Below are 54,678 nucleotides of genomic sequence, written 5' to 3'. Positions count from 1 at the left end.
CCGACCTTGAGGGTGCTCGGCGCGTTGCCGGTGACGCCGGTGACGGCGACCGACGAGGTGACCGCGGGGCCGGGGTAGTCCGGGATGGCCACCTGGGTCGTGCTCTCGAAGACCTTGCCCGGGGTCGGGGTGCCGCCGTTGGAGCGGGCGCCGACGTTGACCGCGGCCCAGGCGTCGGTGATGTTGTTGACCTCGGGGCTTCCGGCCCCGTACAGCTCGGTCGCCGCCGCGATCGTGCCGGCGCGGGCACCGGCGTAGTCCGTGGTGGAGTTGAACTTGGTGGTGAGGGCCTTGTACCAGATGAGCTGCGCCTTCTCCCGGCCGATGCCGGTGACGGGCAGGCCGTCGGAGGTGGGCGAGTTGTAGCTCACGCCGTTGACGACCTTGGCGCCGGAGCCCTCGGAGGCCAGGTAGAACCAGTGGTTGGCCGGACCCGAGGAGTAGTGGACGTCGAGGTTCCCGACGCCGGAGTACCAGGCGTCGGCGGAGCCGCCGTCCTTGCTCGGCTTGTCCATGTAGCGCAGCGGGGTGCCGTCGCCGTTGATGTCGATCTTCTCGCCGATGAGGTAGTCGCCGGGGTCGCTGGGGTTGTTGGCGTAGAACTCGACGGACGTGCCCATGATGTCGGAGGTGGCCTCGTTCAGGCCGCCCGACTCGCTGCTGTACTCGAGGCCGGCGGTGGCCGCGGTGACGCCGTGCGACATCTCGTGGCCGGCGACGTCCAGCGAGGTCAGCGGGTCGTTGTTGTTCGTCCCGTCGCCGTACGTCATGCAGAAGCAGCCGTCGTCCCAGAACGCGTTGACGTAGGCGTTGCCGTAGTGGACGCGGGAGTAGGCGGCGACGCCGTCGCCGCGGATCCCGGAGCGGCCGAAGACGTTCTTGTAGAAGTCCCAGGTGACCCCGGCGCCGTAGGCGGCGTCGGCGCCGGCGGTGGCGGCGTTGGAGTTGGCGCCGTTGCCCCAGGTGTCGGTCGACTGGGTGAAGAGCGAGCCCGTGCCGGACGTACCGTGGTTGAGGTTGTACGTCTTGTGGCCGCCGCGGGCCGTGTCGTTCATCGTGAAGCTGGAACCGGACGACGTGGTGCCGAGGGTGACCTGGCCGCTGTAGTGGGTGTTGCCGACACCGGTCTCGATGCCCTGCCACTGGTGGAGCTTCGCGCCCGTCTTGGCGTCGGTGATGACGTGGAGCTGGTTGGGGGTGCCGTCGTCCTGGAGCCCGCCGACGACGGTCTCGTAGGCCAGGGTCGGCACGCCGTTCGCCATCCACACGATCTTGCGGGGAGCGGCGTCGGCCTTGTCGGCCTTGGAGCCGACCGCCTTCGCGGCGTCGAGGGCCTTCGCGGAGGCGGCCGCCGGAGCGTCGGCCGGGGCGGAGGTGGAGACACCCTGCAGCTGGGCGGAGGACGCCTTGCTGACGCTCTGGGTCCGGTCGGCCGCGGTGCGGTTGACGACCAGGTCGCCGCCGAGGACGGGGAGTCCCTCGTACGTGCGCTCGTAGCGGGTGTGGGTGGTACCGTCCTGGTCCTTGACCACGTCGTGGACGAGGAGCTTCTCCTGCGGGCCGAGACCGAGTTCCTTGGCCGTGGCGGCCGTGGTGCTCTGCGCCTTCGCTATGAGCTCGGCGCGCTGGGAGGGGGTGAGCTGCGCGGGGAGCGCGCCCGGGTTGCGGACCTGGCCCTTGGGGGCGGCCGCGTTCGCGGACGGTTCGGGCTGCGCGTTGGCGGTGCCGGCCTGGACGCCGACGGTGAGGAGGGCGGCTGCGGCGAGCAGGGCCCCTGTGGCGGTGGCGTTCCGCCGGTGCGTGGACTTCACGCGGACTCCTTGGGTGTGTGGGGGGTGGAACCGGCGGCCGGGATGAGGCCGGCCGGGCGAAGCGTGTCGATCTCGTCGTGCTGGGGATGTGGAGAGGTTGCCAGCGATCTCCAAGATCGCCATGGACACGTCAGGTATTGGCCGAAAGGCGTCCGGATTTCGCCCTGACGCGTCCGCTGAGCGGACACCCGGGGCCTGTATGGATGGGCTTATTCAGGTCCAACTCGCCCTATTCCGGGCATGACTTGCTGCGAGTCAAGACCATGAATGGCGTCATTCGCGAACAGGTAAAGCGTTCGGCATCAAGCGTCAAACAACCTTGTTCGGAACATGACTTGGCGGGTCTGATCGCGGAGAAGTCGCTTCGAGCGGCGCCACCCCCCAAGGGAGTCCGCAATGCATCCAGCCCGTCGAATATGGCCGCGCGCCGCGGCCACCACGGCCGCGGCAGCCGGCCTCGCGCTCACCGCGGTGGCGGCCGCCCCGGTGACCGGGACCCTGACCGCCTCCGCGCACACCCGGGCGGTCCCGCGCACCGTGGCCCGTCCCGCCGTCGCCGGCCACCAGCTGGTCCGCGCCGTGGGAAGCCCGCTCTCCATCGAGGAGTGCCGGACCAAGTGGAAGATCGCGTGCTACACCCCGCTGCAGTACCGCGCGGCGTACGACCTCAACCCGCTCTACAAGGCGGGCATCACCGGCAAGGGCCGCACGATCGTGATCGTGGACTCCTTCGGCTCGCCGACCGTCCAGCACGACCTGGACGTCTACAGCAGGCAGTTCGGGATACCCAGCACCAAGGTGCAGGTGGTCAAGTGGGGCAACGTCCCGAAGTGGGACCCGAAGAACGCCGACATGCTGGGCTGGGCCGGCGAGACGACCCTCGACGTGGAGATGGCGCACGCGGTGGCGCCGGACGCGAAGATCGTCCTGGTGGAGACCGCGGTCGCGGAGACCGAGGGCACCACCGGGCTGCCGGAGATGATGGACGCCGAGAAGGCCCTGATCGACCACGGCATCGGCGACGTGATCACCCAGAGCTTCGGCGCGACCGAGAACACCTTCCCCGGCTTCGACAAGGGTGACTTCTCCAGCATCGGGAAACTGCGCTATGCCTTCGAGGCCGCCGCCCGCAACCACGTCACCGTGCTCGCCTCCTCCGGCGACGGGGGCGCCACCGACAACACCGCCGACGGAACGGGCTACTACCACGAGCGCGTCAACTCCTGGCCCTCCTCCGATCCGCTGGTGACCTCCGTCGGCGGCACGCAGCTGCACCTGGACGACGCGGGCAGGCGCACCGCCCCCGAGAGCGTCTACAACGACAACGGCGCGGGCGGCGGCGGCCAGTCCCATGTCTTCACCCGTCCGGCCTTCCAGAACGGCGTGAAGAACGTCGTCGGCGGACGGCGCGGCACCCCGGACATTTCGATGGCCGCCGCGGTCGACGGCGGAGCGTGGCTCTACTCCAGCTACGACCCGGCGGCCACGGGCTGGGACGTCTCCGGCGGCACCAGCGAGTCCAGCCCCCTGTTCGCCGGCATCGTGGCCCTGGCCGACCAGGCCGCGGGCAAGCGCCTGGGCGACATCCACGAGGCGCTGTACCGCCTGTACGGGCGCTCCGCGTACGACCGCTCCACCGGCATCGTCGACGTCAACGACGGTACGGACAACAGCTACCAGGGCGTCACCGGCTACACCGCGGTGAACGGCTACGACATGGCCACCGGCGTCGGCACCCTGGACGCGGCCCGCTTCGTGCCGGCGCTCGCCCGCGAAGGGCGCCGCAGCTGACGCTGTGCCACGGCCGGCCCGTTTTCTGAAGGTCGGTGCGTCGCCCCGGGCGGGGGACGCGCCACCCGTCCGGGCCGGCCGTGGCCTGGCCCTGCCGCCGGTACGCGCCCCCGGTCAGCGACGCCTCATGGAGGACGGCGGCACGTCGAAGGCGCGGATGAAGGCGTAGGGGAAGGCCGCCGCCGCCCGCCGCGGCTCCCTGCGCCCGTGTTCCGCTGATGGCGACGGACACCGGGCGTTGGCGATCCCCGGACCCCGTGAGGACCTCAGGCCGTCACACGGTCGAACTCGGCGGAGAAGCCGCACCGCTCCGCGATCAGCCGCAGCTGGTCGTCCGGCAGGCGGTCCGGCCCGGACAGGACGGCGGCCATGCCCTCGGCGGTGAGCCCGAGGCCGGCGACGATGCCCAGGTCCCCGGCCGGCCGGCCCTGCGGTGCGTCGGCGTCGGGAGGGCCGGCGCCGAGGGCGTCGAGGGCCTGCGCGGCGAGCGTGTGCCGGTGCGCGGCCCGCGCGTCCGACAGGAGGAGGGCCGTACCGGCCGGAGCGGAGCGAAGGACCAGGAAGAACGCCTCGTCCGCGTTGAAGAACCCGAACACCGTGTCCGCGGCCCCCTCGCCGCGCACCGCGGCGATCGCTTCGTCGAGGCCCGTGAGCGCGGTGCGGTCCAGTCGTTTGCAGTGCCGGCGGCCGTCCCGTTGGACGACGGCGACCGCGTACCGGTGGTTCCTGTGTTCTGTCACGGCCCCACAGGTGCCCCGTCGGCGCACCCGATAGCCATGGCGGGGCCCGTCGTGGCCCGCACGGAGCACACCACCGGGGCGGGCCGGCCGGGCTCGGCGGGCAAGGCTCCCGCACCGCAGCCCGCGGCGAGGACGCGCGACGCCCCGCGCACCGGCGGCCGCGGGCGACTGACTCCGCGTCGGAGGCCCCGGACGGCCCCGGACACGGCTGTCCTACGATCACAGGGAGGTACCGCACGAGGAGCGAAGGAGCGCCACCGCAATGGAGATCGAGAGGCCGGGCAGGCCCGAGAACCTGCCGGCGGCCGAACTGCTCTGGGCCCGCTGGGCCCTGGCCGCCGTCCTGGAGGCCACCGAGGAGGCGGAGCAGACGCCGCGCGTCCACCGCACCGGCACCTGGATCGACGAGCAGGGGCTGCACCTCGACGACTGCGGCTGCACCTGGTGGACCCTCGCGCCGATGGGTCCGGGCCGCTACGTGCTCTACGGCGAGGACGAGTCCAGTGGCGTCAAGTGGCACAAGCCCGCGATCGACATGCTGGCGCAGGCACCGGAATGGCTGCCCTTCGACCGGCTGCGGGGTCTTCTGGAAGGCTGGGAACTGGGCTGCGTCTACTGGTACGAGAACGGCAGCTGGGCCCGCGCGCCCTACCCGGAGGGCCTGTCGGACGACGGACTCGACTGCGGCATGAGACGCTTCGCGGTGCGCGAGGAAGCCCTGAGCCTGCTGGTGCACTCCGACCGGGGCCTGCCCCCGGGGCGGGCGGCGGAGCTCCTGGCGGCGGCTGAGGCGTACCGCCTCAGCGCCCCCGAGATCGGGGCGGCGCTCGAGGAAGCGGACGAGGAAGCGGACGAGCACGCGCCGGAGGACCGGCGGGCCGCACTGCGCGCACTGGAGCACGCCGGCCTGTCCGCCCCCCACTGACGCCCGCCGGCCTGTCCGCCCCCACTGACGCCCGCCGGACTCCGGGCGCGCGTCGGCCGGGCCGCGGGCCGACGGCCGCCCGGAACGCCCGGTCCGCGCACCCCGACATCGGCGACGGCCCCCGTCGTCCCGTGATCGCGGGGCATATCCACTGGCCGGGCCGCGGGTGGTGACCCTAGGGTTCAGCCCATGACGATCATGACCCCCCATGCCGTGGACCGGTCCGTGTCCCTCACCGCACAGGCGCTCCGAGGGGTGGCGCACCTCGACTGGTCCACCCCCGCCGCCGGGCTGGAGTGGAGCTGTTACGACACCGCCGTCCACATCGCGGGCGATTTCACCGCGTACGCCGCCCAGCTCACGGGGCGCGCGACCGGCGCGTACGTTCCGTTCGAGATCAGCGCGGACCCCGGCACCACCCCCGACGGCCTGATCGAGGTCATCGAGGCCACCGGAGGCCTGCTGTCCGCCGTCGTGGCCGCGGCCCGCCCGGAGGACCGGGCCTGGCATCCGTACGGTATGGCCGGCGCGGACGGTTTCGCGGCCATGGGCGTCGTCGAGACCCTGCTGCACACCCACGACATCCTGGGCGCCCTGGGCGTCCACGACTGGGAGCCCGACGCGGCCCTCTGCGAGCAGGTCCTCGACCGGCTCTTCCCGCAGGCGCCGCGCGCCGCCGCCGCTCCGTGGCCGACCCTTCTGTGGGTGACCGGCCGGGCCGAACTCGCGGACCTGCCCCGCCGGCCGGTCTGGCGCTGGTACGCCGATCCCATCGCCGCGGGCCGCGTCGTCCTCTGCGAGATCTCCCCCCAGGTCGCCGCCGATCTCCACGCGGGCGGCACCGGCGGCTTCGCCTGGGCCGCGGACGGCCCCGGCGAGGGAACCCGGGTCGCGTCCGGGATGGTGCTCAAGGCCAGGGAGCAGGGCACGCACCGCCCGGGGTGGGGTCCGTACGCCATCGTCCGGACCGAGGACCGGCGCGCCATCGGCGGGATCGGGTTCCACGGGGCCCCCGACGCCGAGGGGAACGCGGAGATCGGCTACGACCTCGTACCGTCGGCCCGCGGCAACGGCTACGCCACCGACGCGCTGAGCGGCCTGGCCGCCTGGGCCTTCGCGCAGCCGGGCGTCACCGCGCTGCACGCCTCGGTCGACGCGGACAACGCCCCCTCCCACGGCGTGGTCGGCCGGGCGGGCTTCGAGCGGACCGGCTCCACCGAGGAGGACGGCGTCCGCTACGTCCTGCGGGCCGCCCGGGGCTGACCGCGTCGGGGGAAGCCGGCCGACGGCAGCCGGCCCGTCGACCGGACGGCGGCCCGCAGGCCGATCGGCCCCCGGCTCATCGGCCCCCGGCTCATCGGCCCATCGGCCCATCGGCCCCCGGTCCATCGGCCCCCCGGCCCACCGGGCCGGATCCGCGCCCCGGCGCGGATCCGGCCGTGGCGCCTCAGGCCCGGCCGAGCAGGCCCGCTCCCGCGGAGCCGTCGGACCGGGCCGTGAAGAACGCACAGAACGCGGCGACGAAATCCTCCTCCTCGACCTGTCCGTCGCCGTCCGCGTCCATCGCGCGGAACCCGTCGTTGAGTTCGGCCGGGTGTACCCTCGGCCCTCCGAACAGCGCGCGGTACTCGTCCGCCCCCAGGTGGCCGCTGCCGTCGGCGTCGGCGGCGCGGAACAGGGCCCGCACCGCCGGTACGAGGCCCTTCTCCAGGTACGCCGGGTCACGGTCCACGCCGGCCGTCATCGCCGACACGAACTCGCGGCAGTCCACACCCCCGTCGCCGTCGGCCGCTTCCCGGAGCTGTCGCCACCAGCCCTCGAACGCGGCGTAGAGCTCGTCCTCCCGCTCGGCGGGGAGCCGCGGCGACGGCGGGATGTCGGGTAACGCGGTGCGCGCGTGTCCTGGCGCCGAGACACGGAGCGAGTTCATCACCGCGGCATCCACCCTCCTGGCCACCGAACTGCCCGCCCGCTTCACCTTCGGCGCGGGCGGCCGTGCGACCTGGCGGCAGCACACGCAGTCTGCGTCCGGCGTGCGGCACCGGGGGGACGGTGCCTACGCTTGACGGGTCACCGCCGGGCAGCGGGGGGACCCCTGCACCAATGGGGTGGTGGTCCGGCTCCCCGCTGCACAGGAACCGGAAGGCGGCCCTGTCATGGCTACTGCACCCGCATTCGACACCCCCGTCCTCGACACCATCGCCGCGATGACGATCGACTCGCTCGAGCACTGCCACATGGACGAGCGCACGATGATCATCAGCCGCATCGCCGCGCTCGTGGCCATGGACGCGCCCGCGATCTCCTACCTGGCCCACATCAACCCGGCGGTCAAGGCCGACTTCACCGTCGAGCAGCTGCAGGACCTCCTCGTCGCGATCGCCCCCGTCGTCGGAACGGCACGCGTCATGTCCGCGGCCGGGCACATCGCACAGGCCTTCGGCGTCGCCCTCGAGCTCGCCGAGAGCGAGGCCGAGGCGATAGCCCAGGCCGAAGCCGCCAGCCGCACCATGTCCTGAACGTTTTCCCGCGCTCTGCCCGAGAGCCGTCGCGGCTCCGGCGACACCGACACCGCACCGCGGTGTGCCGCGCGTCTCCCGTACCGGCAGCCCCTGCCCCCCGTGGCAGTGAGCAGGCCGGGGTGAGGGAATGCCGTCACCGGGAACGCGCGGCCACCGGCCCCCCGTCGCACCGAGCGGGGGCCGTCGCCCTCGGCGACCACCGCAGCCCTCCTCGCGGTCCCCACCGCCACGCGGCGTAGCCGCGGATGAACCCCTCGACGAGCAGCGCGAACGCGGCCGCGATCGCCGACAGACGCCGGTCCTGGGCGCGCGCGACACCACCGCGGGCACGGGCCGGGGCAGGGGCGGACGCGAAGCGGAAATCCTCGCGGCCCTTCCGCCGTGGGGGCGGTCCGCTGCTACGCCGGGGTCCGTCGGGGCCGCGGTCCGGCGTCCAGGATCGCCCACCAGGCGTGGCCGTCGTGGCCGGTGTGGGTGCCGCAGGCCTCGACGGTGCGGAGCAGCGCCACCTCGGTGGGCACCCGCCCCCTGTCGCCGCCGTCCCCGTCGGTCCGGTGGCTGAGGGCCATCACGAGGATCCTCGCGTCCTGGTCGGCGAGGTGGACGCTGACGCGTTTCCCGCCGGCCGCGACGGCCGCCCCGACCAGGCCGTGGACGGCCTTGAGAAAGTCGTGCTCGTCCAGCCGCGGGTAGCCCCAGGGGGCGACGGCCAGCGCGGCCTGCCCGGCGGCCTTCCGCGGCGCCCACCGGTCCGAGCGGAAGGCCAGCACGCGGGCCCGCCGGCCGGTGACCACGAGCCGCGGCGCGAGCCCGGTGGCGGACGGCGGCCTCGTCGCCGGCTGCGGCCACGGAGCTTCGACTGGCGTCCTGAGCGGGGGTGACGACGGAGGAGCGGAACCCGACGGAACCTGCGGACCCTTGGATTCCACCATCTCGCTCATACCCCGCCACGGTACTCCGCCCGGCCCTCGGAGCGCAGCGGTACGTTGCGGATTCCGGGAGGGTCCGGAGCCGATGACAGGCCATCACCACCACGCTTCCGCCGCCCCGTTGGCGGAAGCGGTCAACCCGTCCTGCGGAAGTGGACGACGGCGACCTCATCGGTCGACGCGATGTCGGGGTAGTGGAACCGCAGCCTGTCCCGCAGCTCGGCGAGATCGCGAAACCCGTCGGCGACGGCGTCGTCCCCGGTCAGCTCGTCCACGCTCTTGGAGGTGATCCGCGTGACCACTCCGGGCAGCACCACCTCGTCTTCCAGCTCGAACACCAGGTCCACCGGACCCGGCTCCACCGGGTCGCGGAACCGTACCGTGGTCGTCTTCCGCCCGGTGCGCACGGCATCGAGATAGGCGGGATGGAAGTGCAGGGCCTGTACCGCGGCCGGACGCCGTGCGCCGCGCAGGGCCGCCGCCCCGGCCGTGTCCACCTCGCCGTCACCGTCGGCCTCGACGAGGCGCTGGGCGAACTCGGCCCGCCCCAGGCCGTCTTCCGTCGGCGGATGCATCGTGCTGTCCATCCGGCAGACCTTACAACGGGTGGCCCGACGACGCCCCGCCCGGGAAGGCGAACCGGCGCCGGTGTGGCCGTGCGCGAAGCCCTGCCGGGGTCGGCGAGGCCGAGGGAACCCGCGGCGCCGCTGTGGCCGGAGGCGCCGGCGCCGAGGGAGGGGTAGCGCCTGCCGTAGCTCTGGAGGCCGAGGCCGGACGCCTTCGCCGTGCCGCCCGCGAGGTCCGTGGCAGGTACACCGTCCAGCGGGTCCGCCTGGCGGCGCGCCCCGGGCATCGGCCTACCCTGGGCCCTGCGCGTGCTGCGCGACGCGGCGACGGCCGCCGTCCACGACGCCCGCCCCGGCGACGCCGCCGGCTACCTGCGCCGCGCCCTGGACGAACCGCTCTCCGACGACCGGCGGCCAGCGGCTGCTGACCGAGCCGGGCTCCCTGGAGTACGCCTCGGCCGGCGGCGCGGTGGCGATCGCCCGTCTGGCGGAGGCACAGCACCTGCCGGCCGCCCCCCGCGACCGGGTGCGCGCGGCCGTCGCCCTCGGCACGGCCCTGGTCGGCCGCGGCGAGGTCACCACCGCACTGGAGGTGCTGCGGCGCACCGAGGGCAGCCTCGACGGAGACCCGGGCCTGACCCGCACCGTGCGGACCGCCACCGCCCTGCTGTCCGACGCCGACCTCGCGGCCCGGCAGGAGACCTACCGCCGGCTCACCGAGAGCGGGGAGCGCGCGCCCGAACGTGTCGGCACCGCCGGCCGGGCCCTGCTGGTGCGGGGGCCCGCGCCGGCGGCGCCCGGCACCCGGGCGGACGACCTGCGGACCCCTGTATGACGAAAACAGGGGCGAATCGTCACGCGTAGGGCGGAGTTCACGGCTGCGCCGCCCGGGTGCGTGTCCCCCTCACTAACCTGGAGACCGCACAAAACCGCCGATGCCGGGCAGAACGCAGCTCAGCGTCCGCTCCGGCATCCCAGCCGAGCGAGGAACTCCGGTTGACGGGACGCAGGACGACCACCCGACGTGCGGGCCCCGCCTGGCCGCGGGTGCGCTACTGGTTCGACACCATCGTGGCCCGTGGGACCGCCGTACTGATCGGCTGGCTCACCCTCATGTGCCTGGCCGTCGTGGTCCCGGCCAGCGCGGCCCTGGTGTGGGCCAGACGGGACGGGCCCACCACCTGGTCCGAGCAGGTCGTGGCCGTGTGGGTGAGCGTGGGCCAGACACTGAAGATCGGCGGCGCTGTCGGCAGCCCCCTGTACGTGCTCATGTCGGTCCTGCTCGCCCTCGTCGCCCTGCTGTTCGTCTCCACGCTCGTCGGCCTCATCACCAACGGCCTCAACGACAAGGTGCTGGACCTGCGCCGCGGCCGCTCCACCGTCCTGGAGACGGGGCACACGGTGCTGCTCGGCTGGTCCGACCAGGTGTTCCCGATCATCTCGGAACTGGTCGAGGCCAACTCCAACCGGCGCCGGGCCGCCATCGCCGTTCTCGGCCCCAAGGACAAGGCCGAGATGGAGGACGAGATCGCCACCGCCGTCGGCCGGCTCGGCCGCACCCGGCTGATCTGCCGCAGCGGCGTCACCACCGACCCCGCGGTCGTCTCCCTCGTCGGCCCCGCATCGGCCCGCGCCGTCCTGGTCCTCACCCACGAGGGCGAGGGCGGCGACGCCCACGTGGTCAAGACGCTGCTGGCCGTCGAGGCGGCCGTCCGCGGGCGGGGCCGCCCCGCCGTGGTCGCGGCGGTGCGCGACGGCCGCCACCGACGCGCCGCGGAACTCGCCGCGGGCAGCCGCGGCCGGGTGCTGGACATCGAGGACGTGACCGCCCGGCTCATCGCCCAGACCTCCTGCGAGCCCGGACTCTCCCTCGTCTACCAGGAACTGCTCGACTTCGAAGGCGACGAGATCTACACCGTGGCGGACCCCTCCCTGGCCGGACGCACCTTCGGCGAACTGCTCCTCGCGTACGACACCTCCAGCGTCATCGGACTCCTGCGCTCCGGCGGGGGCCGCGTCGAACTCAACCCCGCCGCCGACAGCGTCCTCGGCGCCGGCGACCGCGTCGTCCTGATCACCGCGGACGACGACACCGCGACCCCGGCCGCCGGGCCGCCCGCCGTGGACGAGGCGGCCATCGTCGCACCGCCCGGGACGCCCCGGCCGGCCGAGCGCTTCCTGCTGCTCGGCTGGAACCGCCGTGCCCCGCTCATCATGGAACAGCTCGACGCGTGCGCCCCGCCGGGATCCGTCCTCACGGTCATGGCGGAGGGCGCGGAGCTCCTCCGCGAGGCAGACCGCTGCGCCCTGGCACCGGGCCGGCGCATGCACGTCGACGTCCACAACGGCGACATCACCGATCCGCGCGTCCTGGACGACCTGGACGTCCTGTCCTTCGACCGGGCCGTCGTCCTCGGATACGACCACCAGGACACCGCCCCCGGGGCGCTCACCGGCGACGACAGAACCCTGGTGACCCTCCTGCACCTGCGCGCGCTGGAGGAGGCCGCCGGTCGCGAACTGGCCGTCGTGACCGAGATGACGGACGACCGGAACCGGCTGCTGGCTCCCGCCCGGGAGGGCGCGGACTTCATCGTCGGCGGTCGGATCATCAGCCTCCTGATGACGCAGATCGCGGAGAACCGGCACCTCGCCACCGTCTTCGACCGTCTGTTCTCGGCCGAGGGCGACACCCTCCACCTGAGGCCCGCGACAGGGTACGTCCGGCCCGGCCGGCCCGTCGCGTTCGCCACCGTCGTGGAGTCCGGCCGCCGCCAGGGGCACTGCGTCATCGGCTACCGGCTCCACGACGCCGTCGCCCAGGGCCCCTCGTACGGGGTGCGGCTGAACCCCGACAAGCGGGAGCGGCAGGCCTTCGGCCCGGAGGACGCGGTGATCGTGCTCGCCCCGGCCACCGGGGCCACCCCGCCCCGCGAACGCCGCCGCACCGTCCCCGGAGCCCGTACCGACGGACTCCCGCCCCGCCCCCCGGGGCGGGACGAAGTCCCGGACGGCGCCTGGTGACACGACCGGGCCCGGGGCGGCGGCGTCCGCCCGAACGGGGTGGACGTCAGCCGAGGCGGGCCTCCTACCAGGCCAGGGGTTCGCCGTCCCTGAAGAAGCCGCCGGTGGGGCCCGAATCGGGCAGGGTGGCGGCCCAGACGACGCCGGCGGCGCCCTGCTCGACCGGTGCGCCCCCCGGCCCGCCCATGTCGGTGGCGACCCATCCCGGACAGACGGCGTTCACCAGGATCCGCTCGGCGCGCAGTTCGTCGGCGAGCTTGCGGGTGAGGGCGTTGAGCGCCGCCTTCGAGACCCCGTAGGCGGGGGTCCCGCCGGACATGTGCTCCAGAGCACCGGACTCGCTGGACACGTTCACCAGACGGGGCCGGGCCGAGCGGCGCAGCAGCGGCAGGAACGCCTGCGCGGTGCGCCAGGCACCGAGGAGGTTGGTCTCCAGGGTGTGCCGGACCTCGTCGAGGTCCACGGAGACGGCCCGCCTGTCGGTGTCGTAGTTGACGGCGGCGTTGTTGACGAGGACGTCGAGGCGTCCGAACTCCGCCTCCACACCGAGCGCGAGGGCACGGACGCCCTCGGCGTCGGTCACGTCCAGCCGACGCGGCAGCAGTCTGCCGGGCACTGCGGGGGCCAGGTCGGCGACGGCTCGCTCGGCGTCCTCCTGGCGGCGGGCGCACAGCAGGACGGTGTGCCCGAGTGCGGCGAGCTGACGCGCGGTCTCCCGGCCGATTCCCCGGTTGGCCCCGGTGACCAGCGATACCGGTGCGGCGGTCTTCATCTTCTCTCCTCTGCCTGGTCGGGTCGGGGCAGCAGGCGTGACGGACCGCTGTTCAGCGGAAGAGTCCCGCCGCCCGGCGGGCGATCTCGGCCGGCTCCAGGTCCTCCAGATGCGTCAGGAAGATCCACACGTGCCCGAACGGGTCCTTCAGTATGGCCGTCCGATCGCCGTGGAACTGGTCGGTCGGCGGCTGGAGGAGTTCCGCGCCGGCCGTGACGGCCCGACGGGTGAGCGTGTCGACATCGTCGACGAAGACGTGCAGGGCCACCGTGGTGCCGCCGGCGGGGGCCGGGGCTCTGAAGACGGGCGGCTCGGCATCGCCCAGCATGAGGGTGGACCCCTGGATACGGACCTCGGCATGGGTGATGCGACCGTCCGGGCGGCCGAGGCGGAACAGTTCCTCGGCGCCGAACGCCTCGGCGTAGAAGTCGATCGCGGCGGCGGCGCCGTCGATCACGATGTGGGCGACGACGGCATTGCGGTAGGCCTCGGGAACGACGGTTGCGGTCATGGGAATGTCCTCCTGGTCCGGCGTGGTTGCCGATGACCGCGACGATAGGAACTCAACCGAAGTTGAGGTCAAGTACGGATCGGGGAGCCGCGGTCCGCGCACTCCCGCGCCCGCGCCCGCGCCCGTGGTAGGGCCTGCCCCACCCCCCTTCCTGGGGCTGGTCGGAGTGCCCGGGACCGGCACCGCGTGATCGGCTGTCCGCAGGCGAATCGTGTGGCGGAGGGTGGACGGGTGAGGGTCCGGATCGGGTACTGGGCGTGGATCGTGGGGGTGGTCCAGTTCTTCGTCGTGCACTGGGTCGCCGAGTCGGCCTGGTCCAGACCGTACGGCTGGGCGCGGAACAACATCAGCGACCTGGGCAACGCGCACTGCGCCTTCCAGCCGGAGCCCGAGCCGCAGTACGTCTGTTCCCCCGAACACGGCCTGATGAATGGTTCCTTCGTCGCCCTGGGGGTGCTGGTCGTCGTCGGCGCCGTCCTGACCGGCGGCGGGCTGTGGCGCCGGGGCCCGGCCGCCGCCGTGGGCCGTCTGGGGCTCGCGGCGGCCGGTAGGGGATTCGTGCTGGCCGGGCTGGCTCCCGCGGACGTCAACGAGAACCGGCATGTCCTGGGCGCCCTCCTCATCATGGCGGTGGGCAACATCGGCCTCGCCCTGGCCGGCTTCGGCCTGGCGGAACGCACACCGCCCGCCCTGCGGCGGGGCACGACCCTGATGGGATGCGCAGCGATCGTGGCCTTCGGGCTCTTCCTCTCCCATCGCCACCTCGGTCTCGGCATGGGAGGCATGGAACGGCTCGCCGTCTTCCCCCTCCTGATCTGGGCGCTGGCCGTCGCCGTTCGCGGCATCACCCGCCACCCACAGGCCGTGCAGTAGCCTCGGCCGACCCCCCTCAACCGGGTCACCCTCCACCCCGCGGAGCGGGACGGCCGGGACTCCGCGGGCCGCTGGTCGCCGACCTTCGTCAGCGGCGGGCTGGTGCGTCGGACCCTCGCTCCGGACGGGTCGTTCCGCCGGCGAGGAGCGCGGCTACGGCGGAGACCACGACGAGGAGCGACTTGCGCAGGGGGATCAGGGCAGCCATGGCCGGTTCCTTCCGAGACCGCCGGGCGGCGCTTCCGCCCGGTCCGTTGCCTCCATTTCGCCGGACCACGGCCCCACGGGCATGCCCCGAGGACGCGTGACGTGCACCGGGCCGCCGCGTCCGGCACAATGCCTGGCTTTCCGGTCCCCCATGGCGCCGCGGCGACGCGTCCGGGCAGGTGAGAGCCGGGACGGCCGCGTCAAGGAGTCGGGCGGTGACCCTCAGTGCACGGACAGTCGGGCAGAGGTGGACGTCGTGGCGCCGGGCGGAACCGCTGCGAGAACTCGTTTGGCGTACCACCGCGGCACTGCTAGGTTTCGGGCAGCCGTGCCAGAGAACGAGGAGGTGGTACCCGTGAACGCAGTATCGACATGGGTGCGCTCCTCCGGGGTCACGGTCGGGCGGTAGGTCGCCCGGGAGCGCCGTTCAGCAGCACTCCCGAAAGGCACGACCATGCGCTTCACTTCTGAACAGCACCTCGACGACGGAGTCCTCGAGCGTGGGTTCACCCTCGGCGAGATCCCCGGCATCCTGTGGACCCCCGTGTCCGCGTCCGCACCGGTGCCGCTGATCCTGCTCGGCCACCCCCCGCTCGGACTGCGCCGGATGTACCCCCGGCTGGTGGCCCGGGCCCGGCGCGCCGTGGCGGACGGTTTCGCCGCAGCCACCATCGAGTTGCCCGGGAGCGGCGACCGTCCCCGATGGGCCGCCATCGAGGAGGCCCGCGCGAACCTGCGGCGGGCGATCGAAGCCGGCGAGCCGGTCGGCGACGAGATCGTCGACGCCCTCGTCCTCCCGCTCGTCGACCGGGCGGTCCCGGAATGGCAGGACGCCCTCGACGCCCTGCTGGCGCTGCCCGGGATCGGCGGCCCGGTCGGGTACTCGGGGGGAGTGATCTCCATCGGCGTCCGCCTCGCCGCGGTCGAGCCGCGCATCGCGGCCGCCGGACTCTTCGCCGGGAGCTTCGTACCCCGCGCCGTGTTCGAGGAGGCGCGACGGGTCACCATCCCGCTGCACGTCCTGTTCCAGTGGGACGACGAGGGGAACGACCGGCAGGCGTCCCTGGACCTGTTCGACGCCTTCGGCTCCGAGGAGAAGTCCCTCGACGCCAACATGGGCGGCCACACCGGCGTCCCGGAGTACGCGGGGGACGCCGCGGCCCGGTTCTTCACCCGGCACCTGAAGTGAGGCCGGGCCGACAGGCCGTCAGCAGACGGTAGACCGTCGTGATCGGGGTGCTCCGGCACACCGGTGCGGTCCGTGCCGCGGGCCTCCGCCGACACGGCGGGGGCCCGCGGCCCGAGGCCGCAGGGAGACGAGCGGGGCGTGGACTCCGTCCTCTTGAGGCCGGCCGTCACCCCGCCGGCAGATCCTTCCGGAACACCGTGGAGGCGTACCGGACTTCCATCCCCACGCTCAGGTACAGGTCGAGGGCGCCCGTCTCCGAGTGCGTGCCGAGGGTGCACGCCTGCCGTCCCTGCCGGTGAAAGCTGCGGAACACGGTGCGGAGCAGGAGGCGGGCGATGCCCCGGTTGCGGTGGTCGCGACGGACCGCGACCTGCTCGATGTAGCCCTCGCCGGTGTCGGGGAGGTCCAGCGAGAGTGCGACGCCGACCAGCCGGCCGTCGGCGAACGCCAGCGCCGACATCGCGGGGGCGAAGGCGGGGCGTTCGACGGTGTGCCGGGCCCACTCCCGGTAGCTCTTGCGCCGCTCCTGCCATTCGTCGAAGGCGTCTTCGACCACTCGGTGCGCGTCGTGCTCGTCACCGGGTTCGAACGGCCGGACCGTGATGCCCGCGGGAGGCTCGGGCACGGTCGGCTCCTGCGGCATCGGGAACTCCAGCAGCCATTCCGTCACCATCGGCTCGTATCCGCGCGAGCGCAGCAGCGCGACGGCGTCCCCGTCGTCGTCCGGGACGGTCTGGACGATGCGCGTGTTCCCCGACTGCCGGCCGCGGGCCTCGGCCCAGTCCAGGAGGGCGCCTCCCAGGCCGCGGCCGCGGTGCTCGGGGTGGACGTCCACCGCCGAGCGCCGGTTCACCCAGGCACGGGCCGCCAGTCGCCCCGCCCGGTCGTGGATCAGCAGGGTGTCCAGCTCCGGGTCCAGGCCCGGTCTGGCCAGGTCGGCGGCGACCAGGCCCGGATCGGTGTGCACCCGTCCGTGAAGGTCCTGTTCGCAGGCCGTGACCAGACGATGGATGGCGCCGAGGTCCTCGGCAGTGGCCGGGCGCGCCCGGTATCCCGGCGGCAACCCCGGCATGATATCCCACAACGGTGGACACCCCTTCCCTGGCGGCAGTACCGGAGCGGTCGGCCACCCGCGCTCGGCCGCCGACCGCCAGGAAGCGGCGTCGCGCACACCTCCATGGTCAAGTCGACTGTAACGCGGATGGCTTCGGGAAGTCCGGTGAGTTCCTGCCCGTCCGCCGGCGGCCGGCCGTGGAGGTCAGCCGTGCAGGCGCGGCTGCTGGCAGCCCATGACCGCGAGCCGGACCGGTGGCTCGGCGATCCCGGTGGCGGCCATGCCGTGCGCCGTCTGGAAGGCGCGCAGGACGTCCTCGGTGTCGGTGGTGAAGGAGCCCGTCGCGGCGGTGGGATGCCCGGCATGGGTGAGCAGCGCCTGCAGCGCGGTCACCGCGTCGCCCCGGTCGCCGGCCCGTACGGTGACGACGAGCCGGGGCCAGGTCCTGGGCCCCACCCGGCCGTCCGGGTCCAGCCCGCGGGCGCTCTGGAAGCCCTGTACCGCGGTGACGGTCGCCTCGTCGACGGTGCCGGTGACCGCCACGTGGTGGCCGTGGGCGTTGAGCAGGTGCTGCACGGTCCGTGCCTCCCACAGCACGTCTCCCAGCCGGACCACCGGCCACGACGGGCCGGCGGAGGGCGGTGCGGCAGGGGCGGACGCGGGGGAGGGGGCGGCGGGGGAGAGCGGGGCCGGCCCGCCCGGGAGGGGGCGTAACCAGGCGCCGGCCCACACGGCCGCCGCCAGCAGCACCAGATGCCCGGGCATCCGTACCGCGAGGGGAACCCTCACCCGACGGCGCGCGCGGACGGCGTCCTCCCCGGCGCCGGCCCCGCCGGGCCCCGGCTCCCCGGCGGCTCCGCGCGCGCGGGGCGCGCGCCGCGCGGCGTGGACGGCCTCGGCCAGGGCCAGGGCCTTCTCCAGGCGGGCGGGATCCGCCCGCAGCTCCGCGTGGAGAACCCGGACGACCGGGGGCGGCGCCGCCATGGGGCGCCGGGGATCGAGGTAGCGGGACATCGTCGCCTGGTCGACACCGGCCCGCCGCGACAGCGCGGCCCTGTACAAGTCGCCGGCCGGCAACGTCCACGCCCGCGAGCGCAGCCACTGGGACGTCACGTACCTCAACGGCAAGGCCTGACCCGGACCCGGGCGGCCGGCCCGCTGCTTCCCCGAGACCGGGCCGGCCGCCCCGCCTCCCGTCGTATCCCGCTCCCCAGCCGCGCCTCCGGGCAGACGGCGGGGCCGGTCACTAGCCTGGGCCCATGACTCCCGAGTCCCACCCCGCCCCGGACCGGTACACCGTCGTGCTCCGCCCGGGCCCGCCCGGCGTCCAGGACGCCAAGGGCCACGACGCGGTCCTGCGCACCGCCCAGGTCGTGGCCACCGGCGCCACCGGTGTCTCCGGCTACCCGTGTTACGCGGGGGAGGGGGTCCAGGCCGAGATCGATCCCGAGAGCCGGGCCGTCGAGGCCGTCACCGTGGACGGCGAGGAGCTCCCGTACGGCTGGATCGCCCAGCTCACCGACGACGACCCCGGCCGCCGACGGCGCTGACCCGGAACGGGACTGCGTACGGGTGCGCCGACGTCGGGCCGAGCGAGGAGATCCCATGGCCGACTGGCACTGGCTGTTCGGGGACCAGCTCGGTCCCCACTTCCTGGCTCCCGGCGAGCGGGGACCCGCGCCGGACGCCCCCGTCGTGATGGTCGAGGCCCGTTCGGTCTTGCGCCGCCGCCGGTTCCACCGGGCCAAGGCACATCTGGTGCTCTCCGCCATGCGCCACCGCGCCGCCGAACTCGGCGACCGCGTCCGCTACGTGCGCGCCGAGACCTACGCGGAGGGTCTGCGCGAGGTCGTCGGCGAGGCTCCGGTGACCGTCCACCACCCGACGTCCCGGGCCGCGCACGGCCTGGTCGACTCGATGCCGGGGGTGCGCGTGCTGCCCGCGCGCGGGTTCCTGGTGCCGCAGCCGGCCTTCCGGTCCTGGGCCGGCGGGCGCGAGCGGCTCCGGCACGAGGACTTCTACCGCTGGACGCGCCGCGAACTCGGCCTCCTCATGGACGGCGACGAGCCGGCCGGCGGACGGTGGAACCACGACCGGGACAACCGCGAGCCACCGCCGAAGGGCCCGCGCACCCTCGGTGTCCCCGCCCCGTACCGCCCGCGCGAGAGCGACATCGACGAGGAGGTGCGGGCGGACCTCGACCGGTGGGAGCGGGACGACGGAATCCGCTTCGTCGGCCGCGACGGGCCGCGCGCCTTTCCCGCCTCGCGCCGTGAGGCGCTGGCCGCGCTGCGCCGCTTCGTCGAGCACCGCCTGGCCGGCTTCGGTCCGTACGAGGACGCCGTGCTCGCGGGCGACCCGGTGATGAGTCACAGTCTGCTGTCCTCCTCCCTCAACCTGGGACTGCTCGACCCGGCGGAAGTGGTCGCCGCCGCCGAGGACGCGTGGCGCGCGGGCCGGGTGCCCGTGCACAGCGCGGAGGGCTTCGTGCGGCAGGTCGCCGGCTGGCGCGAGTACGTGTGGCACACCTACTGGTACTTCGGCGAGGACTACCGCCACCGCAACGCCCTGCGGCACCGCGCCCCCCTGCCGGACTGGTTCCTGGAACTCGACGCCGACGCCGTCGCCGCGCGCTGCCTCTCCACGGTGCTCGCGCAGGTCCGCGACACGGGATGGACCCACCACATCCCCCGGCTGATGCTCCTGGGCAGCCATGCGCTCCAGCGGGGCTGGGACCCCCGTGCCGTCACCGACTGGTTCCACCGGTGCTTCGTCGACGGCTACGACTGGGTGATGCTCCCCAACGTGATCGGCATGTCCCAGTACGCCGACGGCGGCCTGATGACCACAAAGCCCTACACCAGCGCGGGAGCCTACATCCACCGCATGAGCGACCTGTGCGACGGCTGCGCCTACCGCCCCGCCGACCGCACGGGCGACCGGGCCTGCCCCTTCACCACCGGCTACTGGTCCTTCGTGCACCGCCACCGCTCCAGGCTGGCCGCCAATCCGCGCACCGCCCGGGCCGTGCAGGGGCTGGACCGGCTCGGCGACCTCGACGACGTGCTCCGCACCTGCCGCGAGCAGGGCGGGACCCCGCCCTGACGCCGGGGACGGCGGCGGGGCGCGGCGGCAGCGGCCTCTCCGCGGAAGGAGTCCCGGATGTCCCGTGACGACAGTGGCGCCGACGGCCGGAGGAGGCCGCCGTCCCCGTGGTCGGTGGCGCCCGACGGAGGCCGTCCCGAGGGGCGCGCGTGCTCCCACCTGGAGAACCTGCCGGACCGGCCGGACGAGCCCTCCGGGGTGTGCGCGTCGTGCCGCGCCCGCGGATGGACCTGGATCCGGCTGAGGTGGTGCGCCACCTGCGGGCACGTCGGATGCTGCGACAGCTCCCGGGGCCGCCACGCGTACGCCCACCATGCCCGGACCGGACACCCGGTGGTCCTTTCCCTGGCCCCCGACGAGTCCTGGGCCTGGTGCTACGTCGACGAGGTCTTCCTCGTACGGGAGCCGTAGCGGGGCGGGCTCCGCCTTCGCGGGCCGGCGCGCAGTCAGGGTTCCCGGGTGGCTCCGAGGTCGGCGAGCACCTCGCGGGCCGCCCTCGCCCCGGAGGCGAGCGCCCCCTGGAGCGAGCCCGTCGCGCGGTGGTCCCCGCAGACGTAGCGGCCCGGGGCGAGGCGGGTGGTGCGGGTGAGCGGCAGCGGCGGGGGCATGGCGGGAAGGGCGCCCCGCACCGTGACCCGGTGCACCGGCTCCCAGGTCCCGGTGTCCGTCCCGTACGCCTCGGCGAGGGCGGAGACCACGGCGGCCTCCTCCGCCGGGCCCGGGGCGCCGAGTACGGAGGTCGACACCAGGGCCCTGCCGTCGGCGGAGAATCCGGGCTGGACCTCGGTGAGGACGCAGGAGTTGAGGAACCTGCGGCGTGCGTCGACGAGCAGGGTGGGTTCGGGCAGGGGGGAGCGTTCGGCCGCGTGGTAGAGGGTCGTGACGGTCCGTCCGGGGGACGGCCTGAGGCCCGGCAGGAGGCGTGCCGCGGCGCCCGTTCCGGTGGCGACGACCACGGCCCGGGCCCGCAGTTCCGCGTCGTCGAGGAGGACGCCGCCGGGCGTCAGCCCGGAAACCGGCGACGAGGTGCGCAGCGCGCCCGGGGGCAGGCCCGCGGCGAGCTGCGCCGGCACGGCGCCGATGCCGTCCCGGGGCAGGCAGAGCGTGCCGCGCAGCATGCTGCGCCAGACCAGGTGGAAGAAGCGGGCGGAGGTCTCCAGGGAGTCCTCCAGGAAGACGCCCGACAGGAAGGGCCGGAAGAACGTCTCGACGAACTCCTCGGAGAACCCCGCGTCGGCCAGGGCCGTCCGCGTGGTGACGTCGGACCGGGCCCGCACCCGGGAAGCAGGCGCGAGCAGGTCGCGGGCCGAGAGGACGCCGAGGGCGAGCAGGTCGCGCGGCCCGACCCGCCCGCCGGTGAGGAGGCCGACCCCGTCGCGCGGGCGCCGGGTGGGATCGCCGAGCCGCAGCCGCCCGGCGTCGGTGTGCACCAGCACCCCGGGGGTGAAGGGCCTCAGGCGCAGGGCCCGCAGGTCGAGACGGCGCTTGACCTGCGGGTAGCCGGTGTTGAACACCTGGAAGCCGCGGTCGGTGGTGAACCCCGCGACCCGGTCGGTGCGGATGCGGCCGCCCACCGTGTCCTCGGACTCCAGCAGCCGCACGCGCAGGCCGGCCGTGTCGAGGTCCGCGGCGCAGGCCAGTCCGGCGGCTCCCGCTCCGATGACCACGGCGTCGTACCGGTCGCCCTGCGCTTCGGCCATGCCCGCCTCACACTCCTCACGCCTCTGCCGCGGCCAGGCTACGCGTGTCCGCCTCGGGTCGGCGGAGGGCGCGCGGCCCCGGTCCGGTCGGGCGGAGGCGACAGCGTCACCCGTTCGAGCAATAGTTGCAATCCGTTACAGTTGATTACTCTGGGTTATGTAGGTGGTTGTTGCAGTGAGAGGTGTCGTTCCGTCGGGTCTCACGAGGGCCTCACGACCCGGCTGAGCCGCGCCTCTCCCGTCGAATCCCACCGAGATCCGGAGCCGGCGGCGAACACCGCCCCGGGCTCCACTCCATGGCGACTGCGAGGCAGAAATGGGAACGACGTGATCAGACGAACAGCCTGGCGGGCGGCGCTGGCGCTGAGCTGCGCCGGCGCGCTGCTGGTGCCCGGCGCACCCGCCCTCGCCCAAGGCGGCGAGGGAAAGTTGACGGTCGATGTGTTCAGGGAGTTCGCCGCGGCGGGCACCCTCGACCCTCGGATCCAGACCGCCTTGGCCGGGGCGACCATTCGCGTCACGAGCGAACAGTCCGGGCAGACACAGACCTTCCCGGTCGGTCCCAACGGGACCGTCACCATCGACTTCACCGCCTGGAGGCGCAGCGGGGGGAAGTACAAGGTCGAGCTGATCGGCTGGCCGGACAAGCGCGACCCGGCCACCGGCACCGGGTTCCTCCAGCCCGCGTTCGCGGGCACGGGGCTCTCCTCCCACCTCAACTTCGTGGACCTGGAGGACGGTCAGGACGTCACGCCCAACCTGGCGGTGTGGAACCCCGACGACTACTGCCAGGACAACCCCACCCTGGCCACGGCCTGTATGCAGGCGGCGACCAAGCCGGGCGAGAAGACGCTGGTCACCTTCCCGTACAACTCCCGTGGTGACACCCAGGGCAGCAACACGAATCCCAGGCCGATCGCCACGGTCCAGAACAATCGACGCCGACGGCCGCCTCCGCCGCTTCTCGGCCCACCTCGGCCGCGGCACCGACTGGCTGGTGGCGACCTTGTCCGCGTGACACCCGGCCCAGGGCGTCTGTCTCGTTCCGGCGTACGAAACGTGGCCGACCGCGCCGAGTACCTGGCCCGGGCCACCGAGTCCTGCCGCCCCGGATCTCCGGGGCGGCAGGACTCGGACGCGGGCGGGACGGCCGAAGGGGGAGGGGCCGGCCTTCCGGCTGTGGCCGGCCCCTCCCGTGCGTCACCGGCCGGTCAGACCAAGGAGGGGGCGAGCGCGGGCGGAGGAGCCGTCGGAGAGCCGCTCCGCGCGTCGTCCAGGGGCGGCTGCCGCGGCAGGATCTCGGGCGGTTCGGTGTCCGTCAGCAGGGCGATCAGTGCGGTGCGGGCGCGGGCCACGCGGGAGCGGACCGTGCCGACGGGGCAGCCGAGGGCGACGGCGGCGTCGGCGTACGGGAGGCCGAGGAGCTGGGTGAGGACGAAGGCCTCGCGGCGCTCGGCCGGGATCGCGGCCAGGAGCTCCGCCAGGGCGACACCGTCGTCGAAGCCGGGAAGGCCGTACGGCTGGCTCTGTTCGGCGGCGGTCTGCCAGTCGTAGCGGTCCGACAGCCGCGGGCGGGCGGCGGCGCGGCGGACGCTGTCGACGACGGTGCGCCGGGCGATGGACAGGAGCCAGGTGCGGGCGGAGGAACGGCCTTCGAACCGGGGGAGCGCGGCGAGCGCGCGCAGGAACACGTCCTGGGTGAGGTCGTCGGCAGCCTGGCGGTCCGCGCTGAGGTACGCCACGTAACGCCAGACGTCGCGGTGCAGGGCGCGGACGAACCGGTCCGCCTTCGCGGGGTCGCCGTCGCGCGCGGCGAGGGCCAGGCGGGTCACCTCCGCGTCGGAATCCGGGGTGTGCCGGGCCGGCCTTTCGCCGGCGGGACGGGGCTGGGTGTGCAGGGCAGGAGTCATCGCCACAGGTCCTTAGGGGCAAGGTGTCCGGCTCCGCGCGCGGCGGGGCCGGGGAAGGGGGTACGGCCAGCCGGAGGGCATGGCCGATGCCCGAGGGGCGACGGGCGCCAGAAGGGCCGTCAGCGCACGCTCGGGGAACCGGCTGTCACAGGACAGCGGTTCCCGTCGGCGGACCCCGTGAGGTGAGGGTGTGGACGAGGAACAGCTGCGGGAGCGCGCGCTCGCGCCGTACGCGGCGCACGCGGATGCGCGGCGCGACGGGAGCCGGGGCGAGAGCGAGGAGGAGTCGCAGCGGCGTCCAGAGCCGGCCGGCGACGGCGCGCAGGAGGCGGAAGGCGCCGCGCTCGCCGTGGGCCAGCCACAGTCCGCACAGCAGCGCGGCCAGCAAGTGGGCCGCGAGCATCCCCGTCGGCGACATGCCTGCCATGTCGTGACCGCCCGGCGGCATGAGGGTGCCGGTGGCGGCGGACGTGGCGTCGGCCATGCCCGCCATGTCGTTCATTCCAGGCATGACGGGCACATCGCCCATGCTGTGATGGGCGTGTGCGGCGACGTCCTGGGCGACGGTGCCCGGAGGCGGCCGGGACGCGGAACTGCCGAACCCCGCCTCGCCCACCACCGTGAGGGCGTCCCGGGCGGACGGCGCCGCCCCCGTGCCGCCTCCGCACATCAGGTACGCGGCCCATTGGCGGGCGAACGACGTGCCGGACGGCAGCGAGGGGCGCAGGACCGACTGGGCCAGGGAGAAGCCCGAGTGGAGCACGGCCTGGACGGTGACCGTCGCCGCGGTCACGGTGAGCGGCCCGCGTTCACGGCCCGCGAGGCACCAGGCCGCGGCCGCGGTGCCGGCCGACGCGGCGGACATGGCCCACCAGGGCACGGCCATGCCGGACATGAGCACGTGGCCGACGGCCGCGAGCAGCACGCAGACGGCTGCGAACATCGCAGCCCGTACGGCTCGGAGACAGGGGCCTGGTGTCATGGCGGGTTCATCCTCGCACCGGCCTTGCGGGCCGCGCAGGGGGGTGCGCGGTTCCCGACGGGTTCTCGACTGGACCTGTGGCGCGCCGTGTCGGCCGTGGCGTCCGGCATCCGGGAAGCGCTCACGAGGGCTCCGCGGGGGCGTGTGGGCGTCGCGGGCGGCGCGCTCGGTGTCTTCGCGCCGCGCACCGCCCGGTCCCGTACGCCCGTCTCGGCCTGAGCCGTCCCACCGCACGCCGAGACGGTCGCGTTCTCACTCAGGCGACGGAACGGCCCGGCCGACCCCGGGGTGTTCCCGGAAGAAGGCCCTGATGTCCCCTACGAGCAGGTCCGGCACCTCCATGGCCGGGAAGTGACCGCCCCTGTCATAGGAGGTCCAGCGCACGATGCGGTCGGTGCGCGCGGCGACGTGCCGGAGCGGGATGAAGTTGTCCAGCGGGAAGTCGGCGAGCGCCGTCGGTGTGTCCGAGACCTCGGGCGGCTGCCCGTGGTGGTCGGCGTGCGCGCGCTCGTAGTAGATGCGGGCGGCCGACCCGGCGGTGCCGGTCAGCCAGTACAGCATCACGTTGGTCAGCATCTGGTCCCGGTCGATCGGGCACCGCGGGTCGCTCCACTCGGCGAACTTCTCCCCGACCCAGGCGAGCAGCCCGACCGGTGAGTCGTTCAGCGCGTAGGCGAGGGTCTGCGGGCGGGTCGCCTGGATGTCGGCGTAGCCCTGCCGTTCCCGCGTCCAGATGCGGTACCGCTCCCAGGAGGCCAGCGTCCGCTCGCGCTCGTCGGGCCCCAGCGCGGCCAGGTCCGCCGGTGCCGGCTCGGCCGTGGCACCGCCGCCGGGCAGCAGGTTCAGGTGGACCCCGGCCACGTTCCCGGGCCGGATCCGGCCCAGCTCCCGGGAGACGGCCGCGCCCCAGTCCCCGCCCTGCACCCCGTACGTGTCGTACCCGAGCCGCTCCATCAGGACGCCGAAGGCCCGGGCCACCCGCTTGAACTCCCAGCCGGGCTCGGTGGTGGGCCCGGACGGCCCGAAGCCGGGGATGCTGGGCAGCACCAGGTGGAAGGCGTCGGCCGGGTCCCCGCCGTGCGCGCGGGGGTCGGTCAGCGGCCCGGCGACCTTCTGGAACTCCACGAAGGAACCCGGCCAGCCGTGCGTCATCAGCAGGGGCATGGCGTGCGGTTCGGGGGAGCGCAGGTGCGCGAAGTGGATCCGGGCCCCGTCGATCCGGGTCGTGTACTGGGGCCATGCGCTCAGCCGTGCTTCGGCGGCCCGCCAGTCGTAGTCCTCGGCCCAGTACCGCACGAGTTCCCGCATCTCGCCGAGCGGCATACCGTAGGCCCGCCCCACACCATCGAGCCCGTCCGGCCAGCGCACCCGCCGCAGCCGGCCCGCGAGGTCGTCGAGCTCCTCCTGCGGCACCTCGAACCGGAAGGGTTCCATCCCTGTGCCAAGATCGTCCATGCGCCCACGATGCCACGGGGCCGTCCGCGGGGAAGCGTACGGGCCGGGCCCCGGCTCCGTGGCAGGTGCCGTGCGAGGCTCGCGGCATGACTGGTCAACACGAGATCGCCGTCGTCCGCTGGCCGGGTGAGTCTCCTTCCGCCCAGGACGGGCCGGAGGGTCTGCTGGCGGCCTACCACCTGCGGACCCAGGCCGAGAAGGGCGAGGCCGTCGCCGGTGTGGAGGGCCTGCCGGACCGTTACCGGGCGGAGATCGAGGCGCCGCAGTCCGTGTTCGTCGACGACGCCGTGCTGCTGGCGTTGAGCGGGGACACCGCGGCGGGCTGCCTGGTGGTGACCGCGGCCGTCGACGGACGCTCCGAGGTCAAGAGGCTCTGGACGGATCCGGCATTCCGGGGAAAGGGCGTCGCGTCCAGCCTGGTCGGCGCCGCGCTCGCGCACGCCGCGGAATGTGGTGTCAGCACGGTGCGGCTGTCGGTGTGGAAGTGGAGGACGGGCGCGATCGCCCTGTACGAGCGGCTCGGATTCACCCCGACCGAGTCGTGGGACGAGCGGGACCAGCTGGTCTGCATGGAGCGCGCCGTGTGAGCCGTCACGCTCGCTCAGGGGCGGCCGCGACGAGCGCGGGCGACCTGGCGACGGCATGGGCGGGCAGTCCCGGCACGGAGCAGGCCGCCACGCGGTCCTCGAACACCCAGGCGTCGACCGCGTCGGGTTCCACGGTCAGGGCATGGCCGTAGGGGGCGCTGACCAGGAGCCGAGCAGGCGTACGCGGGGTGCGGGCCATGCGGTGGACGTGACATCGGCCGTGTGCCCGTCGGGCCCTCCAGGGGGCGACCCGCGTGCTGTCGCCCCCTGGAGGCCACCGGGTTCCTCACCCGCCCGGCCGGGGACCCTTCCGCTTCCCCGGGCGAGCGGTCAGGCGGTGCAGCGGATCATGGTGAGCGGCGGGTTCGCGTCATGGTCCGCCCAGAACTCCGCGCCGAAATCGGCGAATCCGGCCTCCGAGACGTGTAGTGGAACCCACTCGACGGCGGTGAAGCCGGCCGCCGTCAGCGTCTGCTCGTAGGTCTCCTTGGACGGCACGGTGGCCTCGAACGAGACCGGCGGGTCGAGGAGGGCGGTGAGCCGGATGCCCGCGCCGATCTCGTTGTCCTTGCCCGTGGACTCGCACAGGAACCCGTACTTCGCGAGCGACGGGCCGTCGAAGTCGAAGGAGGGGCTCTGGACGAGCAGGAAGAACGATCCGCCGGCGACGAGGCTGCGCCGGATGTTGCGCATCATCCGCTCGATCTCGGCGACGTCGTTCGCGTAGTTGAACGCCTGCACGGCGATGGCGACGTCGAACGGCTCGTCGAACTCGCGCAGGGTGGCCGTGTCGGCGACCTCGTACGCGACGCCCAGTGGCTCGGCCCGTTCGAGGGCCTCGGCGGCGTCGACCATGGCGCCGGAGATGTCGAAGCCGAAGACGCGTGACGCGCCGCGGCGCTTGAGCTCACGGCTGTAGAAGCCGGTGCCGCAGGCGATGTCGAGCACGGATTTTCCGGTGACGTCGCCGACCAGGGCGAGGAAGCCCGGTACCTCGGCGTAGCGAATGACGGGCAGGGTCTTGAAGCCTTCGAAAGCCTCACCGATGCCGTCGTACAACTGACCACTCATCGTGGTGGTTCCCCCTCGATTTGTGGCGTCGGCTCTCAGGACGAGCCGCGGCCCTCGGTGGAGAGTCTCGTGTGTCGTCCACATGACTTCGAACTGGTGGAAACCACGAAACTCGCCCAGGTTTCGGTGAGATGGATCCAACAGGCGTCATGACGCGGCCTCAGGTCAGCCGCCCGGCCTCCTCCACGGGCCCTCCGCGGGAAGGGCCGAGAGGCCGACCCGGGAACGATCGAAGGGAGGCCGTCGGGCGGTACGGCCACCCGCTCGCCGGGGACCGCGGCGAGCCCCGCGTCGAAGCCGGGGCGTGCATGCGCATCGGGGCGGCAGCGGCCGGGCGGGTGCAACACACCGGCGGAGCCGCCGAACGCCGTGCTCCTCGCCCCGGGCGACCGGTTGTGCCTACCATCGTCGGTGTCTGCGAGGGGAGCCGTACATGAGTACCGCGAAGGACCTGTTCGTCATCGCGACGGACCCGAAGGCGGAGCGGCCCGTGGGGCAGGGCGATCTCTCGCTCGCCCTCGCGGGAGCGGAGCTGATCGATCTGATCGAGGCGGAGGCCGTCACCCTGGACGGCGACCGCATCGTGCCGGTCGGGACCGCGGCTCCCACTGACCCCCTTCTGGCCGAGGCGGCGTCGGCCCTCACCCGTCGGACACCCTACGAACGGGTCGAGGACTGGCTGTGGCGGCGGGGCCGGGACCTCGCCACCACCTACCTGACCTCCCTGGAGGAGGAAGGGCAGCTCATCCGCACGCGCGGCGGCCGCTCGCCGTTCGGGGCCGACCACGTGGAACCGGCCGACACCCCCGACCGCCGGCGCGCCCTCGACCGGCGCGAACGCAACGAACCCGTGCTCGCCGTCCTCGCCGCGGCCGTGGGCCTCGACGATCCGCAGCCCGGAACCGAACCCGAGGCCGCCCCCGGGGACGAAGCGGTCACCACGGTCCTGGCCGTCGTCCACGACGCGGTGATGGAACTGGAGGCCGTCCGGCAGAGGCGGTCCATCGAGAAGGCGGCCTTCGCCAACATCTGGCGTGCCTGACCCGCCCGGCACCGCCGGTACCGACGAGGGACCGCGCTCCACGAGCTCGGCACCGGTGATCAGCTCCGGCACGGTACGGGCGTCGGAACAGACGCGGCGACGGGAGCGGCGGGCGGCACGAGACCCACACGCGCCGCAGGCCGTCCGGCCCGATGCGGTCGGACGGCCGCGCGCGGACACGGTGGGCCAGGGCCGGGTGGCGGACCTCAGAGAGAGCCGACGACCTTGCGCGGGGTGATGCGGACGACCACGCGCGTGTCGTCGTCCGCGGACGCGGGGTTGAAATCGGCGTAGTCCTTGCCGGTGTACTTCCGCGAGAGCTGGTCGATCAGCTCCTGGCCGCCCTCGGTCGAGAGCTTTGCCGTGCCGCGGATCTCGGCATAGGTGTACGGGGCGTTGTGCGGGTTGATCAGCACGGTCACGCGCGGGTCGCGGCGCAGGTTCTTCTCCTTGCGGCGCCCGACGGTGGTGGAGACGAGCAGGTCGTCGCCGTCGCGGGCGAGCCAGGTGACGGACACCTGGGGGCTGCCGTCGGGCTGGATCGTGGCGACGGAGGCGAAGACCGGGGTGTCGTCGACGATCTTCTTCAGGTCCTCGGAGAGCGCAGCCGTCACGGTCGGTTCCTTTCCTGGGAGGCGCCGCTCTCGGGGTGAGCGACGAGAACAGCTTGCGAAGACCGCCGGACTCCAGGCAAACCGTGAACCGCCGCCCGCGCCCTGCCCGCAATGGCCGCGGGGTGCCGGATTCCGCTGGGGGCGGCCGGAGGGGGACCCTCGGCGACCGTGCGAAGGCCACGGGCCGGTTCACCCGATCGGTCCGACGCCGGCCGTGGGCCGAGAGCGGGGCCGGCAGCGGCGAGACGGCGGCGAGGCGGCGCTCCGGGGTCACCGGTCAGGGTGCAATCCACGGCGCCCAGGCGCGTTCGGCGGGGCCCGGGATCGCCGGTTCTCTAGCGTGATCCGGGAACGATGCCGGCAGGCCGCTGCCGGTATCACGGTCCTACGGAGGAACCTTGACCGTCTCCCTCGTCGAGCTCACCGGCGACTACGTACTCGACCCCGCCCACACCCGGATCGGGTTCGTCGCCCGCCATGCCATGGTGACCAAGGTCCGCGGTGCCTTCCACCAGTTCGAAGGCACCGCCCACCTGGACGGCGCCGACCCCGCAATGTCCACCGGCCAGGTGGTCATCCGGACCGAGAGCATCGACACCGGTGTGGAACAGCGCGATCAGCACCTGCGCACCAACGACTTCCTCGACGCCCCCAACTTCCCCGACATCACCTTCCGCACCAGCAAGATCGAGCCGAAGTCCGACACCGACTACCGGGTCACCGGCGACCTCACGATCAAGGACACCACCAAGCCGGTCACCATCGACTTCGAGTACACCGGCAATGCCGTCGACCCCTACGGCAACCTGCGCGTCGGCCTCGAAGGCTCGGTGACCATCTCCCGCAAGGATTTCGGCATCACCTGGAACGCGGCCCTGGAAGGCGGCGGCGTCCTGGTCGGCGACAAGATCGTCCTGGAGTTCGACATCTCCGCGATCAAGCAGGGCTAGCAGCACCACCAGAAGGGATCGCCCGGCGCGGCCCTCGAGGTCCGGCCCGCCGTCGGCAGGCGGAGCGGGCGGCGAAAGTGCAAAGAGTTCGCCAAGTCGACCTCGCGGGGCGTGATAGGAGGCCCGTTCCCGCACGCCTGTCCTGCATGGATGCACAGCGGAATGCGCGAGGGCGGCGCGTGAGTGAGATCGCCGGAGCGTGCCGTAATTCCGTAGAACTGGACATTCTGCCCGAATTCCTGTGCGTGACGGAAGTCATTCCGCAGAGATCGTCATTGCCCGGCGCGAGCAGATTTGCACATAGTTGCCACTGCTATTGCCTCCCTCGGTCCTGCGGGCACCGCTCCGCGGCCGGGGCGAGAAGTCATGCCGATCACACAGTGGAAGGGACGTGCGCCGATGGAGACCGCGCCCCAGCGGCTGCGCGCCGGTCTGGTCGCCGGAGCGGCCCTCGTCGTCCTGTTGTGGGCCGCCCGGCTGCAGCCGTCCGCCCGCCCCGATGACCTCATCGGGGCCGGCGCGCACCTCGCCGGCCTCCTGGCCGGCTACGGCATCCTGGTCATGCTCTTCCTGATGGCACGCGTCCCCGCGGTCGAGCACGGCATCGGCGCCGACCGCCTCGCCCGCTGGCACGCCTTCGGCGGGCGGTGGGTGCTGCTCCTCTGCGGAACCCACGGGCTCCTCGCCCTCCTCGTGTACGCCCTGCGCGGCGGGACCGACCTGCTCACGGCCAACGGGGACCTCCTCCGGTACCCGGCCGTGGCCGCCGCCTACGCCGGAGCCGCCCTGCTGGCCTGCGTGGGCCTGGTCTCCGCCAGGGCCGTACGCCGCCGGATCCCGCACGAGGCCTGGCGCGGCATCCACCTGCTCACCTATGTCGCCGCCGCCCTCGGCTTCGTCCACCAGCTCGCCGGCCCCGACGTCGGCGTCACGTCCCTCACCACCTGGTTCTGGGCCCTGCTGCACACCGTCGTCGGCGTCCTGCTCGTCTGGTACCGGGGGTTCGTCCCGGTCCGCCAGGCACTGCGGCACGGGCTGCGCGTCGCCACCGTCAAGCGCGAAGGCCCCGACGTGGTCTCCGTGACCATCCAGGGCGGCCGGCTCCGCGAGCTCCAGGCCGAGCCGGGCCAGTTCTTCCGCTGGCGCTTCATGCGGCGCGGCCTGTGGCACACCGCCCTGCCGTTCTCCCTCTCGGCACCCGCCCGTGACGACCGCCTCCGCATCACCGTGAAGGCGCTCGGCGCACATTCCCGGCGGGTCCGAAGGCTGCGCCCCGGTACCCGGGTGCTGGCGACCGGACCGTTCGGCGCGCTCACCCGGCGGCGGCGCACCCGCCCGAAGGTCCTGCTGATCGCCGGGGGCATCGGGATCACGCCCATGCGCGCGCTGTTCGAGGCGCTGCCCGCCGGCCCCGGCGACCTCACCCTGCTCTACCGGGCGGGCGACGCCGGCCAGCTGGTCCTGCGGGACGAGCTGGAGGCCATAGCGGCCGAGCGCCGGGCCGCCCTGCACTACCTGGTGGGACGTTCCGACGACGCCTACGACCCGCTCGCACCGCAGGCACTGCGCTCGCTCGTGCCCGACCTGTCCGACCACGACGTCTATCTCTGCGGGCCGCCCGGAATGGCCGATGCCACGACGGCGGCGCTGATCCGGGCCGGCGTGCCCTCCGGGCGGATCCATTCCGAGTGCTTCACCTACTGAGGACCCTGATCCTGCGATGAACCAGCCGACGCACCATCCGGTGGGACCGTGGACGGGACAGCCGGCCGATCCGTACCCCACCGCTCGGGAACCCGTCCCCGGGCGCGCCGCGACCCTGCCCGCCGGGGCGCCCCCGAAGGGCCGCCGGACGGGCGCCCGGCACCGCCGGCGCTCGCGCTCGGGCCGGCTCGCCGTCGGCCTCGCCCTGGTGAGCGTGCTGGCCGCCACGGGCATCACGCTGACCGTTCAGCCGGCCGCACCGGCCCCGGGCGGACGGCCGCACACGGCGTCCGCACGCTGACCGCCCGGGCCCGGGCCGCTCGCCGGCCGTGTCACGGCAGCGGGGTCCGGCGGTGAGCGCCGGAGCCGGGCATGGGGCCGTGCCCTACCGGGCGGCGTCGAAGGTCCACACGGCACGGTCGCCCGGGCCGACGACCAGGGTCGAGCGGCCGATGCGCTCCTCGTGGCGGTGCGGTACCGGGCGGTTGAGGGACATCTCGACCTGACGCAGCCCGGCCAGCTCGCGCGGGACGGTCTCCAGGCGGATGGTCGTTCCGCCGCCCTGAGCCACCGCTCCGCCGCCCGCGGGCAGTTCCCGCACGGTGAAGCCGCCGGCCCTGAGCAGCGGCAGGGTGCCGGCCAGGTCGTGCGCCGTGATTCCGAGGCGGATCGCGGTCACGTCCCGCATCAGGTGCTCGCGGTAGCCGTCGGACAGGTACCGCTCGCGGCCGACGTCACCCGGGTACGAAGCCGGCTCGGTCTTGCCGCGCGGGTCGGCGAAGTACTCCGGCAGGTACTCCATGCCCCATGCGCCGAACCCGTCGTACTGGCCGGTGGTGAAGACGGCGTCGAACCACGGCACGGGAACCCCGTCGCCGAAGTCGCGGGTCTGGCGGAAGGTGACCGGGTTCGGCACGCCCTGGTCGCGCAGGCGTCCGATGACCGTGGTGAGGTCGCCCGACCGCTCGGCCGACAGCCCCATCCCGCCGGCGCCGAGGGTGCCGTCCGGCCCGGGCACGTCGCCGACACCGAACAGCTCCAGGTACGTCTCGCGCCCCATCAGGTACCGGCCGGTCCAGGTCTCGCCGCCCGAGCCCGTGGTGGTGCGGACCTGGAACTCGGCGAAGTCCCTCAAGTACGCGGAGTGCTCGATGGCATCGGCGGTCTCCCGGTCGAGCACACCGTAGGCGTGGTTGTAGAACAGCAGTTGACGGCCCGTCGGCGGACCGTCCTTCTCCCGGGCCGACGCGGCGCCCGCGGCGCCTCCGGCCATCCCGGCCAGCGTCACGGCGAGGACCAGCAGCATGTTCACCATACGACGAAGAGGCATGAGGGGGATCGTAGGCGGCGCCCGACCCGGCCGCCGCCGATTACTTTCGCTGACGGTCCGTGCTCTCGTCCGACGAGGACGAGGCCTCCAGGATGGTTTCGACCTCGGGCGTGGCCCGCCTCCTGCGGCCCGCCCGGATCTCCCGCTCGTGCTGCGCGCCGCCGATCCGGCCCTGCGGGAAGTCGTTGAGGAACTCCGGCGCTTCGTGTTCGGGCCTGGCCTGCCGACGGAGTGCGGCGCGGATCTGCTTGAGGGCTCCCGGCTCGCGGACCCGTTCGGCGTCGGCGACCCCCATGATCGTCGCGGCCGCCCGGCACTGGTCGTCGCTCAGCCCGTCGATCTCCTCCTCGGTCGGCTTCCGCCCCTTCAGGGCGTCGACGAGGGGGAGGAAGTGCTCGGCGTCGAGTGCGGGGATCAGACCGATGTACTGGTTCTCCTCCTCGCGGACGTAGCGGCCGTCGGTCCTCTCAGTTCCCGGGTACTGGCGCGCGTTGGTGGTGACGAAGGGGGCCCCGCCGCGCCCGCGGCGGTGGTTGAACGGACCGTACGGGGTGTCGCGTGTGGTGAACTCCTCGGCCTGCTCGCCGCCGCCCCGTGCGAGGTCGCGCTCCGCCCACCGTTTCCGGCGTTCGTCGGCCTTCCCGCGGTCTTCTTCGGAGACCCTCTGCACGAACGCGGTGGCGGCGGCGTTCCCCGCCGCGTTCCCGACGGCCTGGACGGATGACCGCGTGAGCTGGCGGCCGGCCAGGAAGGGCGCCGCGTCGGCGCCCCGGGGTGCCGCGGTCCGAGGCGGCAGGGCCCTTCCCGCCCGCTCGCCCTGTTCCTTCTTCCGGTCGCTGCCCATGACGCCGCCGCTTCCTGCGAGGGGACTCGGAGGCCGGGTGTGGCGATCGGCCCCGAACCGTTCCGCCGGTCGCCCCCGACGCTGGGTGCCCCGGCGGCGTCCGTACATGTCCCCGAGGGCAGTCCTCCGGCGCGTTCGGGCACACCGTCGCCGCCCGGTCGCGCCGTCCCGGAAGTCCCCCCGTACCTCATTCCCCCCGGGCGCCCGGCATGTCCTCGGCCCGCTCCCAGATGGCAAGGAAGGCCGTCCGCAGGCAGGCCGCCAGCGCGGGGTGCTCAATGAAGAGGGCGGTGGTGGTGCGGACCTCGGCCACCGGGTCGGGCATGTCGCACAGCACCAGCGAGGCGTCTGCGACGACGAGTTTGATCGGGAGGGCCGGGGCGAAGCGGGACTCCTCGCCCGCCGCGGCGAACCGCCGTACGTTCTCCAGGACCTCGCCGTCCGCGAGCGCGTCGTGGGTGTAGACGGCGCGGGCGGTCCCCCCGGCCCGGCGCAGCCGGCGAACCGCGTCGATGCCCTCGGTGTTGGCCGTGGGAGCGACGAAGGGGGGCTTGCAGAGGCTGAGGAGTTCCCGCGCGGCCTGTTCCTGGATGCTCGCGAACCGCGCGGCGATGGCCCGCGGGTCACGGAGCACCTCGATGTAGTCGAGAGGGTCGGTGTGCGTCCGGCCGTCGTTCCAGACCGGGGACAGGGCCCGGGTGAGCGCGACGGACACCTGGTCCAGGCGTTCGAGGGACTGTCGTTGACGGGCCATCAGCCGGGCCAGGGCCAGCTCGGGGGCCACCGCCGAGAAGGCGGTGACCCGGCCCGGACGCGGTACGGCGAGCTGTCGCCGCACGAGGGCGTCGAGTACGTCGTAGACGCGCTGGCGGGGCACCTGCGCGGCGCGCGCCGCCTCGGCGGCGGTGTAGGACTCCCGCCGGACGAGCACGAGGTAGACCAGCGCCTCGTAACGGGAAAGCCCCAGGGATACCAGATCGTTGACCGCGCCGTCGTCCAACTCCATGGAAAGACACGGTATAGGCCGCCAACACCGAACCAGAGCCAACCCTTTGCCATCAGCCGGGTGTCCCCTTGGCCGGAATCTCCATACCTTCGGCGTTGGCCACCACTGCACGTGGTGACAGCACGCGCACCGCCGAACTCGCACCAGCGCACCCCCACGTCGCTTTTCCGGGACGGCACCCCATGCGTCGAGAGATGTCATGGCCCTGTCATGGCCGGAATCCCCGCGACGCGGCACCCACCCCCCCATGGAGGGCAGTTCCTTGCGCAACGCCCTGTCCCAGCGCGCCGTACGGCTCGGCCGCCGCGGCGCGACCGCCTTGCTCTCGGCGGCAGCCCTGGTCTCCGGAGGCATGCTCGCCTTCGCCTCCCCGCCCGCCGCCGCGGCCGGCTCCTCGGCCGCCACGGGCACCGCTCCGGCATCCGTGCAGACCAGACGGCTGTGCTCCGAGCCTGCCAAGCCCGACTTCATGGCCTGCCACGCCCTCGCCCGCACCGACGTCCCACAGCACGCGAGCCTCGCGCCGGGCCTGGTCCCCTCCGGCTACGGGCCCGCCGACCTGCAGAGCGCGTACGCCCTGCCGGCCGCCGCCGGAGCCGGCGCCACGGTCGCCATCATCGACGCCTACGACGACCCGAACGCCGAGTCCGACCTGGCCGCCTACCGCTCGCAGTACGGCCTGCCGGCCTGCACCACGGCCAACGGCTGCTTCCGCAAGGTCGACCAGAACGGCGGGACGAGCTATCCCACCGCCGACTCCGGCTGGGCCGGAGAGATCTCCCTCGACGTGGACATGGTCAGCGCCGTCTGCCCGCAGTGCCACATCCTCCTCGTCGAAGCGGCCCAGCCGTCCATGGAAGACCTGGGCGCCGCCGTCAACCGCGCCGTCACCATGGGCGCCAAGTACGTCTCCAACAGCTACGGCGGCGGCGAGGACTCCACCGACCCCGCTTCCGACGCCTCCTACTTCAACCACCCCGGCGTGGCCATCACCGTCAGCTCCGGCGACAGCGGCTACGGCGTCGAGTATCCGGCCGCCTCCCAGTACGTCACCGCCGTCGGCGGCACCTCTCTCAGCCGCGCGGGCGGCACGTCCCGCGGCTGGTCCGAGAGCGTCTGGGGCACCGCGTCCGGCGGCAACGGCGCCGGCTCCGGCTGCTCGGCCTACACCACCAAGCCCTCCTGGCAGACCGACACCGGCTGTGCCAAGCGCACCGTCGCCGACGTCTCCGCCGTCGCCGACCCGGCCACCGGCCTCGCGGTCTACGACAGCTACCAGGCCAGCGGCTGGAACGTCTACGGCGGCACCAGCGCCTCGGCGCCCATCATCGCCTCCGTGTACGCCCTCGCGGGCACCCCGGCCGCCGGCTCCTCCCCGTCGTCCTTCCCCTACGCCCACACCGCCTCGCTCAACGACGTGACCTCCGGTGCCAACGGCTCCTGCGGCGGCGGCTACCTGTGCACCGCCAAGTCCGGGTACGACGGCCCGACCGGCCTCGGCACCCCGCAGGGCACCACGGCCTTCACCGCAGGCACCACCGGCGGCAACACCGTCACCGTGACCAACCCCGGCAACCGCTCCACCCCCGTCAACACCGCCGCCACCCTCCAGATCCAGGCCACGGACTCCGCGAGCGGCCAGACCCTCGCCTACAGCGCCACCGGCCTCCCGCCCGGCCTGTCCGTCAACGCCTCCAGCGGCCTGATCAGCGGCACGCCCACCACCGCGGGCACCTACAACGTGACGGTCAGCGCCAAGGACACCACCAACGCGAGCGGCAGCGCCTCGTTCACCTGGACCGTCACCCCCACCGGCGGCTGCACCCCGGCGCAGCTCCTCGGCAACCAGGGCTTCGAATCCGGCACCGCCCCCTGGACGGCCAGCGCCGGCGTCATCGACAGCAGCGCGGGTGAGGCCGCGCACGCCGGATCCTGGAAGGCCTGGCTCGACGGCTACGGCTCCACCCACACCGACTCGCTCTCCCAGACGGTGACGATCCCGGCCGGCTGCCACGCCACCCTCAGCTTCTACCTGCACATCGACACCGCCGAGACGACCACCGGCGTCGCCTACGACAAGCTCGGCGTCCAGGCCGACTCCACCACCCTGGCCACCTACTCCAACCTCGACAAGAACTCGGGCTACACCCAGAAGACCCTCGACCTGTCCTCCTTCGCGGGACAGACCGTCACGGTCAAGTTCACCGGCACCGAAGACTCCAGCCTGCAGACCTCGTTCGTGATCGACGACACGGCCCTCACCACCGGCTGATCCCACGCCGGCACGCGGCGGTCCACCGCACCCTGCGGCGGCCGGAGTCCTCGGGGACGAAGACACCGAGGACCCCCGGGCCGCCGGGGAAACGGACGGCGTCGATCAGGCCGTTCATGGTCAGGCTCGCGTCTTCCTGGCCCTGGGGGTGCGGACGCCGGTACCGCTCGTAGTCCGGCCGTCTCTCGAACCGCTGGTGGCGCCCGGCGTCGTCCCCGCCGGGCGCCACCAGCGGTTCGGGGCAGCCCCAGACCGCGCGGGGGAGGTCGTCAAGGCAGTGGACGGCATCCCCCCTCCGTGAACCTGTGCCCCTGTCGTGCGTCACGGGCCGCCCTCCGGCCCCCTCCCGGCCGGGCGGGCACGTCACCGGGGGACCGGCGCAGCGGCCCCGCCATCCGCCCCTAGGATGGTGAGGGTGACGGCGACATCTGATGACATCGAGAAGGCAGCCGACGTGCTGCGCGCAGGCGGCCTGGTGGCCCTCCCGACGGAGACCGTCTACGGACTGGCCGCCAACGCCGAGGACCCCGTCGCCGTCTCGCGCATCTTCCAGGCCAAGGGGCGCCCGCCCTCCCACCCGCTGATCGTCCACATCGCCGCCGCGGAACACCTGGACGACTGGGTCGAGGCCGTGCCCCCGGCAGCCCGCCTGCTGGCCGAACACTTCTGGCCGGGGCCGCTCACACTCGTCCTGCGGCGAGGGCCGCGCGTGCCACTGGAAGCGACCGGGGGCCTCGAGATGGTCGCCGTCCGCGTGCCCGACCACCCCGTCGCGCGGGAGCTGCTCCGCGCCTTCGGTGGCGGGGTCACGGCCCCGTCCGCCAACCGCTTCGGCTCCGTCAGCCCCACCACCGCGAGCGACGTCCGCGCCGAGCTCGGCGACGCCGTCGACTGCGTGCTGGACGGCGGCCCCTGCGAGGTCGGCGTCGAGTCCACGATCGTCGACGCCACCGCGGACACCCCGACGATCCTGCGCCCCGGCGGGGTGACCCGCGAGGACCTCGAAGCCGTGCTGGGATACCCGCTCACGGTCCCCTCGACCAGCGGCGTCCGGGTGCCCGGCCAGCACCCGTCCCACTACGCGCCGCGTGCGCGCGTCGTTCTCGTCGCGCCGGAGGAGGTGGTCGCCGAATCGGCGGCGGCACAGGAGCGGGGGCACCGGGTGGGTGTGTTCCTCCCGCCGTCCTTCGCCGGTGCTCCGGTGAGGGCGCACGCCGTGGTCGCCCTCCCCGCGTCCATGGCCGCCTACGCGCGCGGGCTCTACGGGTACCTGCGCGAGCTGGACCAGCAGGGATGTGACCTCATCGTCGCCTCCCTGCCGCCGCAGGAGGGGCTCGGACTGGCGATCGCCAACCGCCTCCGCCGCGCCGCGGGGCCCCGCTCCACCGTCTGACCGGGCCGGTCGGCCCCTCGCCCGGTCATTCGCGGTCGTGCTGCGCCGGGCCGCCGTCGGCCGACGCGGCCCGGGGCGTCGGCCGGCTGTGGACCGTGAGCACGTCGTCGGCCCCGGTCATGCGCATCAGGCGGGTGACGGGGTTGCTGAGGGCGGTCAGTACGACGGACTTTCCGCCTTCCTGAGCCAGCCGGTGCAGGTCCAGCAGGTTGTGCAGCCCCGAGCTGTCGCAGAAGGTGACGGCGGACAGGTCGACGTCGAGGCCGTCGCGGCTGGCGGCGAGAGCCGCGGCGAGGTCCTTGTACAGGCGGTCGACATCGTCCATGTCGATCTCGCCGCGCACGTGGGCCCGTACCCGGTGCGGGCCGGGCTCGAAGACCACGCTGACGACGGACGGGCGCAGGGTGCTGCTGGGGCCTGCTGCCGCAGGGGGCGGGCAGTCGGGGTGGGAGGTCATGGCCTTGCTCCCTTCACAGCCCCGGGACATGGGGAAGAAAGCCGGTCAGGGGTGGTGGGCGGGTCGGCCGTGCGGGCCGCGCTCAGGGTGGTCGTCCAGGGAAGCGGGGGCGGTCGCCCCGGTCGCCCCGTCGGGCGGGCCGGGAGCGATCAGGCGCAGGAGGTTCCCGATCTCCCGGTGGCCCTCGGCCGGATGGCGGAAGAGGGTCCCGGGCGTGACCTCGTAGTGGTTGCGGCGGCCGTGGCGGACCCGGGTGAGGTATCCGGCGTTCTCCAGGTCACCGACGATGGCCTGGGCCGCCCGTTCCGTGAGCCGGCAGCTCTCGGCGAGGTCCCGTAGCCGGACCTCGGGATTGCGGAGGATCATGGCCAGGATCCGGGCGTGCTGCGTGACGAACGTCCAGTGGGTCCGAGGCTCTGCCGACTCCATGTCCGAAATCATACGATTCGCGATTCCGGTTTCGCCAGACCGGAAACGAAATCCTCCGGAGGCGGACGGACCCTCCGTCACCGCCCGGGGAGGTGCCGAACCGCGGCGGCGAGGGAGCCGAAGGCGTGTGCCGCCCGTTGTTGCAGGCTGCGCCCGCGGGCGCGGTCGTCGAAGCGTCCGTGGGCGCCGAAGTCGTGCCCGGCGTCCACCGGTTCGAAGAGGTTGTCCGGTTCCCCGGGGCGGCGGCTGTGGCCGTTCTGCTGCGAGTCGAACCCCGTCCTCGCGAGGTAGCGGTCCAGCAGCCCGGGCACCAGGGCGTTCGCCACCAGGGTCGCCACCGTGCTGCCGCCGACCCAGTACTCGCGCCGCCGGGGATGGTCGGCCGCGTACAGGACGGCGCGGGCGGCGACCTCGGGCTGGTAGACCGGCGGCACCGGCTGGGCCCGTTCGGGCAGGCGTGAGCGGACCCAGTCGAACTGCGGCGTGTTCACGGCCGGCATCTGCACCATGGTGGTCCGCACCCGGGTCCCGGAGGCGAGCAGTTCGCAGCGCAGAGCCTCGTTGAAGCCCTGGATGGCGTGCTTGGCGCCGCTGTAGGCGCTCTGCAGCGGAATGCCGCGATAGGCGAGGGCCGAGCCGACCTGCACGACCACCCCCGCGTCGCGAGGGAGCATCCTCCTGAGGGCGGCCCGGGTGGCGTAGACGTAGCCGAGGTAGGTGACGTCCGTGACGCGGCGGAACTCCTCGGGGGTGATCTCGGTGAAGGGGGCGAAGACGGAGGCGAAGGCATCGTTGACCCACACGTCGATGGGCCCGAGCTCCTCCTCGGCCCGCTGGGCGGCGGCCTCCACGGCCCGCGCGTCGGAGACGTCGGCCTCGATGGCGACGACCTTGGCGGCGCCGGCCCGCTCGGCCTCGCGCACCGCCCCGTCCAGGCCGGAACGGCCGCGGGCGATCAGCGCGAGCCGGTCGCCGCGACGGGCGAAGGCCACGGCACACGCCCTTCCGATGCCGCCGCTGGCTCCGGTGACGACGACCGAGCGCTGCGCGGTTCCCACCTCGTTCATGCTGCTCTTCTTTCCCCGGTGCCGTACCGCAAACAGGGCCGGTCACCGGGACAACGGGAGCTTCGGACTCACCAAGAGGTACTGGCGCCGTCCGGCGGCATCCGTTTGGTCGGTCATGCCGGGCGCCTACCCGCAGGCACCCGGCGAACACGGCGCCGGCGTCGCCCGGGCGGCTCGCGTTCGCCGGGTGTGCGGCGTAGCGTCGTACGGGTGCGCGGGCCCGGTCGGCGCCCGGCGCCGCATGAGGGAGGGTGTCGGATCGTGGAGCGGTTGTCGTTCGCCAGTGAGAGCCTGAGCGAGACGGAGGCGTTCCTCTCCTCCGCCTACACGCCGATGCGCATCGGCGGCCGCCCCGAGCGGACCGGAACGCGCATCGAGCGGCGCGCGGCCGAAGGGCTGGTCGTCGACGAACTCGCCTTCGACTACACGATGGCCTACGACGCGGGCCGCCTGGAACGGATCTGCCTGCTGACGATCCATGAGGGCACCGTCGTCGACACCACCGGTGGCAAGGAGGAGATCCACGGCCCCGGAGAGACCTTCCTGATCGCCCAGCCGGACCGGCCGTACACGGGCGAAGTACGGTCCGCCTCCTACACCATCACCATGTTCGACCCCGACGTCCTCACCCGCGTGGCCGGCGGCCCGGGCCCCGTCCGTCTGACCGGACAACGCGCGCACGGTCCCGACGGCGACCGGCTCCTGGCACGGACCGTCGCCTACCTCCGCGACGACGTGATGCCCGCAACCGCTGCCGAACAGCCGCTCGTCGTCGCCAGTGCCGTCCGGCTGCTGGCCGCGGCCGCCCTTGCCTCCTTCCCCCACACCGGCCTCGACGGCGACCCCGCCCGGACCGACGGCCGCGGGGCCACCAGCGACACGCTGCGCCGCGCGATCGACTTCATCGAGGCCAACGCCCACCGCGACATCGGCCTCGCCGAGATCGCCGCCTCGATCCCGGTCACCCCCCGGGCCGTGCAGTACGCCTTCAAGCGGCACGCCCGGACCACGCCCCTCGCCCACCTCCGACAGGTCCGCCTCGCCCGCGCCCACGCCGAGCTGAAGACCGCCGACCCCACCACCGCCTCGGTCACCGCGATCGCCGCGAAATGGGGCTTCGGGAACTTCGGCCGGTTCGCCGGGGCGCACCGGGCCGCCTACGGCGTCAGCCCGGGTGCCCTGCTCCGCGGTCGTCGCTGACGGCGCCGCGATCAGTCGGCGGCGGCCCTCCTCGCGCCGCGCCCCGCGTGTCCCGGGGTTCCACCCTGAACCGGATCAGGCCACCGGCGCCGACCGGGCCCGCCGCGGTTTCCCCCGCGCGACCGAGGCACCGTGGGCACGCGGCGCGAACCCCGGGCGTGACGCCACGTGTGCGCACGGCCGCGCAGGGCACACGGGGTGCATGACCGTACCCAAGACAAGCGTTCTCGTACTGGACTGCGCGGAGCCCGAAGAGCTGGCCCGCTTCTACGGCCTCCTGCTGGGCGCCCGGGTCGAGCCGGCCGAGGGCGACGCCGGTCTCCTCCTCGTCTCGGGCCCCTCGGGCACGGCGCTCGGCATACGCCGGGACCCCGACCGCGTACCGCCCAGCTGGCCGCTCCCCGACGGCCCCGAACAGCCTCACCTGCGGATCCTGGTCACGCCGGAGACGCTCGACGAGGCGGGGCGCGAGGCCGTGGCCCTGGGAGCGCGGCCGGTGGCGGCGGAAGGGGACGACTGCCGACCTGTCGGCAGGACCACGCAGCGCCGTTACGCCGACCCGGCGGGCCATGGCTTCGTCCTGGCGGCCGCCCGCATCCCGGCCCTCTGAAGCGTCCGGTGAACGGCAGCGGGCCGCGCTCCGTTCCGGGGGGACGGAAAACGGAGCGCGGCCACGGGTGCCGGGTGGCGCCACACCGCTCAGAGAGGCAGCACGCCGACACCTCGCGTGTGTCCCCTCCCCGCGCTCCCAAACACTCGAGTCGGCCGTGAGCCGGCGCAGCGTCGGAGGATCTCGATGGAGTCGGCCTTCGGCACGTGGGACCGGGGCCCCAGTCGGTTTGAGATCCGCGGTCCCGGCCATACGAACCTCCAACAGGCTGCGGCGTCCGCCGCGGTCCCGACCCGGGCACGGTCGGGACAGGAACCTCGGCGTGCCGGGCCGAGAGGGGGAGTCGTATGACCGCACCAGAAGAGGACGCGCCCGCGTCCGTACACGGCCCCGGATCCTCACCGCGCTCCGCGCTGGGGCGCGACGCGGCGCTCGCGCTGGGCCTGCTTGGCACCGGCATCGCGGGCGCGGCCGCCTTCCTGAAGGCCGCGTCGGCGGACGGGGTCACGTTCCCCATGGCCCCGATCGCGGCCTTGGCCGTACTGCTCCTGGGCACACTGCTGGTGAAGCGGAGCCTCGCGCCCGTCCGGCGCCGGCCCGGCGCCCCGCGACCCGTCCGGTACGCGCAGGAGCCCGCGGATCCGCCCGGCGTCGGGGGTGAGGCCCTCGACCACGCCGCGGTCGACGCCGACGGCTTCGAGCACACGGTGGCCGCCCTCTGCGCACGGGACGGCTGCACCCCGGTGGAGGTGGTCGGCGGAGCAGGAGACCTCGGCGCCGACGTCCTGGCCACGACTGCGGACGGGCGGCGCGTGGTACTCCAGTGCAAGCACTACGCCGAGGACCACCGGGTCGGGTCGCAGGACCTCCAGCGCTTCGGCGGAACCTGCTTCGCGGTCCACGAGGCGGACGTCGCCGTCATCGTGACGACCAGCTCCTTCACCGCCCCCGCCGCCGAGTACGCCGACACCTGCGGAATCGTCCGCGTCGACGGTGAGGCCCTGGCGGCCTGGACCGAACAGCGAGCGCCCGCGCCGTGGGAGTCCGGCCTCCGCGGGCCCGCATCCGCCCCGCCCACCCTGCCCCGAGGCGCCGTGTCATGACCACCACCGATACCGGCAGCACCCCGGCCCGGCCCACGCAGCCCCTCGGCGCCGGAGCCGCCCCCGGGCAGCCGGCCGACCCGGCAGCCGAGCGGACCGGTGAGCGCATCCACCGCATCCGCCGCCGCCTCGAACGCCTCATCGGCATCGCCGCGACCGAGGGGAACCCCGTGCGCCCCCTGCGCAACGGCGACGAGATCTTCACCGCGATGCTCGACGCCATCTCCGGCGCCCGGCACACCGTCGACATGATGACCTTCGTCTACTGGAAGGGCGACATCGCCCGCCGGTTCGCCGAGGCGCTGGCCGGGCGGGCCTGCCACGGCGTGCGCGTGCGGCTGCTGCTGGACGGATTCGGCAGCCGCCTGATCGAGCAGGACCTGCTGGACCGGATGAGCACGGCCGGGGTGGACGTGGCCGCCGGTCCGCCCTCCAGCGCATGCGTGAGGTCTCGGTGCAGCCTCTGCGCCGCTTCCTGTGAACGGGGCGGCACCCGCAGCGCGCAGGGCGGAGCCGTGTCAGCGGGCGTGGTGCCGGAAGCCCCGCTGGTGGGGGAGTTCGCTCTGCCTGCGCGCACTGGGGCGGCGGTGCCGGCCCGGGAAGGGGTTCCGCTGCGCCGGCGCGCTGGGAGCCAGGGCCAGCAGGGCGACGAGGGCGAGGACCGCAACGAGAATGAGCACGGTGGCGACGGTCATGTTCCTTCCTTTCCTCGAATACTGTCTGTTCGCCTGTCGCTACTTGTTGTTACCGAAACGCGAGCGGCTAAACCCGCCGGTCCCTGTGCGTCGCAGCAGGAGCACGGCGGTGTCGTCGGTGTGCCGGCCGGTGGGCCACGCGCGGCGGATGAGGCGGTCGATGAGGTGCTCGACGTCCTCGTCCCGGTGCCGGGCGAGGTGCTCGGCGAGGTCTGCGGCCGTCCGGTCGGCGTCGGTGCCGGGCACTTCCACGAGTCCGTCGGTGTAGAGCGCGAGGGTGCTGCCGGGCGGGAGGGCGAGCTCGGTGACGGGGTAGGGCGTCCCCGTGTCGATGCCGAGCAGCGGGGCGGGGTCGAGCCCGACGACCAGCCCCGGCTGCCCCGGCAGGTCCAGGAAGGGCGGCGGATGGCCGGCGCTGGCCAGGGTGGCCCGTCCGTGGGCGAGGTCGATCCGGGCGTACAGGGCGGAGACGAGCAGGTCGCCGCCCAGGTCGATGAGGACGCGGTTGGTGCGGTCGAGGACCCGGTCCGGCGGGGCGCCGGCCGTGGCGCGGATGGCGGTGCGCACCTGTCCCATCAGGGCGGCGGCGGCCACGTTGTGGCCCTGGACGTCGCCGATGACGGCGGCGACGGTGGTGGCGTCGAGGCGGATGACGTCGTAGAAGTCACCGCCGATGTCCATACCGCGGCTGGCGGGCAGGTAGCGGGCGGCCATCGCGAGGCCCGGCACGGCCGGCAGACTGCGCGGCAGGAGCGTTTCCTGGAGGCCCAGGGCGAGGCCGTGCACGGCGTCGTAGAGCCGGGCCCGGTCCAGCGCCTGGGCGATCAGGCCGGCCAGGGACGTGAGGACCGCCCGTTCGTCGGCGGTGAAAGCGTGGGGTCGGTCGTAGGAGAGGACGCAGCAGCCGACGGGCCGCCCGGAGATGAGCAGGGGCAGGAAGGCCCAGGCCCGTTTGCCGCTCATGAGGGGGGCCTGGGGGTACTCCTCGGCCATCTCCGCGACGGTGGCGAAGAACGACGGCAGGCCGGTGGACAGGACGTGCCCCGCCGGGGTGAGGCCGGTACCCAGGGGAAGTCCGTCGAGTTGTTCGATGGTCCGCCGGTCGTAGCCGTGCCAGCCGGTGATCTTCAGGCGGCCCGCCTCGGCCTCGGAGAGGACCAGGCTGTCCGCACCGAAGGCCGGCAGGACCTGCCCGGCGACCAGCTCGACGACGTCGCTGACGGCCACCGTTTCGGTCAGGGCGGCCGCCAGGTGCAGGAGCTGGTAGAGGCGGCCGGTGTGGGCGGTCCGGGACGCGGCGGACACGGGGAGGTCAGCGCGCGAGGACCCGGGCCGGCCGTCCGCGGCACCGTCAGGGCCGGCATCGGACCCGGGTGCGGGCGTGATGCGGACGCTGATGCCACTGGCGTCCGGGTAGAGCCGGAACCACAGCCGGCGGCCGGCGGGGTCGGGGGCCGTGAACCCGACCGGTTCACGGCTGATCACGGCCGTGCGGTAGTGGTCCTCGACGGCGGGCTGGTCCAGCCACGGCAGGGACTGCCAGGGCCGGGTCCCCAGCAGCCGGTCCGACGTCCGCCCGAGCAGGGCGGCCGCCGCGCCGTTCACGAACGTGATCCTGCCCTCCAGGTCCAGGGCCAGCGCCCCCTCGGGCAGGCGCTCGGCATAGTCCGCAGCCGCCTGCGGAGCGCGGCCCGTGTACGCGTGGTGCTCGGTGACTGACACACGATGCGGCTGCCCGGGCGCCCTCGGCGGGTCCGGGCACTCGTCCAGGGCGTGCGCGAGGCCCCTGGCCTCGGCGGTGATGTGGCCCCGCTCGCGGCGGCCTGCCCGTGTCGGGTGGGCGGCCGGCCACAGCAGGACCAGACCGCCCCAGCAGCGGGCACGGCCGGGCAGCGGCACGGCCGCGAGGGCGAAGCGGTACGGCATGCTCGCCGCGACGCGCGGGTACCGGCGGGCCATGTCCTCCTGGGAGCCGACCCACACCAGGCGGTCCTCCCGGACGGCCTCGCTGATCGGAGCGGCGGCCGCGAGCGGTATCCGGCGCCAGGGCGAGGCCACCTCCTCCGGCAGCCCGCAGAGCACCGCCAGGCCGAGCGTCTGCGCGGCCTCGTCCAGCAGGTACAGGACGCCGGCGGAGGCACCGGTGCGCCGCACGGTGCCCACCAGCGCGGCACCGAGCAGCCGCGTCCAGCCGGGCCGCTCACCGACGCCGGGTCCCGCAGCTCGCATACCAGGACCATACGCCGACGAACCGGACCGATCGCGCCGGTGGACGGCCGGACGCCCCTGTTGTCGCGGCCGGAAAGACCGAACAGGGCCCGCAGCATGAACACCGGACCGGCGGCGCGCGCGGGCGAGGTGAACAGCGGACACGGCGGCCGCGGCGCGTACGTCAAGGACCCCGCCGGTCACGCGATCGAGCTGGTCACCCGCCCGTACCTGTAGCCGGAAGCATGCCTGGCCGGAGGCCCGAGGCGCGGCCCCCGACCAGGCAGGCGCCACTTTGCGCCGGGCCGCTCGGCCTCCGGGTGGAAGTTGATGCGTTCACGGATCACGGGGAAGCCGGCCTTCGCGAAGTTCGCGGCCATCGGGAAGTCCGCCCGGATCCGCGCCCGCCGTCAGGCGAGCGGGCAGCTCGTGAGCGGGTCCTCGCCGGGGCCGGGAAGGGGCACGGTACGGCCGGGCGGCGGCGGTACACCGCGGCCGAGCCAGGTCTCCAGGGCCGTCAGGGCGGAGCGGTGGCAGGGGACGAGGGGGCGGAGCCTGTCGGGGAAGGCGTCGTACAAGGAGTCGACGTGGGTTCCTCCCTCGATGCGGTAGTAGCGCAGGAGCCGGCCGCGGCCCGCGTCGGCGACCATGCGGGCGTAGACGTCGGAGTCCCGGCTGATGGGGAGGAGGACGTCCAGCGTGCCGTGCAGAGTGATGAGGGGTTTCCCGATCCGCCCCGTCAGCGCGATCTTCGAGACGGCGTCGCGGACGCTCCGGGGCCGCCCGCCGTAGTCGTAGTCGGCGTCGCAGGCAGGGGTGCCCGGCGTGCAGAACGGGGTTCCCGCCTCCCGCGGGCCGTCGTAGCCGGGGTCGAGCTCTTCGCGGTAGATGCGCTGGGTCAGGTCCCAGTAGTACTGGTGGTGGAAGGGCCACAGGAACTCCGAGCCCGCCGGGTAGCCGGCTGCGACCATCTCCTGACGGGCCCGGTCCGCACCCGGGCCTCCCGCGGCGTAGCGGGGGTAGGCGGCGAGGGCCGGCGGCAGGAAGGTGAGCAGGTTCGGCCCCTGCTCCCGCCAGAGGGTGCCTTCCCAGTCCACTCCGCCGTCGTACAGTTCCGGGTGGTTCTCCAGCTGCCAGCGCACCAGGTAGCCGCCGTTGGACATCCCGGTGGCCAGGGTGCGGGCGGGAGGCCGCAGGTAGCGCTGGGCCACGACGGCGCGGGCCGCACGGTTGAGCTGGGTGACCCGCGTGTTCCACTCGGCGATCGCGTCCCCCGGTGCCCGTCCGTCGCGGTAGAAGGTGATGCCCGTGTTCCCCTTGTCGGTCGCCGCGAAGGCGTATCCGCGGGCGAGGACCCAGTCGCCGATGGCCCGGTCGCTTGCGTACTGCGCGCGTACCCCCGGGGAGCCGGTGACGACCAGGCCGCCGTTCCAGTGGTCCGGCAGGCGGATCACGAACTGGGAGTCGTGGTTCCAGCCGTGATGGGTGTTGCCGGTCGAGGAGTCGGGGAAGTACCCGTCGATCTGGATCCCGGGCACGCCGCTCGGCACGCTCAGGCCGGCCGGGGTCAGCCCGGCCCAGTCGGCCTGGTCCGTGTGCCCCGAGGCGACGGTGCCGGCCGTGGTCAGCTCGTCCAGGCAGGACGAAACGCGGAGTTCGGCGCCGGGCACCTTCAGCCGTGACAGGCCGGCACAGTGTCCGTCCGCCGTGGCCGTTCCGCCGGGGTGCCCGGCGGCCGCGGGCGCGGCGGCGATGGTGACGAGGGCGGCTGCCGCGGCGGCAGCCCTGCGCAGCAGGGCGAAGCGTGGCACGCCTCGTGGGCGCGGGCGTGGTGGCGGTGGTGCTGAAGGGTGCACGGGTACCTCCGGTGGACCGTGTCTGCGGGCAGGCGCCGGTTGCGGAGCGGGACCGGGTGACCCCGCCGGACGGACTCGCGCCGGGGACGACGCCTGATTCGATCGTGCTTCGCGCGACGGCATGGCGGCTCTCCCTGTACGGGTGACACAGGACCAACTCGACTGCTTGACCGCGGCGTCGGCCGTTCGTGCAGGTGAACGCCTCGCCGGGGTGTCCGTAACCGTAGGAGCCGCTTCGACCGTCGGAGAATGGTGCCGCGGCCCACAGGCCGCGAACCGGCCTGTATCACCTGCCCGTTGCATCGAGGAGACGGTCCTGCTACCGGCGTGCGGGGCGCCGCCCCGGAGAGCCGGCGCCGCTCAGCCCGCGGCGCGCAGCGCCCGTACGTGCTCCCGTACCTGCGCCGGCGTCAGATACGCGTCGGTGCAATCGAACTCCCGGAGCCTGGGCGGTTTCGCCGCCTGGAAGCCGGTGCGCACGAAGTCGTCCCCGGCCACGGCATTCAGCAGCCAGTTGGTCATCACCCGTGTCCTGGCCACGTTGGTGCGCAGCGCCGACCAGTGGTATCCGCGCGCCACCGCCTGGGCAGGCAGGCCGCGCAGCGGGATGCCCAGCGGCTTCGACACGGCGTCGGTGCCCCCGAGGTCGACCACGAGGCCGAGGTCCTTGTGCACGTAGGGCCGCAACGCCAGGCCGCGCAGGGTGGCGACGATGTTGTCGGCCAGGGTCCGTCCCTGCCGCAGGGCGTGCTGCGCCGTCGGCGGGCAGATGGCACCGTCCCCGCCCCGGGCGAGGTCGGGCACGGCCGCCGCGTCCCCCAGCGCGAAGACCCCGGGCGCGTCCGGAACGGTCAGCTGCGGCGTCACCACCAGGCGCCCGCGCTCGGTCTCCGCGTCCATCGTGCCGATCAGCGGGCTCGCCGCCACGCCGGCGGTCCAGATCAGGGTCCGGCTGGGCAGCACGCGCCCGTCGGTCAGCGTCACCTCCTCGGGCCCCGCCTTGGCGACGCTCACCCCCAGCGACACCCGGATGCCCCGGCGCCGCAGGATGTCCAGCGCCGCACGCCCCAGCGCGTCCCCCAGCTCCGGCATCAGCTTCGGAGCCGTGTCCAACAGGTGCCAGCTGATCTGACCGGGGTCCAGCCGGGGGTAGCGCCGGACCGCGTGATGGGTGAGCCGCTGCAGACACGCCGCGGTCTCCGTGCCCGCGTAGCCGCCGCCGACCACCACGAAGCACAGCCGGGAGGCACGCTCGGCCTCGTCCTGGCTGGCGTCCGCGAGGTCGAGCTGTGCGATGACGTGGTCGCGCAGGTACGCGGCCTCGGCGAGGGTCTTCATCCCCCGGGCGTGCTCCAGCAGGCCGGGGATGTCGAAGGTGCGGGTGATGCTGCCGGGCGCGAGGACGAGGTGGTCGTAGGCCTGGGCGGTCTCCTCGCCGGTGATCCCGCGGATGACGCAGACCTTGGCGGCGGTGTCGACGCCGATGGCCGCGCCGGGGATGATCCGGGTGCGGTGACGGCTGCTGCGGCGCAGGGAGACGGCGATGGACTGCGGGGTCAGGACGCCGGAGGCCACCTGGGGGAGCAGGGGCAGATACAGCTGGTACGCGTTCGGGGTGACCATGCGGATGTCGGCCTCGCCGGGGGACAGCCGGCGCTCCAGACGGCGCACGCACTCCACTCCGGCGAAGCCCGAACCCACCACGAGGATCCTCGGTCGTGCCACGGTGTCCGTCCTTTCCCAGCGCTGTCGGGTCACCTCCCCGCCTGCCCACTCCCGCGGCGCCTGCACGCCCGGCGGCAGAGATCGCCGTCCCCTCCTTCTGACGCCCGCCCATCAGGGCGGCGTAAAAGATCGACTTCAGTGCGGAAGGAACCCGTCAAGGAGTGCCCCCGAAGCCGTCGGCCGGGCGCAGACTGGAGTGGCGACGGAGCCGGACGACGGACCGGCGGCACGCGGTCGGCGTGCGGTGACCTGAACACCGCAGAAGCCGCGCACGGGCTCTCGTGTTCCGGAGCGTGCGCCACATGGCTTACTCGTTCGAGCGGGTGTTGCTGTATGCGCATTTCGCCAGGCTTCCGGCCCGCACGGCCCGGCGGTGAGCCGCACATCCGACTCGCGGCCCAACTGCCCGGATTTCCGGCCGCGTGTACTAGGATCCGCCGCTAGCGTCACTCGGTCGACCGTTGCTCACCCCACCGACAGGAGGCCCGATGATCGGCGTGCTCGTGACTTTCACGCAGACCGGCAGGTTCGATCGTTCAGCTGCCGCAAAGATTGCCGGCGAACTCCGCGGACCGTTCGAGGGCATGCCCGGCCTTCGCTTCAAGAGCTTCATGATCGACGAAGACGGTGCTCAGGCAAGGAACTTCTATGTCTGGGATGACGAGGAGAAAGCCCGCTCCTTCTTCACGGACGAGATCGTCGAGAAGGTGACGGGGATTTACGGCGTCCCGCCCAAAATCGAATACCTCGATATCGTGGGATTCGTCGACAACTCTGGCGCCTGATTCTCGAGAGACCGTCGCACAGAAGTCACGGCGCACAGCCTGACGCCTTCATGGGGCCGCCCCCCCATCCTCGGACCGCCGAGGATGAAGAACAGGCCCAAGGGCTCGGCCTCCATCCGCGGACTGGTGCGCGTAGGCCGCCGCCTCGGCGTCGCCCCGTCAGGTGACCGCGGACGTCGGGAGCTCCGGCGACACCGGGGGCCCGTCGCCCGCCGTGGGGAGGGTGAGGACCATCGTGAGGCCGCCTCCCGGGGTGTCCTCGGCGGCGAGGGTGCCTCCGATGGCTTCGGTGAAGCCGCGCGCGACGGCGAGGCCCAGGCCGACGCCGGCGCCGCGCGGGGCGTCGCCATGGCGTTGGAAGGGTTCGAAGATGCGGTCCTTGGCCTCGTCCGGGACCCCGGGGCCCCGGTCGACGACCCGGAGCTCGACGCGGCTTCCCAGGGCGCTCGCGGAGACGTTGACGGGCTGGCCGTGGGGGCTGTACTTGACGGCGTTCTCGACGATGTTGGCGACGGCCCGCTCCAGCAGGCCCCGGTCGACGGCGACCATCGGCAGCGTCTCGGGGATGTCCAGGTCCACGCTGTCCTCCGGTACGCCTCCCAGGGCCATGGGGACGACCTCGTCGAGGTCGGTCTCGCGGATGAGCGGGACGACGGTGCCGGTGTTGAGGCGCGACATGTCGAGGAGGTTGCCGATCAGCGCGGCGAGGCGGTCGGCGCCCTCCTCGATGCCTTCGAGCAGTTCTGCCTTGTCGTCCTCGGACCATTCGACGTCGCCGGAGCGCAGGGAGGTGACGGAGGCCTTGATGCCGGCGAGCGGGGTGCGCAGGTCGTGGCTGACCGCGGCGAGCAGGGCCGTACGGATGCGGTTGGCCTCCGCGAGTTCGCGGGACCTCTCCGCCTCGTCGACGAGGCGCTGGCGGTCGAGCACGACGGCCGCCTGGGCGGCGAAGGCGCCGAGGACGCGGCGGTCCTCGGCGGGCAGGACCCGGCCGGTCAGAGCGAGCGCCATGGTGACGCCGATGGGCAGGTCCACGTCGGCGTCCTCGGGGCGCAGGACCGTGCCGGTGCCGACGGCGGCGGCCGTGGTCCAGGGGTCGATCTCGCCGGTGCGCTCCAGTAGGGCCACCGACTGCATGCCGAAGGTCTCGCGCAACCGCTCCAGGAGGGCGTCGAGGGAGTCCTCGCCGCGCAGGACGCTGCCGGCGAGGAAGGAGAGGATCTCGGATTCGGCGCGCAGGCGGGCGGCCTGGTGGGTGCGGCGGGCGGCGAGGTCGACGACGGAGGCCACGGACACGGCCACCCCGACGAAGATCGCGATGGCGACGATGTTCTTGGGGTCGGAGATAGTGAACTCGTGGAGCGGCGGGGTGAAGTAGTAGTTCAGCAGCAGGGACCCGAACGCCGCCGACGCGAGCGCGGGAAGCAGCCCGCCGAGCAGGGCCGCCGCCACGGTGAACGTGAGGAAGAGCAGCATGTCGTTGGCGAGCCCGAGCTCGGGGACGAGCTGGTTCAGCAGTACGGCGAGCACGGCGGGGCCGACGACGCCGGTCAGCCAGCCCCAGATGATGCGGGACCGTCCGAGCCGCGCACCGCGGGCGACGGGCAGGCTGCGGCGCCCCTTGGCGGCCTCGTCGTGGGTGACGATGTGGACGTCGAGGTCCGGGCCGGATGCGCGGGCGACGGTGGCGCTGACACCGGGCCGGAAGACGGACTGCCAGGAGCGCCGGCGGCTGACGCCCAGCACGATCTGCGTGGCGTTGCAGCCGCGGGCGAACTCCAGCAGGGCGTCGGGGATGTCGTCCCCTATGACGTGGTGGAAGGTGCCGCCGAGGTCCTCGACCAGCGTGCGCTGGGCGGCGAGTTCCTTGGGCGAGGCGGAGGTGAGACCGTCGCTGGCGGCGATGTAGACGGCGAGGACCTCGCCGCCGGCGCCCTTCTCCGCCAGGCGGGCGGCGCGGCGGATGAGCGTACGGCCCTCGGGGCCGCCGGTGATGCCGACGACGATCCGCTCACGGGCCTGCCAGGTGGAGCGGATGTTGTGCTCGCCCCGGTACTCCTGGAGGTACTCGTCGACGCGGTCGGCCACCCACAGCAGCGCGAGCTCGCGCAGCGCGGTCAGGTTCCCGGGCCGGAAGTAGTTCGAGAGCGCCGCGTCGACCTTGTCCGGCTTGTAGACGTTGCCGTGGGCCATGCGCCGCCGCAGGGCCTGCGGGGACATGTCGACGAGCTCGATCTGGTCGGCCCGGCGGACCACCTCGTCGGGGACGGTCTCGCGCTGACGGACTCGGGTGATCGTCTCGACCACGTCGCCCAGCGATTCCAGGTGCTGGATGTTCACGGTCGAGACCACGTCGATGCCTGCCTGGAGGAGCTCCTCGACGTCCTGCCAGCGCTTGGCGTTGCGGGAGCCGGGGACGTTGGTGTGCGCGAGCTCGTCCACCAGGGCGACGGCGGGGCGGCGGGCGAGGACCGCGTCCACGTCCATCTCCGTGAACGTGGAGCCGCGGTACTCCAGCTGACGCCGCTCGATGAGTTCGAGGCCGTGCAGCATCACCTCGGTCCGCGGGCGGCTGTGGTGCTCGACGAAGCCGACGACGCAGTCGGTGCCCCGCTCGACCCGGCGGTGCGCCTCGGAGAGCATCGCGTACGTCTTGCCGACGCCCGGCGCCGCGCCGAGGTAGATGCGGAGCTTGCCGCGTCCCATGTGCAGACTCTTCTTCTCTGGTGACGGTTGGACGGTTGGACGGATCGGGGCGGTCAGGGTTCGAAGCGGTAGCCCATGCCCGGTTCGGTGATCAGGTAGCGGGGGTGCGAGGGGTCCGGTTCCAGCTTGCGCCTCAGCTGCGCCATGTAGACGCGCAGGTAGTTGGTGTTCTCGCTGTAGGTGGGGCCCCAGACGTCGAGCAGCAGCCGGCTCTGGGTGATCAGGTGGCCCGGGTGGATGATGAGGATTTCCAGCAGGTGCCACTCGGTCGGGGTCAGCCGTACCGTGCGGTCGCCCCGGTACACCTTCTTCGCGACCAGATCGACGGTGAACTCGTCGGTGGTGACGATCGAAACCTCGTCGGCCTGCGAGGCGCCGGCCGGTTCCTGTCTCCGGGCGGCCGCACGCAGCCGGGCGAGGAGCTCGTCCATGCTGAACGGTTTCGTCACGTAGTCGTCGGCGCCGGCGTCCAGGGCCCGGATCTTGTCCTCCGAGGTGTGGCGGGCGGACAGCACCAGGATGGGCACGCGGCTCCAGCCGCGGACGCCCCTGATCACCTCGACGCCGTCCATGTCGGGCAGCCCGAGGTCGAGGACGATGACGTCCGGCTTGCGCGCGGCCGCGAGCCGCAGGGCCGAGCCGCCGTCGGCAGCCGCTTCGACCTCGAACTTGCGCGCCTGGAGGTTGATCTTGAGCGCGCGGACGAGCTGGGGATCGTCCTCCACCACCAGCACCCGGGTCATGGGTATGCAGCCTTTCCTTCGTTGGGATCAGGACGGTAAGGAGCCGGCAGGGCGCGCGGATTCCGCTCCCTGCCGGCTCCCGGTCCGTGCGAGGTGGAACATCAGCTGTGGGTCAGTGCTTTGAGGGCGGTGTTGAGTTCGAGGACGTTGACGCGGGGCTCGCCCATGAAGCCGAGGGTCCGGCCGGTGGTGTGGTCCTCGACGAGCTTCTTGAC

The 54,678-nt window shown here is 73.5% G+C and carries 52 protein-coding genes and 2 pseudogenes (1 of these 54 only partly in view); 24 read left to right on the top strand and 30 right to left on the bottom strand.

Going from position 1 to position 54,678, the window contains the following annotated elements; genetic code table 11:
* Window positions 1-1,811, bottom strand: the 5' portion of a protein-coding gene (locus ACFY15_RS27120; RefSeq protein WP_390826193.1) for a M4 family metallopeptidase. Its footprint begins 229 nt before the window's first position; the window shows 1,811 of its 2,040 coding nt (coding positions 1-1,811); its start codon is at window positions 1,809-1,811; the stop codon falls past the left edge of the window.
* Between the two features lie 396 nt (window positions 1,812-2,207).
* On the opposite strand from ACFY15_RS27120, the gene ACFY15_RS27115 reads away from it, so the two are divergent.
* Complete coding sequence (locus ACFY15_RS27115) at window positions 2,208-3,602, top strand: S8 family serine peptidase (RefSeq protein WP_390689792.1); 1,395 nt, start codon at window positions 2,208-2,210, stop codon at window positions 3,600-3,602.
* Between the two features lie 266 nt (window positions 3,603-3,868).
* Here the strand turns inward: ACFY15_RS27115 and ACFY15_RS27110 are convergent, their stop codons facing one another.
* Entirely contained in the window at window positions 3,869-4,342 is a 474-nt protein-coding gene (locus ACFY15_RS27110) for a tRNA adenosine deaminase-associated protein (protein ID WP_390689791.1), read from the bottom strand.
* A gap of 262 nt (window positions 4,343-4,604) precedes the next feature.
* On the opposite strand from ACFY15_RS27110, the gene ACFY15_RS27105 reads away from it, so the two are divergent.
* Entirely contained in the window at window positions 4,605-5,267 is a 663-nt protein-coding gene (locus ACFY15_RS27105) for a hypothetical protein (protein WP_390689790.1), read from the top strand.
* Window positions 5,268-5,456: 189 nt separating this feature from the next.
* Window positions 5,457-6,530, top strand: coding sequence for a GNAT family N-acetyltransferase (locus ACFY15_RS27100; RefSeq protein WP_390689789.1), 1,074 nt, complete (start codon window positions 5,457-5,459; stop codon window positions 6,528-6,530).
* Window positions 6,531-6,714: 184 nt separating this feature from the next.
* On the opposite strand, the gene ACFY15_RS27095 is transcribed toward ACFY15_RS27100, so the two are convergent.
* Window positions 6,715-7,197 (bottom strand): EF-hand domain-containing protein, encoded by a 483-nt coding sequence (locus tag ACFY15_RS27095; RefSeq protein WP_390826192.1) that lies wholly within the window; start codon window positions 7,195-7,197, stop codon window positions 6,715-6,717.
* Window positions 7,198-7,423: 226 nt separating this feature from the next.
* Between ACFY15_RS27095 and ACFY15_RS27090 the strand changes: the two genes are divergently transcribed.
* Entirely contained in the window at window positions 7,424-7,786 is a 363-nt protein-coding gene (locus tag ACFY15_RS27090) for a carboxymuconolactone decarboxylase (protein WP_390689787.1), read from the top strand.
* Between the two features lie 401 nt (window positions 7,787-8,187).
* Here the strand turns inward: ACFY15_RS27090 and ACFY15_RS27085 are convergent, their stop codons facing one another.
* Window positions 8,188-8,730, bottom strand: a complete 543-nt coding sequence (locus ACFY15_RS27085) for a hypothetical protein (RefSeq protein WP_390689786.1) — start codon at window positions 8,728-8,730, stop codon at window positions 8,188-8,190.
* Between the two features lie 122 nt (window positions 8,731-8,852).
* Window positions 8,853-9,305 (bottom strand): ASCH domain-containing protein, encoded by a 453-nt coding sequence (locus ACFY15_RS27080; RefSeq protein WP_390689785.1) that lies wholly within the window; start codon window positions 9,303-9,305, stop codon window positions 8,853-8,855.
* Between the two features lie 448 nt (window positions 9,306-9,753).
* On the opposite strand from ACFY15_RS27080, the gene ACFY15_RS27075 reads away from it, so the two are divergent.
* Together ACFY15_RS27075 and ACFY15_RS27070 are read left to right on the top strand one after the other, a co-directional pair.
* Window positions 9,754-10,119 carry a hypothetical protein gene (locus ACFY15_RS27075; protein ID WP_390826191.1) on the top strand — a complete coding sequence of 122 codons (366 nt, stop codon included), beginning with the start codon at window positions 9,754-9,756 and terminating at the stop codon, window positions 10,117-10,119.
* A gap of 161 nt (window positions 10,120-10,280) precedes the next feature.
* Window positions 10,281-12,308: an NAD-binding lipoprotein gene (locus ACFY15_RS27070; RefSeq protein WP_390826190.1), complete on the top strand. Its 2,028-nt coding sequence runs from the start codon at window positions 10,281-10,283 to the stop codon at window positions 12,306-12,308.
* Window positions 12,309-12,372: 64 nt separating this feature from the next.
* Here the strand turns inward: ACFY15_RS27070 and ACFY15_RS27065 are convergent, their stop codons facing one another.
* Together ACFY15_RS27065 and ACFY15_RS27060 are read right to left on the bottom strand one after the other, a co-directional pair.
* Window positions 12,373-13,080 carry an SDR family oxidoreductase gene (locus tag ACFY15_RS27065; RefSeq protein WP_390689783.1) on the bottom strand — a complete coding sequence of 236 codons (708 nt, stop codon included), beginning with the start codon at window positions 13,078-13,080 and terminating at the stop codon, window positions 12,373-12,375.
* 52 nt (window positions 13,081-13,132) lie between these two features.
* Window positions 13,133-13,597, bottom strand: coding sequence for a VOC family protein (locus tag ACFY15_RS27060; protein WP_390689883.1), 465 nt, complete (start codon window positions 13,595-13,597; stop codon window positions 13,133-13,135).
* 225 nt (window positions 13,598-13,822) lie between these two features.
* Here ACFY15_RS27060 and ACFY15_RS27055 point away from each other — a divergent pair, with 225 nt between their 5' ends.
* Both ACFY15_RS27055 and ACFY15_RS27050 read left to right on the top strand, forming a co-directional pair.
* Window positions 13,823-14,464 carry a DUF998 domain-containing protein gene (locus ACFY15_RS27055; RefSeq protein ID WP_390826189.1) on the top strand — a complete coding sequence of 214 codons (642 nt, stop codon included), beginning with the start codon at window positions 13,823-13,825 and terminating at the stop codon, window positions 14,462-14,464.
* Window positions 14,465-15,125: 661 nt separating this feature from the next.
* Window positions 15,126-15,860 carry an alpha/beta hydrolase gene (locus ACFY15_RS27050; protein WP_390826188.1) on the top strand — a complete coding sequence of 245 codons (735 nt, stop codon included), beginning with the start codon at window positions 15,126-15,128 and terminating at the stop codon, window positions 15,858-15,860.
* A 166-nt stretch (window positions 15,861-16,026) separates the two neighbouring features.
* On the opposite strand, the gene ACFY15_RS27045 is transcribed toward ACFY15_RS27050, so the two are convergent.
* Together ACFY15_RS27045 and ACFY15_RS27040 are read right to left on the bottom strand one after the other, a co-directional pair.
* On the bottom strand, window positions 16,027-16,932 hold the full coding sequence (locus tag ACFY15_RS27045; RefSeq protein ID WP_390826187.1) for a GNAT family N-acetyltransferase: 906 nt from the start codon (window positions 16,930-16,932) through the stop codon (window positions 16,027-16,029).
* Window positions 16,933-17,118: 186 nt separating this feature from the next.
* Window positions 17,119-18,027 carry a peptidoglycan-binding protein gene (locus ACFY15_RS27040; protein WP_390826259.1) on the bottom strand — a complete coding sequence of 303 codons (909 nt, stop codon included), beginning with the start codon at window positions 18,025-18,027 and terminating at the stop codon, window positions 17,119-17,121.
* A gap of 146 nt (window positions 18,028-18,173) precedes the next feature.
* On the opposite strand from ACFY15_RS27040, the gene ACFY15_RS27035 reads away from it, so the two are divergent.
* Genes ACFY15_RS27035 through ACFY15_RS27025 form a run of 3 tightly spaced genes read left to right on the top strand, consistent with a single transcriptional unit; the run spans window position 18,174 to window position 20,430 of the window.
* On the top strand, window positions 18,174-18,464 hold the full coding sequence (locus ACFY15_RS27035) for a hypothetical protein (RefSeq protein WP_390689777.1): 291 nt from the start codon (window positions 18,174-18,176) through the stop codon (window positions 18,462-18,464).
* 55 nt (window positions 18,465-18,519) lie between these two features.
* A complete protein-coding gene (locus tag ACFY15_RS27030) occupies window positions 18,520-20,019 on the top strand; it encodes a cryptochrome/photolyase family protein (RefSeq protein WP_390826186.1) in 1,500 nt (499 codons plus the stop codon).
* A gap of 57 nt (window positions 20,020-20,076) precedes the next feature.
* Window positions 20,077-20,430, top strand: a complete 354-nt coding sequence (locus tag ACFY15_RS27025) for a UBP-type zinc finger domain-containing protein (protein ID WP_390826185.1) — start codon at window positions 20,077-20,079, stop codon at window positions 20,428-20,430.
* Window positions 20,431-20,465: 35 nt separating this feature from the next.
* Here ACFY15_RS27025 and ACFY15_RS27020 read toward each other — a convergent pair whose 3' ends face one another.
* The 4 genes from ACFY15_RS27020 to ACFY15_RS27005 form a co-directional block, all read right to left on the bottom strand.
* A complete protein-coding gene (locus ACFY15_RS27020) occupies window positions 20,466-21,719 on the bottom strand; it encodes an NAD(P)/FAD-dependent oxidoreductase (RefSeq protein WP_390826184.1) in 1,254 nt (417 codons plus the stop codon).
* Between the two features lie 1,211 nt (window positions 21,720-22,930).
* Window positions 22,931-23,629, bottom strand: coding sequence for a sigma-70 family RNA polymerase sigma factor (locus tag ACFY15_RS27015; RefSeq protein ID WP_390826183.1), 699 nt, complete (start codon window positions 23,627-23,629; stop codon window positions 22,931-22,933).
* 145 nt (window positions 23,630-23,774) lie between these two features.
* Window positions 23,775-24,611, bottom strand: coding sequence for a hypothetical protein (locus ACFY15_RS27010; RefSeq protein ID WP_390826182.1), 837 nt, complete (start codon window positions 24,609-24,611; stop codon window positions 23,775-23,777).
* Between the two features lie 252 nt (window positions 24,612-24,863).
* Window positions 24,864-26,066, bottom strand: a complete 1,203-nt coding sequence (locus ACFY15_RS27005) for an epoxide hydrolase family protein (RefSeq protein ID WP_390826181.1) — start codon at window positions 26,064-26,066, stop codon at window positions 24,864-24,866.
* 86 nt (window positions 26,067-26,152) lie between these two features.
* On the opposite strand from ACFY15_RS27005, the gene ACFY15_RS27000 reads away from it, so the two are divergent.
* Complete coding sequence (locus ACFY15_RS27000) at window positions 26,153-26,653, top strand: GNAT family N-acetyltransferase (RefSeq protein WP_390826180.1); 501 nt, start codon at window positions 26,153-26,155, stop codon at window positions 26,651-26,653.
* Window positions 26,654-26,657: 4 nt separating this feature from the next.
* Here the strand turns inward: ACFY15_RS27000 and ACFY15_RS26995 are convergent, their stop codons facing one another.
* The gene (locus ACFY15_RS26995) at window positions 26,658-26,852 is read right to left on the bottom strand and encodes a hypothetical protein (RefSeq protein WP_390826179.1); all 195 of its coding nucleotides are present in this window, start codon (window positions 26,850-26,852) and stop codon (window positions 26,658-26,660) included.
* Between the two features lie 131 nt (window positions 26,853-26,983).
* Window positions 26,984-27,724 (bottom strand): class I SAM-dependent methyltransferase, encoded by a 741-nt coding sequence (locus ACFY15_RS26990; RefSeq protein ID WP_390826178.1) that lies wholly within the window; start codon window positions 27,722-27,724, stop codon window positions 26,984-26,986.
* Between the two features lie 433 nt (window positions 27,725-28,157).
* On the opposite strand from ACFY15_RS26990, the gene ACFY15_RS26985 reads away from it, so the two are divergent.
* On the top strand, window positions 28,158-28,766 hold the full coding sequence (locus ACFY15_RS26985; RefSeq protein ID WP_390689764.1) for a GPP34 family phosphoprotein: 609 nt from the start codon (window positions 28,158-28,160) through the stop codon (window positions 28,764-28,766).
* Window positions 28,767-28,972: 206 nt separating this feature from the next.
* Here the strand turns inward: ACFY15_RS26985 and ACFY15_RS26980 are convergent, their stop codons facing one another.
* A complete protein-coding gene (locus ACFY15_RS26980) occupies window positions 28,973-29,380 on the bottom strand; it encodes a PPOX class F420-dependent oxidoreductase (protein WP_390689763.1) in 408 nt (135 codons plus the stop codon).
* Window positions 29,381-29,778: 398 nt separating this feature from the next.
* Between ACFY15_RS26980 and ACFY15_RS26975 the strand changes: the two genes are divergently transcribed.
* From ACFY15_RS26975 to ACFY15_RS26965, 3 genes are all read left to right on the top strand, one after another.
* Entirely contained in the window at window positions 29,779-30,330 is a 552-nt protein-coding gene (locus tag ACFY15_RS26975) for a YceI family protein (protein WP_390826177.1), read from the top strand.
* 366 nt (window positions 30,331-30,696) lie between these two features.
* A complete protein-coding gene (locus ACFY15_RS26970; RefSeq protein WP_390826176.1) occupies window positions 30,697-32,034 on the top strand; it encodes a ferric reductase-like transmembrane domain-containing protein in 1,338 nt (445 codons plus the stop codon).
* 16 nt (window positions 32,035-32,050) lie between these two features.
* Window positions 32,051-32,335, top strand: coding sequence for a hypothetical protein (locus ACFY15_RS26965; protein WP_390689760.1), 285 nt, complete (start codon window positions 32,051-32,053; stop codon window positions 32,333-32,335).
* An 84-nt stretch (window positions 32,336-32,419) separates the two neighbouring features.
* Here ACFY15_RS26965 and ACFY15_RS26960 read toward each other — a convergent pair whose 3' ends face one another.
* The 3 genes from ACFY15_RS26960 to ACFY15_RS26950 all read right to left on the bottom strand — a co-directional run bounded on the left by ACFY15_RS26960 (window position 32,420) and on the right by ACFY15_RS26950 (window position 35,214).
* Complete coding sequence (locus ACFY15_RS26960) at window positions 32,420-33,340, bottom strand: DUF5829 family protein (RefSeq protein ID WP_390826258.1); 921 nt, start codon at window positions 33,338-33,340, stop codon at window positions 32,420-32,422.
* 64 nt (window positions 33,341-33,404) lie between these two features.
* Window positions 33,405-34,208 (bottom strand): hypothetical protein, encoded by an 804-nt coding sequence (locus ACFY15_RS26955; protein WP_390826175.1) that lies wholly within the window; start codon window positions 34,206-34,208, stop codon window positions 33,405-33,407.
* Window positions 34,209-34,395: 187 nt separating this feature from the next.
* A complete protein-coding gene (locus ACFY15_RS26950; RefSeq protein ID WP_390826174.1) occupies window positions 34,396-35,214 on the bottom strand; it encodes a TrmB family transcriptional regulator in 819 nt (272 codons plus the stop codon).
* 247 nt (window positions 35,215-35,461) lie between these two features.
* Between ACFY15_RS26950 and ACFY15_RS26945 the strand changes: the two genes are divergently transcribed.
* Window positions 35,462-37,486, top strand: coding sequence for a putative Ig domain-containing protein (locus ACFY15_RS26945; RefSeq protein WP_390826173.1), 2,025 nt, complete (start codon window positions 35,462-35,464; stop codon window positions 37,484-37,486).
* On the opposite strand, the gene ACFY15_RS26940 is transcribed toward ACFY15_RS26945, so the two are convergent.
* Window positions 37,473-37,811 carry a hypothetical protein gene (locus ACFY15_RS26940; RefSeq protein WP_390826172.1) on the bottom strand — a complete coding sequence of 113 codons (339 nt, stop codon included), beginning with the start codon at window positions 37,809-37,811 and terminating at the stop codon, window positions 37,473-37,475. The two genes, ACFY15_RS26945 and ACFY15_RS26940, sit on opposite strands and share 14 nt — an antisense overlap.
* A gap of 81 nt (window positions 37,812-37,892) precedes the next feature.
* Between ACFY15_RS26940 and ACFY15_RS26935 the strand changes: the two genes are divergently transcribed.
* Entirely contained in the window at window positions 37,893-38,879 is a 987-nt protein-coding gene (locus ACFY15_RS26935) for an L-threonylcarbamoyladenylate synthase (RefSeq protein ID WP_390826171.1), read from the top strand.
* Window positions 38,880-38,904: 25 nt separating this feature from the next.
* Here ACFY15_RS26935 and ACFY15_RS26930 read toward each other — a convergent pair whose 3' ends face one another.
* The 3 genes from ACFY15_RS26930 to ACFY15_RS26920 form a co-directional block, all read right to left on the bottom strand.
* A complete protein-coding gene (locus ACFY15_RS26930) occupies window positions 38,905-39,336 on the bottom strand; it encodes an STAS domain-containing protein (protein WP_390826170.1) in 432 nt (143 codons plus the stop codon).
* A gap of 45 nt (window positions 39,337-39,381) precedes the next feature.
* Complete coding sequence (locus ACFY15_RS26925; RefSeq protein WP_390826169.1) at window positions 39,382-39,765, bottom strand: helix-turn-helix transcriptional regulator; 384 nt, start codon at window positions 39,763-39,765, stop codon at window positions 39,382-39,384.
* Between the two features lie 77 nt (window positions 39,766-39,842).
* The gene (locus ACFY15_RS26920) at window positions 39,843-40,832 is read right to left on the bottom strand and encodes an SDR family oxidoreductase (RefSeq protein ID WP_390826168.1); all 990 of its coding nucleotides are present in this window, start codon (window positions 40,830-40,832) and stop codon (window positions 39,843-39,845) included.
* A gap of 261 nt (window positions 40,833-41,093) precedes the next feature.
* On the opposite strand from ACFY15_RS26920, the gene ACFY15_RS26915 reads away from it, so the two are divergent.
* From ACFY15_RS26915 to ACFY15_RS26900, 4 genes and pseudogenes are all read left to right on the top strand, one after another.
* Window positions 41,094-42,032, top strand: a complete 939-nt coding sequence (locus ACFY15_RS26915; RefSeq protein WP_390826167.1) for a helix-turn-helix transcriptional regulator — start codon at window positions 41,094-41,096, stop codon at window positions 42,030-42,032.
* A 202-nt stretch (window positions 42,033-42,234) separates the two neighbouring features.
* Complete coding sequence (locus ACFY15_RS26910) at window positions 42,235-42,642, top strand: VOC family protein (protein WP_390826166.1); 408 nt, start codon at window positions 42,235-42,237, stop codon at window positions 42,640-42,642.
* 347 nt (window positions 42,643-42,989) lie between these two features.
* Complete coding sequence (locus tag ACFY15_RS26905) at window positions 42,990-43,745, top strand: restriction endonuclease (protein ID WP_390689750.1); 756 nt, start codon at window positions 42,990-42,992, stop codon at window positions 43,743-43,745.
* Window positions 43,742-44,164: pseudogene (locus tag ACFY15_RS26900) on the top strand (cardiolipin synthase B); the annotation flags it as partial. The gene ACFY15_RS26905 and the pseudogene ACFY15_RS26900, both read left to right, overlap by 4 nt.
* 99 nt (window positions 44,165-44,263) lie before the next feature.
* Here ACFY15_RS26900 and ACFY15_RS26895 read toward each other — a convergent pair.
* On the bottom strand, window positions 44,264-44,440 hold the full coding sequence (locus ACFY15_RS26895; RefSeq protein ID WP_390689749.1) for a hypothetical protein: 177 nt from the start codon (window positions 44,438-44,440) through the stop codon (window positions 44,264-44,266).
* A gap of 39 nt (window positions 44,441-44,479) precedes the next feature.
* Window positions 44,480-46,669, bottom strand: a complete 2,190-nt coding sequence (locus ACFY15_RS26890; protein ID WP_390826165.1) for a SpoIIE family protein phosphatase — start codon at window positions 46,667-46,669, stop codon at window positions 44,480-44,482.
* Window positions 46,670-46,786: 117 nt separating this feature from the next.
* On the opposite strand from ACFY15_RS26890, the pseudogene ACFY15_RS26885 reads away from it, so the two are divergent.
* Window positions 46,787-46,885, top strand: a pseudogene (locus tag ACFY15_RS26885) (VOC family protein); the annotation flags it as partial.
* 173 nt (window positions 46,886-47,058) lie between these two features.
* Here ACFY15_RS26885 and ACFY15_RS26880 read toward each other — a convergent pair.
* Both ACFY15_RS26880 and ACFY15_RS26875 read right to left on the bottom strand, forming a co-directional pair.
* Window positions 47,059-48,459 (bottom strand): 3-hydroxybutyrate oligomer hydrolase family protein, encoded by a 1,401-nt coding sequence (locus ACFY15_RS26880; RefSeq protein ID WP_390689748.1) that lies wholly within the window; start codon window positions 48,457-48,459, stop codon window positions 47,059-47,061.
* 405 nt (window positions 48,460-48,864) lie between these two features.
* On the bottom strand, window positions 48,865-50,229 hold the full coding sequence (locus ACFY15_RS26875; protein ID WP_390826164.1) for an NAD(P)/FAD-dependent oxidoreductase: 1,365 nt from the start codon (window positions 50,227-50,229) through the stop codon (window positions 48,865-48,867).
* A gap of 488 nt (window positions 50,230-50,717) precedes the next feature.
* Between ACFY15_RS26875 and ACFY15_RS26870 the strand changes: the two genes are divergently transcribed.
* Window positions 50,718-51,014, top strand: a complete 297-nt coding sequence (locus ACFY15_RS26870) for a hypothetical protein (RefSeq protein ID WP_390826163.1) — start codon at window positions 50,718-50,720, stop codon at window positions 51,012-51,014.
* 159 nt (window positions 51,015-51,173) lie between these two features.
* On the opposite strand, the gene ACFY15_RS26865 is transcribed toward ACFY15_RS26870, so the two are convergent.
* The 3 genes from ACFY15_RS26865 to ACFY15_RS26855 all read right to left on the bottom strand — a co-directional run.
* The gene (locus tag ACFY15_RS26865; protein ID WP_390826162.1) at window positions 51,174-53,720 is read right to left on the bottom strand and encodes an ATP-binding protein; all 2,547 of its coding nucleotides are present in this window, start codon (window positions 53,718-53,720) and stop codon (window positions 51,174-51,176) included.
* Window positions 53,721-53,773: 53 nt separating this feature from the next.
* Entirely contained in the window at window positions 53,774-54,463 is a 690-nt protein-coding gene (locus ACFY15_RS26860; protein ID WP_390689745.1) for a response regulator, read from the bottom strand.
* Window positions 54,464-54,564: 101 nt separating this feature from the next.
* On the bottom strand, window positions 54,565-54,678 hold a 114-nt coding region (locus ACFY15_RS26855; RefSeq protein WP_390826257.1), incomplete at its 5' end, for a potassium-transporting ATPase subunit C.

It is taken from the genome of Streptomyces sp. NPDC001373 (assembly GCF_042895815.1).
In the GTDB taxonomy this organism is placed as follows: domain Bacteria; phylum Actinomycetota; class Actinomycetes; order Streptomycetales; family Streptomycetaceae; genus Streptomyces.
The sequence above is the reverse complement of the archived record's forward strand: the minus strand, read 5'-3'. Positions and strand labels throughout refer to the sequence as shown.

What these genes read in the sequence shown, in the direction of transcription:
- ACFY15_RS27005 (WP_390826181.1), bottom strand. Translation starts at nt 26,066, where the DNA reads ATGGACGATCTTGGCACAGGGATGGAACCCTTCCGGTTCGAGGTGCCG.
- ACFY15_RS26860 (WP_390689745.1), bottom strand. Translation starts at nt 54,463, where the DNA reads ATGACCCGGGTGCTGGTGGTGGAGGACGATCCCCAGCTCGTCCGCGCG.
- ACFY15_RS27015 (WP_390826183.1), bottom strand. Translation starts at nt 23,629, where the DNA reads ATGACTCCTGCCCTGCACACCCAGCCCCGTCCCGCCGGCGAAAGGCCG.
- ACFY15_RS26965 (WP_390689760.1), top strand. Translation starts at nt 32,051, where the DNA reads ATGAACCAGCCGACGCACCATCCGGTGGGACCGTGGACGGGACAGCCG.
- ACFY15_RS26970 (WP_390826176.1), top strand. Translation starts at nt 30,697, where the DNA reads ATGCCGATCACACAGTGGAAGGGACGTGCGCCGATGGAGACCGCGCCC.
- ACFY15_RS26870 (WP_390826163.1), top strand. Translation starts at nt 50,718, where the DNA reads ATGATCGGCGTGCTCGTGACTTTCACGCAGACCGGCAGGTTCGATCGT.
- ACFY15_RS27065 (WP_390689783.1), bottom strand. Translation starts at nt 13,080, where the DNA reads ATGAAGACCGCCGCACCGGTATCGCTGGTCACCGGGGCCAACCGGGGA.
- ACFY15_RS27080 (WP_390689785.1), bottom strand. Translation starts at nt 9,305, where the DNA reads ATGGACAGCACGATGCATCCGCCGACGGAAGACGGCCTGGGGCGGGCC.
- ACFY15_RS26955 (WP_390826175.1), bottom strand. Translation starts at nt 34,208, where the DNA reads ATGGGCAGCGACCGGAAGAAGGAACAGGGCGAGCGGGCGGGAAGGGCC.
- ACFY15_RS26945 (WP_390826173.1), top strand. Translation starts at nt 35,462, where the DNA reads ATGGAGGGCAGTTCCTTGCGCAACGCCCTGTCCCAGCGCGCCGTACGG.
- ACFY15_RS26960 (WP_390826258.1), bottom strand. Translation starts at nt 33,340, where the DNA reads ATGCTGCTGGTCCTCGCCGTGACGCTGGCCGGGATGGCCGGAGGCGCC.
- ACFY15_RS27035 (WP_390689777.1), top strand. Translation starts at nt 18,174, where the DNA reads ATGACTCCCGAGTCCCACCCCGCCCCGGACCGGTACACCGTCGTGCTC.
- ACFY15_RS27095 (WP_390826192.1), bottom strand. Translation starts at nt 7,197, where the DNA reads ATGAACTCGCTCCGTGTCTCGGCGCCAGGACACGCGCGCACCGCGTTA.
- ACFY15_RS27010 (WP_390826182.1), bottom strand. Translation starts at nt 24,611, where the DNA reads ATGACACCAGGCCCCTGTCTCCGAGCCGTACGGGCTGCGATGTTCGCA.
- ACFY15_RS26910 (WP_390826166.1), top strand. Translation starts at nt 42,235, where the DNA reads ATGACCGTACCCAAGACAAGCGTTCTCGTACTGGACTGCGCGGAGCCC.
- ACFY15_RS27000 (WP_390826180.1), top strand. Translation starts at nt 26,153, where the DNA reads ATGACTGGTCAACACGAGATCGCCGTCGTCCGCTGGCCGGGTGAGTCT.
- ACFY15_RS27020 (WP_390826184.1), bottom strand. Translation starts at nt 21,719, where the DNA reads ATGGCCGAAGCGCAGGGCGACCGGTACGACGCCGTGGTCATCGGAGCG.
- ACFY15_RS27085 (WP_390689786.1), bottom strand. Translation starts at nt 8,730, where the DNA reads ATGAGCGAGATGGTGGAATCCAAGGGTCCGCAGGTTCCGTCGGGTTCC.
- ACFY15_RS26925 (WP_390826169.1), bottom strand. Translation starts at nt 39,765, where the DNA reads ATGGAGTCGGCAGAGCCTCGGACCCACTGGACGTTCGTCACGCAGCAC.
- ACFY15_RS27100 (WP_390689789.1), top strand. Translation starts at nt 5,457, where the DNA reads ATGACGATCATGACCCCCCATGCCGTGGACCGGTCCGTGTCCCTCACC.
- ACFY15_RS26865 (WP_390826162.1), bottom strand. Translation starts at nt 53,720, where the DNA reads ATGGGACGCGGCAAGCTCCGCATCTACCTCGGCGCGGCGCCGGGCGTC.
- ACFY15_RS26890 (WP_390826165.1), bottom strand. Translation starts at nt 46,669, where the DNA reads ATGCGAGCTGCGGGACCCGGCGTCGGTGAGCGGCCCGGCTGGACGCGG.
- ACFY15_RS27045 (WP_390826187.1), bottom strand. Translation starts at nt 16,932, where the DNA reads ATGCCGGGGTTGCCGCCGGGATACCGGGCGCGCCCGGCCACTGCCGAG.
- ACFY15_RS26950 (WP_390826174.1), bottom strand. Translation starts at nt 35,214, where the DNA reads ATGGAGTTGGACGACGGCGCGGTCAACGATCTGGTATCCCTGGGGCTT.
- ACFY15_RS26990 (WP_390826178.1), bottom strand. Translation starts at nt 27,724, where the DNA reads ATGAGTGGTCAGTTGTACGACGGCATCGGTGAGGCTTTCGAAGGCTTC.
- ACFY15_RS27115 (WP_390689792.1), top strand. Translation starts at nt 2,208, where the DNA reads ATGCATCCAGCCCGTCGAATATGGCCGCGCGCCGCGGCCACCACGGCC.
- ACFY15_RS26905 (WP_390689750.1), top strand. Translation starts at nt 42,990, where the DNA reads ATGACCGCACCAGAAGAGGACGCGCCCGCGTCCGTACACGGCCCCGGA.
- ACFY15_RS27025 (WP_390826185.1), top strand. Translation starts at nt 20,077, where the DNA reads ATGTCCCGTGACGACAGTGGCGCCGACGGCCGGAGGAGGCCGCCGTCC.
- ACFY15_RS27105 (WP_390689790.1), top strand. Translation starts at nt 4,605, where the DNA reads ATGGAGATCGAGAGGCCGGGCAGGCCCGAGAACCTGCCGGCGGCCGAA.
- ACFY15_RS26920 (WP_390826168.1), bottom strand. Translation starts at nt 40,832, where the DNA reads ATGAACGAGGTGGGAACCGCGCAGCGCTCGGTCGTCGTCACCGGAGCC.
- ACFY15_RS27050 (WP_390826188.1), top strand. Translation starts at nt 15,126, where the DNA reads ATGCGCTTCACTTCTGAACAGCACCTCGACGACGGAGTCCTCGAGCGT.
- ACFY15_RS26930 (WP_390826170.1), bottom strand. Translation starts at nt 39,336, where the DNA reads ATGACCTCCCACCCCGACTGCCCGCCCCCTGCGGCAGCAGGCCCCAGC.
- ACFY15_RS27090 (WP_390689787.1), top strand. Translation starts at nt 7,424, where the DNA reads ATGGCTACTGCACCCGCATTCGACACCCCCGTCCTCGACACCATCGCC.
- ACFY15_RS27030 (WP_390826186.1), top strand. Translation starts at nt 18,520, where the DNA reads ATGGCCGACTGGCACTGGCTGTTCGGGGACCAGCTCGGTCCCCACTTC.
- ACFY15_RS26995 (WP_390826179.1), bottom strand. Translation starts at nt 26,852, where the DNA reads ATGGCCCGCACCCCGCGTACGCCTGCTCGGCTCCTGGTCAGCGCCCCC.
- ACFY15_RS26935 (WP_390826171.1), top strand. Translation starts at nt 37,893, where the DNA reads ATGGTGAGGGTGACGGCGACATCTGATGACATCGAGAAGGCAGCCGAC.
- ACFY15_RS26895 (WP_390689749.1), bottom strand. Translation starts at nt 44,440, where the DNA reads ATGACCGTCGCCACCGTGCTCATTCTCGTTGCGGTCCTCGCCCTCGTC.
- ACFY15_RS26985 (WP_390689764.1), top strand. Translation starts at nt 28,158, where the DNA reads ATGAGTACCGCGAAGGACCTGTTCGTCATCGCGACGGACCCGAAGGCG.